The organism is Bacillus timonensis (assembly GCF_000285535.1).
Classification (GTDB): domain Bacteria; phylum Bacillota; class Bacilli; order Bacillales; family Bacillaceae_L; genus Ferdinandcohnia; species Ferdinandcohnia timonensis.
The window spans coordinates 1-53,983 of record NZ_HE610992.1 but is presented as its reverse complement, the minus strand read 5'-3'; the positions used below and the strand labels follow the sequence as shown (position 1 = coordinate 53,983).

Annotated in this window: 55 protein-coding genes and 2 tRNA genes; 3 read left to right on the top strand and 54 right to left on the bottom strand. The window is 37.8% G+C overall.

What is annotated here, in order from left to right:
• Positions 1–246: 246 nt before the first annotated feature.
• From lysS to spoIIE, 17 genes are all read right to left on the bottom strand, one after another.
• On the bottom strand, positions 247–1,731 hold the full coding sequence (gene lysS / locus BTHG_RS23435) for a lysine--tRNA ligase (RefSeq protein ID WP_026021949.1): 1,485 nt from the start codon (positions 1,729–1,731) through the stop codon (positions 247–249).
• Positions 1,732–1,880: 149 nt separating this feature from the next.
• Complete coding sequence (gene dusB / locus BTHG_RS23430; protein ID WP_010285442.1) at positions 1,881–2,882, bottom strand: tRNA dihydrouridine synthase DusB; 1,002 nt, start codon at positions 2,880–2,882, stop codon at positions 1,881–1,883.
• Between the two features lie 38 nt (positions 2,883–2,920).
• Positions 2,921–3,127, bottom strand: a complete 207-nt coding sequence (locus BTHG_RS23425; RefSeq protein ID WP_010285440.1) for a helix-turn-helix domain-containing protein — start codon at positions 3,125–3,127, stop codon at positions 2,921–2,923.
• Positions 3,079–3,603 (bottom strand): 2-amino-4-hydroxy-6-hydroxymethyldihydropteridine diphosphokinase, encoded by a 525-nt coding sequence (gene folK, locus BTHG_RS23420; protein WP_010285437.1) that lies wholly within the window; start codon positions 3,601–3,603, stop codon positions 3,079–3,081. The genes BTHG_RS23425 and folK overlap by 49 nt, the downstream gene beginning before the upstream one ends.
• On the bottom strand, positions 3,600–3,965 hold the full coding sequence (gene folB, locus BTHG_RS23415; protein ID WP_010285434.1) for a dihydroneopterin aldolase: 366 nt from the start codon (positions 3,963–3,965) through the stop codon (positions 3,600–3,602). Before folB ends, folK begins: the two co-directional genes overlap by 4 nt.
• Positions 3,966–3,967: 2 nt before the next feature.
• Positions 3,968–4,813 carry a dihydropteroate synthase gene (gene folP / locus BTHG_RS23410; protein ID WP_010285432.1) on the bottom strand — a complete coding sequence of 282 codons (846 nt, stop codon included), beginning with the start codon at positions 4,811–4,813 and terminating at the stop codon, positions 3,968–3,970.
• A gap of 73 nt (positions 4,814–4,886) precedes the next feature.
• Positions 4,887–5,480 carry an aminodeoxychorismate/anthranilate synthase component II gene (pabA, locus tag BTHG_RS23405; protein ID WP_010285430.1) on the bottom strand — a complete coding sequence of 198 codons (594 nt, stop codon included), beginning with the start codon at positions 5,478–5,480 and terminating at the stop codon, positions 4,887–4,889.
• 180 nt (positions 5,481–5,660) lie between these two features.
• Positions 5,661–6,590 carry a cysteine synthase A gene (cysK, locus tag BTHG_RS23400; protein WP_010285428.1) on the bottom strand — a complete coding sequence of 310 codons (930 nt, stop codon included), beginning with the start codon at positions 6,588–6,590 and terminating at the stop codon, positions 5,661–5,663.
• A gap of 162 nt (positions 6,591–6,752) precedes the next feature.
• Positions 6,753–7,661, bottom strand: coding sequence for a peptidyl-prolyl cis-trans isomerase (locus tag BTHG_RS23395; RefSeq protein ID WP_010285427.1), 909 nt, complete (start codon positions 7,659–7,661; stop codon positions 6,753–6,755).
• Between the two features lie 19 nt (positions 7,662–7,680).
• A complete protein-coding gene (hslO, locus tag BTHG_RS23390) occupies positions 7,681–8,559 on the bottom strand; it encodes an Hsp33 family molecular chaperone HslO (RefSeq protein WP_010285424.1) in 879 nt (292 codons plus the stop codon).
• Positions 8,556–9,371, bottom strand: coding sequence for a type III pantothenate kinase (locus tag BTHG_RS23385; RefSeq protein WP_010285422.1), 816 nt, complete (start codon positions 9,369–9,371; stop codon positions 8,556–8,558). Before BTHG_RS23385 ends, hslO begins: the two co-directional genes overlap by 4 nt.
• Positions 9,372–9,554: 183 nt before the next feature.
• Positions 9,555–11,495 (bottom strand): ATP-dependent zinc metalloprotease FtsH, encoded by a 1,941-nt coding sequence (ftsH, locus tag BTHG_RS23380; protein WP_010285420.1) that lies wholly within the window; start codon positions 11,493–11,495, stop codon positions 9,555–9,557.
• A gap of 117 nt (positions 11,496–11,612) precedes the next feature.
• Positions 11,613–12,152: a hypoxanthine phosphoribosyltransferase gene (hpt, locus tag BTHG_RS23375; protein WP_010285416.1), complete on the bottom strand. Its 540-nt coding sequence runs from the start codon at positions 12,150–12,152 to the stop codon at positions 11,613–11,615.
• A 19-nt stretch (positions 12,153–12,171) separates the two neighbouring features.
• Positions 12,172–13,557 (bottom strand): tRNA lysidine(34) synthetase TilS, encoded by a 1,386-nt coding sequence (gene tilS / locus BTHG_RS23370; RefSeq protein ID WP_010285414.1) that lies wholly within the window; start codon positions 13,555–13,557, stop codon positions 12,172–12,174.
• A 65-nt stretch (positions 13,558–13,622) separates the two neighbouring features.
• The gene (locus BTHG_RS23365; RefSeq protein ID WP_010285412.1) at positions 13,623–14,642 is read right to left on the bottom strand and encodes a protein kinase domain-containing protein; all 1,020 of its coding nucleotides are present in this window, start codon (positions 14,640–14,642) and stop codon (positions 13,623–13,625) included.
• The gene (locus BTHG_RS23360) at positions 14,608–15,348 is read right to left on the bottom strand and encodes a vWA domain-containing protein (RefSeq protein WP_010285410.1); all 741 of its coding nucleotides are present in this window, start codon (positions 15,346–15,348) and stop codon (positions 14,608–14,610) included. Before BTHG_RS23360 ends, BTHG_RS23365 begins: the two co-directional genes overlap by 35 nt.
• Positions 15,349–15,419: 71 nt before the next feature.
• On the bottom strand, positions 15,420–17,906 hold the full coding sequence (spoIIE, locus tag BTHG_RS23355; RefSeq protein WP_010285408.1) for a stage II sporulation protein E: 2,487 nt from the start codon (positions 17,904–17,906) through the stop codon (positions 15,420–15,422).
• A gap of 369 nt (positions 17,907–18,275) precedes the next feature.
• Here spoIIE and BTHG_RS23350 point away from each other — a divergent pair.
• Both BTHG_RS23350 and BTHG_RS23345 read left to right on the top strand, forming a co-directional pair.
• Positions 18,276–18,352, top strand: a tRNA-Met gene (locus BTHG_RS23350).
• Positions 18,353–18,361: 9 nt separating this feature from the next.
• Positions 18,362–18,433, top strand: a tRNA-Glu gene (locus BTHG_RS23345).
• Between the two features lie 107 nt (positions 18,434–18,540).
• On the opposite strand, the gene BTHG_RS23340 is transcribed toward BTHG_RS23345, so the two are convergent.
• The 26 genes from BTHG_RS23340 to metG all read right to left on the bottom strand — a co-directional run bounded on the left by BTHG_RS23340 (position 18,541) and on the right by metG (position 44,455).
• On the bottom strand, positions 18,541–18,966 hold the full coding sequence (locus tag BTHG_RS23340; protein WP_010285406.1) for a S1 domain-containing RNA-binding protein: 426 nt from the start codon (positions 18,964–18,966) through the stop codon (positions 18,541–18,543).
• An 80-nt stretch (positions 18,967–19,046) separates the two neighbouring features.
• Positions 19,047–19,421: an FtsB family cell division protein gene (locus BTHG_RS23335; RefSeq protein ID WP_010285404.1), complete on the bottom strand. Its 375-nt coding sequence runs from the start codon at positions 19,419–19,421 to the stop codon at positions 19,047–19,049.
• 15 nt (positions 19,422–19,436) lie between these two features.
• Entirely contained in the window at positions 19,437–20,072 is a 636-nt protein-coding gene (gene yabQ, locus BTHG_RS23330; RefSeq protein ID WP_010285402.1) for a spore cortex biosynthesis protein YabQ, read from the bottom strand.
• Positions 20,069–20,374, bottom strand: a complete 306-nt coding sequence (gene yabP / locus BTHG_RS23325; protein WP_010285400.1) for a sporulation protein YabP — start codon at positions 20,372–20,374, stop codon at positions 20,069–20,071. The genes yabQ and yabP overlap by 4 nt, the downstream gene beginning before the upstream one ends.
• Before the next feature lie 112 nt (positions 20,375–20,486).
• The gene (locus BTHG_RS23320; protein ID WP_010285398.1) at positions 20,487–20,747 is read right to left on the bottom strand and encodes an RNA-binding S4 domain-containing protein; all 261 of its coding nucleotides are present in this window, start codon (positions 20,745–20,747) and stop codon (positions 20,487–20,489) included.
• 42 nt (positions 20,748–20,789) lie between these two features.
• Positions 20,790–22,238: a bifunctional methyltransferase/pyrophosphohydrolase YabN gene (yabN, locus tag BTHG_RS23315; RefSeq protein ID WP_010285397.1), complete on the bottom strand. Its 1,449-nt coding sequence runs from the start codon at positions 22,236–22,238 to the stop codon at positions 20,790–20,792.
• The gene (locus BTHG_RS23310) at positions 22,235–23,860 is read right to left on the bottom strand and encodes a putative polysaccharide biosynthesis protein (RefSeq protein ID WP_010285396.1); all 1,626 of its coding nucleotides are present in this window, start codon (positions 23,858–23,860) and stop codon (positions 22,235–22,237) included. The genes yabN and BTHG_RS23310 overlap by 4 nt, the downstream gene beginning before the upstream one ends.
• A 287-nt stretch (positions 23,861–24,147) precedes the next feature.
• Positions 24,148–24,684, bottom strand: coding sequence for a stage V sporulation protein T (gene spoVT / locus BTHG_RS23305; protein ID WP_010285395.1), 537 nt, complete (start codon positions 24,682–24,684; stop codon positions 24,148–24,150).
• Between the two features lie 417 nt (positions 24,685–25,101).
• Positions 25,102–28,638 (bottom strand): transcription-repair coupling factor, encoded by a 3,537-nt coding sequence (mfd, locus tag BTHG_RS23300; protein WP_010285394.1) that lies wholly within the window; start codon positions 28,636–28,638, stop codon positions 25,102–25,104.
• A gap of 166 nt (positions 28,639–28,804) precedes the next feature.
• Complete coding sequence (locus BTHG_RS23295) at positions 28,805–29,035, bottom strand: anti-sigma-F factor Fin family protein (RefSeq protein ID WP_010285392.1); 231 nt, start codon at positions 29,033–29,035, stop codon at positions 28,805–28,807.
• Positions 29,036–29,295: 260 nt separating this feature from the next.
• Complete coding sequence (pth, locus tag BTHG_RS23290; protein WP_010285390.1) at positions 29,296–29,859, bottom strand: aminoacyl-tRNA hydrolase; 564 nt, start codon at positions 29,857–29,859, stop codon at positions 29,296–29,298.
• A 110-nt stretch (positions 29,860–29,969) separates the two neighbouring features.
• A complete protein-coding gene (locus BTHG_RS23285; RefSeq protein ID WP_010285387.1) occupies positions 29,970–30,602 on the bottom strand; it encodes a 50S ribosomal protein L25/general stress protein Ctc in 633 nt (210 codons plus the stop codon).
• A 218-nt stretch (positions 30,603–30,820) separates the two neighbouring features.
• On the bottom strand, positions 30,821–31,774 hold the full coding sequence (locus tag BTHG_RS23280; protein ID WP_010285386.1) for a ribose-phosphate diphosphokinase: 954 nt from the start codon (positions 31,772–31,774) through the stop codon (positions 30,821–30,823).
• Positions 31,775–31,792: 18 nt separating this feature from the next.
• Positions 31,793–33,172 (bottom strand): bifunctional UDP-N-acetylglucosamine diphosphorylase/glucosamine-1-phosphate N-acetyltransferase GlmU, encoded by a 1,380-nt coding sequence (glmU, locus tag BTHG_RS23275; protein ID WP_010285382.1) that lies wholly within the window; start codon positions 33,170–33,172, stop codon positions 31,793–31,795.
• A gap of 372 nt (positions 33,173–33,544) precedes the next feature.
• Positions 33,545–33,835, bottom strand: coding sequence for a septation regulator SpoVG (gene spoVG / locus BTHG_RS23270; protein ID WP_010285377.1), 291 nt, complete (start codon positions 33,833–33,835; stop codon positions 33,545–33,547).
• A gap of 146 nt (positions 33,836–33,981) precedes the next feature.
• On the bottom strand, positions 33,982–34,356 hold the full coding sequence (locus BTHG_RS23265; protein WP_010285375.1) for a RidA family protein: 375 nt from the start codon (positions 34,354–34,356) through the stop codon (positions 33,982–33,984).
• Positions 34,353–35,213, bottom strand: a complete 861-nt coding sequence (purR, locus tag BTHG_RS25640) for a pur operon repressor (protein WP_010285372.1) — start codon at positions 35,211–35,213, stop codon at positions 34,353–34,355. The genes BTHG_RS23265 and purR overlap by 4 nt, the downstream gene beginning before the upstream one ends.
• 54 nt (positions 35,214–35,267) lie before the next feature.
• On the bottom strand, positions 35,268–36,137 hold the full coding sequence (gene ispE / locus BTHG_RS23255) for a 4-(cytidine 5'-diphospho)-2-C-methyl-D-erythritol kinase (RefSeq protein ID WP_010285369.1): 870 nt from the start codon (positions 36,135–36,137) through the stop codon (positions 35,268–35,270).
• Between the two features lie 190 nt (positions 36,138–36,327).
• On the bottom strand, positions 36,328–36,504 hold the full coding sequence (locus tag BTHG_RS23250; protein ID WP_010285367.1) for a small, acid-soluble spore protein, alpha/beta type: 177 nt from the start codon (positions 36,502–36,504) through the stop codon (positions 36,328–36,330).
• 281 nt (positions 36,505–36,785) lie between these two features.
• Entirely contained in the window at positions 36,786–37,055 is a 270-nt protein-coding gene (gene veg / locus BTHG_RS23245; protein ID WP_010285211.1) for a biofilm formation stimulator Veg, read from the bottom strand.
• Positions 37,056–37,300: 245 nt separating this feature from the next.
• Positions 37,301–38,185, bottom strand: coding sequence for a sporulation peptidase YabG (yabG, locus tag BTHG_RS23240; protein WP_010285210.1), 885 nt, complete (start codon positions 38,183–38,185; stop codon positions 37,301–37,303).
• A 182-nt stretch (positions 38,186–38,367) separates the two neighbouring features.
• Positions 38,368–39,261 carry a 16S rRNA (adenine(1518)-N(6)/adenine(1519)-N(6))-dimethyltransferase RsmA gene (gene rsmA, locus BTHG_RS23235; RefSeq protein WP_010285207.1) on the bottom strand — a complete coding sequence of 298 codons (894 nt, stop codon included), beginning with the start codon at positions 39,259–39,261 and terminating at the stop codon, positions 38,368–38,370.
• Positions 39,254–39,817: a ribonuclease M5 gene (gene rnmV, locus BTHG_RS23230; RefSeq protein ID WP_010285206.1), complete on the bottom strand. Its 564-nt coding sequence runs from the start codon at positions 39,815–39,817 to the stop codon at positions 39,254–39,256. The genes rsmA and rnmV overlap by 8 nt, the downstream gene beginning before the upstream one ends.
• A gap of 310 nt (positions 39,818–40,127) precedes the next feature.
• Positions 40,128–41,324: a ubiquitin-like domain-containing protein gene (locus BTHG_RS23220; protein ID WP_010285204.1), complete on the bottom strand. Its 1,197-nt coding sequence runs from the start codon at positions 41,322–41,324 to the stop codon at positions 40,128–40,130.
• Positions 41,325–41,549: 225 nt separating this feature from the next.
• Positions 41,550–42,317, bottom strand: coding sequence for a TatD family hydrolase (locus tag BTHG_RS23215; RefSeq protein ID WP_010285202.1), 768 nt, complete (start codon positions 42,315–42,317; stop codon positions 41,550–41,552).
• Between the two features lie 188 nt (positions 42,318–42,505).
• Positions 42,506–44,455, bottom strand: coding sequence for a methionine--tRNA ligase (metG, locus tag BTHG_RS23210; protein ID WP_010285196.1), 1,950 nt, complete (start codon positions 44,453–44,455; stop codon positions 42,506–42,508).
• Positions 44,456–44,967: 512 nt separating this feature from the next.
• Between metG and BTHG_RS23205 the strand changes: the two genes are divergently transcribed.
• The gene (locus tag BTHG_RS23205; protein ID WP_010285195.1) at positions 44,968–45,252 is read left to right on the top strand and encodes an AbrB/MazE/SpoVT family DNA-binding domain-containing protein; all 285 of its coding nucleotides are present in this window, start codon (positions 44,968–44,970) and stop codon (positions 45,250–45,252) included.
• 42 nt (positions 45,253–45,294) lie between these two features.
• On the opposite strand, the gene rsmI is transcribed toward BTHG_RS23205, so the two are convergent.
• From rsmI to BTHG_RS23150, 11 genes are all read right to left on the bottom strand, one after another.
• Entirely contained in the window at positions 45,295–46,170 is an 876-nt protein-coding gene (gene rsmI / locus BTHG_RS23200) for a 16S rRNA (cytidine(1402)-2'-O)-methyltransferase (RefSeq protein WP_010285194.1), read from the bottom strand.
• Positions 46,136–46,435 (bottom strand): GIY-YIG nuclease family protein, encoded by a 300-nt coding sequence (locus tag BTHG_RS23195; protein ID WP_010285193.1) that lies wholly within the window; start codon positions 46,433–46,435, stop codon positions 46,136–46,138. Before BTHG_RS23195 ends, rsmI begins: the two co-directional genes overlap by 35 nt.
• Entirely contained in the window at positions 46,422–47,165 is a 744-nt protein-coding gene (locus BTHG_RS23190) for a tRNA1(Val) (adenine(37)-N6)-methyltransferase (protein WP_010285191.1), read from the bottom strand. The genes BTHG_RS23195 and BTHG_RS23190 overlap by 14 nt, the downstream gene beginning before the upstream one ends.
• 305 nt (positions 47,166–47,470) lie before the next feature.
• A complete protein-coding gene (yabA, locus tag BTHG_RS23185) occupies positions 47,471–47,824 on the bottom strand; it encodes a DNA replication initiation control protein YabA (RefSeq protein ID WP_010285190.1) in 354 nt (117 codons plus the stop codon).
• Between the two features lie 13 nt (positions 47,825–47,837).
• Complete coding sequence (locus tag BTHG_RS23180) at positions 47,838–48,665, bottom strand: PSP1 domain-containing protein (RefSeq protein WP_010285186.1); 828 nt, start codon at positions 48,663–48,665, stop codon at positions 47,838–47,840.
• Positions 48,658–49,662 (bottom strand): DNA polymerase III subunit delta', encoded by a 1,005-nt coding sequence (holB, locus tag BTHG_RS23175; RefSeq protein WP_010285185.1) that lies wholly within the window; start codon positions 49,660–49,662, stop codon positions 48,658–48,660. Before holB ends, BTHG_RS23180 begins: the two co-directional genes overlap by 8 nt.
• Positions 49,663–49,681: 19 nt before the next feature.
• Positions 49,682–50,122 carry a YaaR family protein gene (locus BTHG_RS23170; protein ID WP_010285184.1) on the bottom strand — a complete coding sequence of 147 codons (441 nt, stop codon included), beginning with the start codon at positions 50,120–50,122 and terminating at the stop codon, positions 49,682–49,684.
• A 19-nt stretch (positions 50,123–50,141) separates the two neighbouring features.
• Entirely contained in the window at positions 50,142–50,471 is a 330-nt protein-coding gene (locus BTHG_RS23165) for a cyclic-di-AMP receptor (RefSeq protein ID WP_010285183.1), read from the bottom strand.
• Between the two features lie 324 nt (positions 50,472–50,795).
• Entirely contained in the window at positions 50,796–51,428 is a 633-nt protein-coding gene (tmk, locus tag BTHG_RS23160) for a dTMP kinase (RefSeq protein ID WP_010285181.1), read from the bottom strand.
• 15 nt (positions 51,429–51,443) lie between these two features.
• The gene (locus tag BTHG_RS23155) at positions 51,444–52,877 is read right to left on the bottom strand and encodes an aminotransferase class I/II-fold pyridoxal phosphate-dependent enzyme (RefSeq protein ID WP_026021946.1); all 1,434 of its coding nucleotides are present in this window, start codon (positions 52,875–52,877) and stop codon (positions 51,444–51,446) included.
• Between the two features lie 123 nt (positions 52,878–53,000).
• On the bottom strand, positions 53,001–53,219 hold the full coding sequence (locus BTHG_RS23150) for a sigma factor G inhibitor Gin (protein ID WP_187370829.1): 219 nt from the start codon (positions 53,217–53,219) through the stop codon (positions 53,001–53,003).
• Between the last annotated feature and the right edge of the window lie 764 nt (positions 53,220–53,983).

The window sequence follows — 53,983 nt, the reverse complement described above, 5'->3', positions numbered from 1 at the left end:
CAAAGAACTTTTTAATGTTTTATTATCGTTGCTCTCTCGAAGCAACTTTATAATAATATCATTATTTTTTTTGGAAGTCAATAACTTTTTTATCTTTTTTTATTTCGTTGCCACATCTCAGCGACAGGTATTTAATATACCACCTTATAACTTCGATGGCAAGACTTTTTGATAAAAAAATTATACTAGAAAAGTTTTTTAACACTACATAAAAAAAACAGAGTGGAATTCACTCTGTTTTTTAAATTATTTATGACGCATTTGTGGGAATAGCAATACGTCTCTTATAGATGGAGAATTTGTTAATAGCATTACAAGTCTATCCACGCCGATTCCTAACCCGCCTGTTGGTGGTAAACCGTATTCTAATGCTTCAACGAAATCTTCGTCCATCATGTGAGCCTCGTCATTTCCTTGCTCTCTTTCTTTAAGTTGTGCTTCAAATCTTTGACGTTGATCAATTGGGTCGTTTAATTCAGTGAATGCATTAGCATGTTCTCTTCCGACAATGAACAATTCAAAGCGATCTGTGAATCTAGGATCTTCCGGATTCTTTTTCGCGAGCGGTGAGATTTCTACTGGATGTCCATAGATGAAAGTCGGCTGAATAAGCTTATCCTCAATTTTTTGTTCAAAGAACTCGTTAACGATATGTCCGTATTGCATATTATCGTTAATTTCGACATTATGCTCTTTTGCAAGTTGTCTTGCTTCTTCTAAACTCATTTCTTTCCAGAAATCTGCTCCAACATACTCTTTAATTGCATCTACCATGTGGAGTCGTTTCCACTCTGGTTTTAACTCGATTTCGTCATCACCGTAAGTTATAGTTGTAGTTCCAAGCACTTCTTGAGCAATATGAGCAATCAAATTCTCTGTTAAGCTCATAATATCTTTATAGTCAGCATAAGCTTCATACAATTCAATCATTGTAAATTCAGGGTTATGTCTTGTTGAGACACCTTCATTACGGAATACTCTACCTATTTCATATACCTTTTCTAAACCACCTACGATTAGACGCTTAAGGTGTAGTTCAATCGCAATACGCATGTATAATGGGATATCTAAGGCATTATGGTGAGTAATGAACGGGCGTGCAGACGCACCACCAGGGATTGAATGCATCATAGGCGTTTCTACCTCTAAGTAGCCATGATCATCCAAATAGCGTCTCATCGCTCTGATAATTTTACTTCTTGTAATAAAGGTCTCTTTACTTTCAGGACTCATGATCAAGTCTAGATAACGTTGACGATAACGCTGTTCTACATCTTTTAATCCGTGGAACTTATCTGGTAGTGGACGTAATGCTTTTGATAAAAGTTCAAATGAAGTAACTTTTATAGAAAGCTCTCCTACTTTTGTTTTAAAAACAGTACCTGATACACCGACAATATCCCCTAAGTCAGCCATATTGAATACTTCATACTGTTCTTCTCCAACTGCATCAAGGCGTACATATAACTGAATTTGTCCAGTTAAGTCCTGTATATGGGTAAATCCAGCTTTCCCTTTACCACGTTTAGTCATAATACGTCCAGCAATGGTTACACTGATTTCCTTTTCATCCAACTGTTCTTTTGTAAATGCATCATACAAATCAATTAGCTCGCGTGTGCTATGTGTTCTCTCGAATCTCTTACCGAAAGGGTCTACTCCCATTTCACGCAATGTATGTAACTTTTCTCTTCTTACAATCAATTGGTCATTTAATTCCTCGTGATTCATTTTATCCACTCCTATTTTGTCACCAAATCTATAAAAAACGAATACTTATATCTTGTCCTATTCCAATATAAACGTAAAGCAGAAAAACTGCCAGCAATTAACTGGCAGTAGGTTACTTACGGGTATTATAGTGTAGTGAACTATTGATGTCAAACAACCTTCGCGCTGTTTTCTGCCTTTTTTTCCATTTCTTCTACGAAATTTTGTAAGTGTGTCACTAATTCATTTCGTGTATTACTTTCGTTGATCTCATTACGAATCTTTGCGTTGCCACGAATTCCTTTTAGGTACCATGCTGCATGTTTTCTGAATTCCCTTACCGCAATATGTTCATTCTTTAGGTTAATTAAACGATCCAAATGAAGTATAGACACATCTATTTTTTCTCTCACACTTGGTTCTTCGATTAGTTCACCAGATTCTAAATATTTGACTGTTTGATAAATCATCCATGGATTTCCTAGGGCTGCACGACCAATCATTACACCATCACAGCCGGTTTCATCAAGCATACGTCTGGCATCTTGTGGTGTTTTAATATCACCGTTTCCGATGACAGGAATATTTACAGATTGTTTTACCTGTTTAATTATATCCCAATTGGCTTGGCCTTCGTACATTTGCACACGTGTTCTTCCATGCAGGGCCACAGCTTGACCACCTGCACGTTCAACTGCTTGGGCATTTTGAATGGCAAAAATATGGTCTTCATCCCAGCCCATACGCATTTTTACAGTAACAGGCTTGTCTACTGCGTCAACTACAGCAGAGACCATTTCATAAATTTTGTTTGGGTCTAATAGCCATTTTGCACCTGCATCACATTTTGTAATTTTCGGTACTGGGCATCCCATATTAATATCAATAATATCAGCAGTCGTATTTTTGTCGACAAATTTTGCTGCTTCAACTAAAGTTTCTTTTTCTCCCCCAAAAATTTGAAGGCTTAGTGGTTTTTCTCGTTCATCTATATAGAGCATTCCCATTGTTCTTGCGTTTTTGAATAGGATTGCTTTATCACTTACCATTTCCGCGCAAACTAAACCCGCGCCAAATTCCTTAACCGTCAAACGGAACGCAGAGTTACACACCCCAGCCATCGGTGCAAGAACAACTTGGTTCTTCATTTCGATATCGCCTATCTTTAGCATGGTAACCCTCCTTCTTATTTCAATTTCTATCACTTAATCTACTTTTTTGGAATTAAGTCATCAAGTGGTACTTTTAGTATTTCTGCGACCTCTTGCAAAAATATTTTGCTAGGTACCCGTGTTCCCCTCTCTACTTCCCCAACAAGGGAAACCGATACCCCAAGGTCTTTTGCTAAACCCTCTTGAGTATACCCTTTTAATTTTCGAAAAGCACGAATACGTCTTCCCCACTTCTCCGCTTCCATAAACGCACACCTTCTCTGTCTTGTAATTCATCTAGTAGTAAGGATACTGGTTTCGGTACTGTTGGAATTTCAAGACCCTGGTCTATCTCAGCCAACGGTACCAAAACAAATGCCCGCTCTGTCATTCGGGGATGAGGAACAATAAGACGATCTGTTTCAATATTCTCGTGATTATAGAGCAAAATGTCAAGGTCTAGTGTTCTTGGACCCCATCTTATTTTCCTTTCCCTTCCAGATTGAAGCTCAATTGTCTGTAAAACCTGCAGTAAATCAACTGGTGATAAATTAGTTTTTACTTTAATTACCATATTTAAAAATTGGTTTTGATCTTCATATCCAACAGGATCTGTTTCATAAATAGAAGAAAAATCAGTAATCAAGACTTTTTCATCTTGAATAGCTTTTAACGCGGAGCACAAATAGTGTTCACGGTTCCCCAAATTTGTTCCTAAAGCGATATAAGCTGTATTATTCATGAAATCCGACTCCTTGTTATCTCCACTGCTACAGATTGGAGATGTCCAGGAATTGGCGGATCGGGTTTTATCACTTTTATCGTACAGCAGGTGACCAAGGAAAAATGCTTCAAAATTTCTGCTGCCATTTTTTCAGCAACTGCTTCCAATAGTTTATAAGGTTCGCCCTCAACAATTGCTTTACATAGATTGTAAAGTTCTCCGTAGTGAACTGAATAATCCAGATTATCAGTTTCCCCTGCTTGTTTGACATCCACTTCCACCATGAGGTCAACAAAAAATCGTTGTCCTAGCTTGGTTTCTTCTTGGAACACACCATGGTATCCGTAAAACTGCATCTGGTTAACAAAAATTTTATCCATTATTAAGCTTCTCCTTTACCAACAAGGACATCCATCATTTTAGCGAGTCTCGCGTTAACTTTAACATTGTGAACTCGAACGATATCACAGCCTTTTTGAATCCCAAGGCAGGTTGTTGCACCTGTTGCTTCATCTCGCTCCTGTGGCGGCAAGTCAAAGATGTGGCCAATAAAAGATTTTCTTGAAGTTCCAAGCAATATTGGATATCCCAGTTCTGAAAAACGATCTAGATGACGGATTGTTTCAATATTATCCTCAAGGGTTTTAGCAAAACCGACTCCTGGGTCTAAGATAATATTCTCATCTTTTACACCAGCATTTTTTGCAATTTCAATGCTTTCTTTCAAATCAATCAACATATCATCGATAAGATTCTTATAATTTTTGTTATATCTATTATGCATTAGGATAATAGGGACATTATAAGTGGCTGCAACACCTGCCATATTTGGGTCTGCTTTCGCACCCCAAATATCGTTTATGATATGCGCTCCTGCTTCAATCGCTTGCCTTGCTACCTCAGACTTATAGGTATCAATTGAAATTGGTACGTGAACTTCCTTTACCAAATCCTTGATGATTGGGACAACTCTTGCAATCTCTTCTTCATCAGTGATTCTTTCATGTCCCGGTCTCGTTGATTCACCACCAATGTCTATAATATCGGCTCCATCATCAACCATTTTTTTAGCGTGTCGAATAGCCGTATCCAGGTCTAAATAGGAGCCGCCATCTGAGAATGAGTCCGGTGTAATATTTAAAATTCCCATAATCATTGTCTTTTTTGTAAAATCTAATTGATACGGACCACATTTTATCGATGGTCTTCTTGTTCTGTTTTGGCCCATTTTCAAATCTCCTTTGTTCTGCATTTCATTTCATGTCCGATACTACTCATTTATGTACCGAAATAGGCTTATGTTAATAACCCTGCTTCACTTTATTTCCAATGAATTGTTTAATAACATTATTAATTAATTGTTTACCTGCTGTCGTCATAATGGATTCCGGATGGAATTGAACTCCTTCGATAGGATATTCCTTATGACGGATTGCCATAATTTCACCTTCAGCTGTTTCAGCCGATATTTCAAAACACTCTGGTAGTGTTTCTTTCTTTACGAGTAGTGAATGATAACGCGTAGCAGTAAATGGCTGTTCTAGTCCTAAAAAAATAGTTTTGCCATCATGTTTGATTTCAGATGTTTTCCCATGCATTAGCCTTTGTGCTTTGATTACATCTCCACCAAACGCTTGTGCAATAGATTGATGACCAAGACAAACACCAAAGATAGGTATACGTCCAGCAAAATATGAAATTGCCTCTAGACTAATTCCAGCCTCATTCGGTGTACAAGGTCCTGGTGAAATCATAATTAAATCCGGGTTTAATTCATCAATTTTCCGAACTGTGATTTCGTCGTTTCGCTTAACGACAATTTCTTCTCCTATTTCTCCCACATATTGCACTAAATTGAATGTAAACGAATCATAATTATCAATCATTACGATCATACTAGCTCACCTCATACTATAATTTTTTAAACTCTACTTCACTCAGCTCATAGCTTACATCTCTAGATCGTCTATTTTTATATTTTACATGAATTACTGGTACTGGTACACCTTCAATTAAAAAAAGAGTCTTATCCTAAAGGATAGACTCTTTTGATTTCAAGCAAACAAAAGTTACTATTATTGCTCGTCAAATTGATAAAGAACAGTACTTAAGTAACGCTCACCATTATCTGGGACAACCGCGAGAACCTTTTTGCCTTTACCTAATTTTTTCGCAACTTGTAGTGCTGCAAAGATAGCTGCACCTGAAGAAATTCCTACAAGGAATCCTTCTTCTTGACCTGTACGGCGTGCATACTCAATTGCTTCTTCATTTTTAACTGTAAATACTTCATCATAAACTTCTGTGTTTAGTACATTTGGTACGAAATTTGCACCTAAACCTTGAATTTTATGTGGTCCAGGTTTTCCACCAGAAAGAATCGGTGAATCAGCTGGTTCAACAGCTACAATTTTTATATTTGGATAGTTTTCTTTTAAAACAGGGCCAGCTCCAGTGATTGTTCCACCAGTACCAATACCTGCAACAAACGCGTCTAATTGGTCACCCATTTGCTCTACAATCTCTTTTCCTGTTGTTAAACGGTGAACTTCAGGATTAGCTGGATTATTGAATTGTTGTGGCATGAAATAGCCATGTTCTTTAACAAGTTCTTCGGCTTTATTAACGGCACCTTTCATCCCTTCAGAACCCGGTGTTAAAACTAGCTCTGCACCGTATGCACGTAATAAATTACGACGCTCCAAACTCATTGTATCTGGCATTACTAGGATTGCTTTATAACCTTTAGCTGCAGCAACCATCGCTAATCCGATACCAGTGTTTCCACTAGTAGGCTCAATGATTGTGTCACCTGGTTTTAATTGTCCGCTTTTCTCTGCTGCTTCAATCATTGCTAAAGCAATTCTGTCCTTTACACTGCTACCAGGGTTAAAGAATTCAAGCTTTACATAAACATCTGCACTATCTTCATCAACTAATTGATTTAGCCTTACAACTGGTGTTTGACCGATTAATTCATAGATTGAATTTGCTACTCTTGTCATGATTCCACCCTCAATCCCTACTATTTTTATTGGTTTTATCTACAATTTAACAATTCTTAATGTAAAAGTCAACGAATTTACCTGTAGTTAACTGTGAATTTTTTCTGTCATATTGCGTGTTTACGTAAGTACGTATCACTTTTTTAATAGGCTTTGAACCTCTTACTTTTTTTCAAAGAACCATTCTACACCAAGTTCTTTCCAGAATGGTTCAACAGAGATAGTTCCATTCATTTGATCTATGGCAATCTGACGCTTGATTTGATCTTTAACATCGTCATATGAATAGGTCACAGCATCAATTACTTCATGGAGAATAATGACCGCATATCCATTATCTACTTGAATCGGCTCACTCCACTCATTTGGTTTTAGCTTTTCAGCAACCTTTAGATAATTTTCAGGTGCATATCCATTATCCTCATTAACAAATCCAAGTTCTCCACCCCGATTTGCAGAAAACTCATCAATTGATTTCTCCATCGCAAGCGCCGAGAAGCTTGATCCGTTTCCTAATTCTTCTCTCACTTGGTCAGCCGCTTCTTTTGACTTAACAACAATATGAGAAATGTGATATGACTTTGGAATTTCATATAAATGTTTGTTTTCCTTATAAAAACGTTTCATATCTTCTTCAGGAATAACAGCATCCTTCGTTAAAAGTTCTTCTAATAAGATGCTTAACTCAATTTGCTCTTTCCAGTGCTCATCATTGATCTTCTCATGATCAATCGTATTATACATTGTCTTAATTAATGTTAATTCGCGGTCAACAGAGTCGTCAGTTAAAGCAATGTCATACTTTTTGGCCATTTGACGAACGACTTCTTCATCAATCATTTCCTCTAAAATTTGTTTCCCATATCTGTCCTCAAGTTCATTTAACCATTGTTGTCTTGTAATGGTTGCTTTCCCAATTGTCGCAACAACTTCTTCTTCGCCACTTGCGACTACAGGTTTAGTAACCTCAACCGTCTTTTCTCCAGTTTTATTAGTTGCAAAGTACGCAACCGACACACCGTTTGTAAGAATCAGTACAACAATAATCGACCACAATACCTTTTTATTCATTTTCCCATCTCCCACTACCTTACTTTGCTTGGTTTTTTAATTCTATTAACTCTTCTTTAGAAAAATGATATTTTTCGTTACAAAAATGGCATTGTGCTTCCGCTTTTCCGTCTTCCTCAATCATTGCCTCTATTTCATCAGTCCCCAGGCTAATAATCGCACTTTCAATTCGTTCTCTTGAACATGGACAAACAAAGGAAACCGGCATTTTTTCAAGGATTTTAAGATTGTCCTTACCGACGATTTCCCCCAAAATATCCTCAGGAGTAAGACCTTTTTCGATCATTTTTGAAATTGGCGGGATTTCTTGAAGTCTTTTTTCAATTTGTCCGATTGTGTCCTCATCCGTACCCGGCATAAGCTGGATTAGGAATCCACCCGCAGCTAAAATGGAGTTATCTGGGTTCACTAAAACCCCTACCCCAACGGATGATGGGGTTTGTTCAGAAGAAACGAGATAATAGGTAAAATCTTCTCCAAGCTCTCCTGATACAATCGGAACTTGACCGGAGAATTGATCCCTCATTCCAATATCTTTTACAATCGTTAAGGTACCGTCTGTTCCAACAGCTCGTCTTACATCAAGTTTGCCGTGTTCATTTAAATCAAAATGAGTTTGTGGGTTTGTCACATATCCTCTTACCTCACCTTTTGCATTGGTGTCGACAAGGATAATTCCGATTGGTCCGCCACCCTCAACTTTAATAGTAAGTTTGTCTTCACCCTTTAGGGTAGCTCCTAACATTACCCCTGCTGTCATTGTTCTACCAAGTGCCGCAGAAGCAGTAGGCCATGTATAATGACGTCTTTGTGCCTCGGCAACCGTTTCTGTAGAATTTATCGCATATGCTCGAACCTGACCATTATACGCTAACGCTTTAATTAAATAATCACTCATTTCAGTTCTCCTTTTCGTGTTATCGCCTGATGTTCAAACCCTTTTGTTTCTGTGTTACGTTTATAGATGAGTTGTAATCCCTTTAAGGTCAAAAATGGGTCAACTTCATCAATAGCTTTGGACTCCGTCGCAATTAGCGACGCTAGTCCACCGGTGGCAATTACCTTAGGCTTTTCAACTGCTTGTGCTTTGATACGGGCAACTATACCTTCAACTTGACCAACGTAACCAAATAAAATACCAGCCTGCATAGCACTTACTGTGTTTCTCCCAATTACACCGTCAGGACGTGCTATTTCAATTCTTGGCAACTTTGCAGCCCTTGAATACAAAGCTTCAGTTGAAATCGCAATACCAGGTGCAATCGCCCCTCCTATGTATTGACTTTTCTCATTTATGTAGCAGTATGTTGTGGCTGTACCAAAATCAACAATGATAAGCGGGCTTCCGTATATATGAATTCCCGCAACAGCATTGACAATCCGGTCAGCTCCAACTTCCTTTGGGTTATCGTATTTAATATTTAAGCCTGTCTTAATTCCCGGCCCCACGACCAAAGGTTTGATACCAAAATACTTAAGACACATTCGTTCCAGAGCAAACATTATCGGTGGAACGACAGAGGACATAATAATCCCATTGATATCGTTGAATGTTAATCCTTCATGTTCTAATAACGATTTTATAACGAGCCCATACTCATCTTCTGTTTTGTTTCGGCTGGTTTCAATCCTCCAATGATGTTTTAAGTCATCATTTTCAAATACCCCTAGAACCATATTTGTGTTTCCAACATCAAAAACAAAAATCATGAAGTACCCCCAACTTCCTAATCAACTTTACTCAGAAGAGGCTCATCCCCGGGTGAATAAAGTTCCTTAATGGAAACATCATACCACACCTAGTTTTTATTATTCCACAATTTAATGTTTACATGAAAAAGGTTTCATGATTACAAAAAAGGCGCCTACATTCGCGTGTAGACACCTTTTTCTTTACTCATCTTTATTCTTATTTTCGCTATCAGTTACTTCCTCTTCTTTTTTAGAGTTAATTGTAACTTTTACATCGTCTTTCGGTTTTTCTGCACTTTCAGAAGCTACTGGTCGATCAGGCAATTTTCCTTCTTCGAACAAGCTCTTAATTTGGGCAGCATCTAACGTTTCAATCTCAAGTAATGTTTCAGCGATAAGCTTAAGTTTATCTTGATTTTCTGTAAGAATTTGTCTCGCTTTCTCATAGCTTTCTTTAATAAAGCGTTGAATCTCGAGATCAATTTCGTGTGCAATTGCATCACTGTAGTTTTGCTCATTATGGATGTCGCGTCCTAAGAACACTTGACCACCTTGTGCTTGACCGAATTGAAGTGGACCTAATTTTTCACTCATTCCATATTCGGTTACCATTTTTCGAGCAATGCCTGTAGCACGTTGGAAGTCATTGTGAGCACCAGTACTTACTTCTCCAAATGTAATTTCCTCGGCTACACGGCCACCTAATAGACCAGTAATTTTATCTAGCAATTCTGGTTTTGTCATGAAGTAACGGTCTTCTTTTGGAAGCATTACCGCATAACCACCAGCTTGACCACGAGGGACAATAGTTACCTTATGAACCATATCAGCTTCATCAAGCACCATTCCAATTACAGTATGTCCGGCTTCATGGAATGCCACGATATTGCGTTCCTTTTTCGAAATAACACGATTCTTTTTCGCAGGACCTGCGATTACACGGTCTGATGCTTCATCTAAATCAGTCATATCGATTTTCTTCTTGTTTTGGCGAGCTGCAACAAGCGCAGCTTCATTTAATAAGTTTTCTAAGTCAGCACCAGAGAAACCTGGTGTTCTTGCTGCAATTGCTTTTAAGTCAACTGACTCATCAAGAGGCTTGTTACGTGCGTGAACTCGTAATACCGCTTCTCTTCCTTTAACATCTGGGCGATCAACTGTAATTTGACGGTCGAAACGTCCAGGACGTAAAAGGGCTGGATCTAGAATATCTGGACGGTTTGTTGCTGCAACGATGATAATCCCTTCATTTGCACCGAATCCGTCCATCTCAACTAGCAATTGGTTTAGGGTTTGTTCACGCTCATCGTGACCGCCCCCAAGACCTGCACCACGTTGACGACCAACAGCATCAATTTCATCTATAAAAATGATACAAGGCGCATTTTTCTTCGCGTTTTCAAATAAGTCACGTACACGTGAAGCACCGACCCCAACAAACATTTCTACGAAGTCAGAACCACTTATAGAGAAAAATGGAACTCCTGCTTCACCAGCACACGCACGGGCAAGCAAAGTTTTACCTGTACCTGGAGGTCCAACAAGAAGGATTCCTTTTGGTATTCTTGCACCTAACTCAGCAAATTTGCGTGGGTCTTTTAGGAACTCTACAACTTCAATAAGCTCTTGTTTTTCTTCATCTGCACCGGCAACATCTTTAAATTTAACCTTTTTCTTTTCTTCGCTATATAACTTTGCTTTACTCTTACCAAAGTTCATAACCCTACTTCCGCCACCTTGAGCTTGGTTAAGTAGGAAGAAGAATAAAATAAAGATAATAACAAATGGAATAATCGAGGTAAAGAAGGTTACCCAACCACTTGTTTCTTTTGCCTTTAGTACATCTACGTCAGCTGTTTTTGCAGCTTCATAAATCCGATCAACTTCTTTTTGACTACCTATGATATTTGTGACAAAAAATTTATCCTTATCATAGCTTTTTAACTGGCCTCTTACTTCAAAGACGCCTCTTTCGGGTTGTACCGTAATATTTTTTACATCCCCAGCTTCGAGATGTTCAACAAACTTGCCATATTTCATCACTTCCGGCTGGCCGTTGGCTCCTTGGAAGAAACTTACCACACCGATAATGACTAAAAATATGAGTAAATAGAATATGACGTTTCTAAAAATCCGATTCATCCCTTACCTCCTCCCACGGTGAACAAACTATAGTAAATAGTATCATAGATAATAATTGCTATTCAAATCATATACGTTTAACCTTCGAATAGGTTTCAAAAAAGTACAACAGGAAATCTATTCTGAATAAACTTCAGGTTTTAATACACCGATGTACGGTAAATTGCGATATTTCTCAGCATAGTCTAAACCATACCCAACAACAAACTCATCAGGGACAATAAATCCAACATAGTCTGCGTTAATATCGGCTTTTCTTCCAGTAGGCTTATCCAATAGTGTGACAATTTTAATGGATTTTGCTTTTCGATAACGGAATAATTCAACGATATAGCTTAGCGTAAGGCCACTATCGATAATATCCTCAATTACAAGGATATCCCTTCCTTCTACAGATGTGTCCAAGTCCTTGATAATTTTAACCTCTCCAGAAGAAACTGTTGAGTTACCATAACTTGATACATCCATAAAATCCATTTCCAAGTATGTATCCACTCTTTTTAACAAATCGCCCATAAAAGGCATTGCGCCTTTTAAAATTCCAATAGCTAAAGGAAATTTATCCTTATAGTCTTCTGTTAAAGTATTGCCTAATTCTTTAATTTTTTGCTGAATTTCTTCCTCACTAAATAGTACCTTCTCGATATCCTGCTTCATGCTTTTAAAGCCCCCTAAATCATTGCGTGTATTGTAGTACGATATAGTTTGATTTTGTTTTACTTGTTGCTTCATATGATGACTTTTTTAATCCTGGAAGCCACAAGACCTCTCCTTGTTCATCCTCTACAATCGGCCAAAGGTCACGCCGGTGAAGGGGAATTTTTTCATCAATGAAAATATCCTTCACTTTTTTCGATCCATTCATTCCTTTTACTGTCATTTTATCTCCCACTTTTCTAGTCCGGACAAAAATTGGCAAATGAATGGTATCTGGATCGATGACAAAACAATCATTTCCGACCAATGCTTGAGGATAATCCTTCCTTATCTGACTCTTTATCTCACTACCATCTTCAAGTTTGTATAGCCCGGGTGTATCAATACGAAATCGATAGGGGCTTGGCTTTTCCTTACAATCCTTATAAGTATATGTACAACTATCATAAGATTTCACAATTCGTAGACCCGCTGGAAAATGCAATTCTCCTGATGGATGATTACTTTCCAAAAAGGTTATCAAATTGTCAATATGTACGGCAGAAAGAGAATGAGGAAGCTCTTTGTAGAGATAGTTTAATATTAGTTGAATCCCTCTTCTTTGTAAAGATTTTGGCATTGCCAGAAAGGGGGATATTTCAATCTCTATATCGTTTTCTCCATTCCTTTTCATTACTTTATTCATTTTTTCAATTGTTAATTCATCTAAAACTTGATTATCTTCTGTAATGTACTGATTAAATCGCAAAAAATGTTCATGAACTGCTGGGTTTTCCTGTTTTAAAAAAGGAAGAACATGATGTCTAAATCGGTTTCTTGTATAGTCGTCTCTGTCATTGGATGGATCACGTTTTGGAACAAGACTCAATTCAAGACAATATTTTTCAATATCAGCTTTCGTAACTGCTAAAAAAGGTCGAATGATGGAACCGCATGAAAAGGGACGTTTTACCTGCATACCGGCATAGCCGATTCCCTTACTGCCACGGACTAAACGCATTAAAATAGTTTCAATTTGGTCATCTCCGTGGTGGCCAAGTGCTAAATATTCAGCTTTATACTTCCGCATAACGTCAGCAAAAAAATCATATCTCACTTCCCTTGCAGCTACTTGGGAGCTTATACTGTGTTCCTTTTTATAGGATGTCACATCAACTTGGATTGATTCAAAAGGAATCTGATATGATTCGCAAAATTCTCTTACATATAATAAATCCTCTTCTGATTCTTTCCCTCTAAACATATGGTCAACATGTGCAGCAATAAGTGTTGATTCCTTCTGTTGGTGAAATAAATAGTGAAGCAGAGCAAGGGAATCCGGACCTCCGGATACCCCTACTATTATTGTTGAGCCTTCTTTAATTAATTCATGTTTTTGAATAAACTGGTTTACCTTTTCAATCATTATTGGACCAATCCTTTTTACTTATCTAAAACGATAATTTTATCGTATCACTTTCCGGTTTATTTTTACAGAATTTGTCCATATAGATAAAGCAAATATCCAAGCGACACAAATAGGAGCAATAGTACTGTTTCAAGAACGCCACCTTTTTGTTTCTTCGGCTTTGGTTGTCTATTTGCTCTTGAAAAATTGGGACGAGATTTTGCTGTTCCGGTCTTAGTTTGTTGTTTTCTTGCTGTACGTGTTTTTTGTATAGTAGATTGATCTTTTTTTGCCTGGCTTAATTTCATGACTAAATCTCTACGCATTTCAGCCGCACGTTGATACTTCCCATCAATCGCTTGATAAAGCACCGAGTCAATTTTTCGTAAGGAATCCGTATTTGCAATGATTGATTTTAATTGTTTCACTGGCTCGTTTGTTCGGGTAAATCGATTTGGATATGCTACATTAATTAAAATCATCGCAACTGCAAATAAATCATAAGAGGCTTCTGCCTTTCTTGAACCTGCACCCCAATAGCCCCGATCAAAAAATTCAGTGAATTCCTTTATTGCCCTTCCCTGTATAGTCGTTCCGCCAACATCGATACAGCGTATCTTTGGAGGATTCCCACTAACAAGTAAATTATCAGGTTTTAAGTCTCCAAATACCCAGCCTTCCTGATGGAGCCGGTCCAAATCCGACAACAATTGCAAACAAAGAATCCCTGTCCACTCTTTTCCTCTTTTTTCAATAAAAGATAAAAAGCTTTCTCCACGAATGTATTCCATCACATAAAAGGAGATTGGACTTGCGACCCCCGGCCTAATCCAATCATCCACATCGATAAAAGAAGGCCCAAGGGCAGAGCCTTGAACCTTAGAAAAGTGTTTCAGCACATTTACTTCTGAAGTAATTGTCACGCCATTCCCGCTAATTTTTATAGCCACAGGACCGCTCATACTCTCTGCCAAATACACAATACCATTGGCACCTTGTCCTAAAGGTCTTACTACGCGATATGATTTTTTATGCCATTTTCCAGTAATGACAGTACCCGGGGAAACATTACATGCCTGACTCTTCGTAGTATTGTTCATCATCACGAGACAACAAACTCCTTAATGATCTTTTTTTCTTGAAGTAGGTAAGTGCTTCACGTATCGCCGGACCTGTTGGTGTGATTCCGCCTGTAGTAAGCTTTGGAAAAATACTAGATAAAGATTCTAATCTCGGGGTCCAATCTAATACTCTTTCTACTTCAACCTTTTTCCCTGGAAATACAAATACGGAAAATTGGTTATCTCCCATTCTCGCATTTAGGCTAATTGAGAGATCGAGCAAGGCCTCCTTTACAGTAGGTAATTTATGCTTCATACTCGCACTCGTATCGACTAAAACTAGAACCTCTAAATCAACGGTTTCACCAAGCTCATCTACAACTTCCATCACTTCTCCGCGTTTTTCTGGCGGGAGGTCTTCCATTGATGTCTTTGCTCCAAGAATCTGTTGCAGCTCTTTGTTGACCACTCCCTGAAGGGTTTGTGTCATAGCTTGCTTGGTCACCATTTGGACAGTTTGTGATAATTGAGTCGAATAGACAATTTGACTCACACCACCACCGGCTGAAGCCATTCCTTCTATTTCCTGCATTCCTTGTTCATCAATTGTATCTTGCTCAACTACACCAATGACATTAATCGTAACACCTTGCTCTCTAGCAAGTGCTGCCATTGCAATCGGATCTTCCCCTTGGTTTGAACAACCATCCGTAATTAATAGAATTTGCTTCAATGTGCCTTTTTGCACGTTTCATCCCCTCCTACTTAAGTTAGTAACAGGATGGACGAATTAGTAGATTTTTAAACCTCACTGATTTGTCAGATAGCTTTCCTTTTTGTCTTTTGATAACCGTAAGCAGGGATGGCTGCCCATTTCGGCGTATTATGTTTAATCTTTGTCACAACAACGGTCATATCATCTTCAATTTGCCCAGATCTTGTGCGTATTACCTCCTCCATTAACAAATCAGCAATCTCTTGAGGATCATTTGTTTGGATTTCCTTTATTTTTCGCTTCATCCACATATCATAGTTTTCAACATGCTTGGGGCCTTCGAAAATACCATCACTCATCATGATCAAAATATCGCCAGCTTTCAATTGCTCGTCGACTACCTCTACTTCAAAGTCCTCAATAATGCCCATCGGTAGATTACTTGCCTGTATCTTACTTATTTTATCTCCTCTCTTAATATAGCTTGGGGTAGAGCCAATTTTTAAGAACTTTGCACTTGCATCTTGAAGATCAATAACTGCTAAGTCCAGTGTTGAAAATATCTCATCTGTCGTTCGTAATGAAAGAATCGAGTTAACCGATTTAATAGCAACCTTCTCCTCAATGCCAGATTGGAGAATTTTCTTTAAAAGCTCTAAGGTTTCATTGCTTTCATAATGGGCACGCTCCCCATTTCCCATACCATCACTAATCGCAACTGCATGCTTTCCAACACCTAATTCAATCGTTGAAAAGCTATCACCTGACACAAGTCCGCCGCCCTTAGCAGCATGTGCAACACCCGTATCGATGACATAGGCTTTTGCTGAACCTAGTGTTACATGGCAATACCCATTTGGATAAGCAGAGCATTCTTCATTTTTAACAAGAATTGTCTCTTCAAGAATATCCGACAGCATTGGTGCAATTAATTTTTCACACTCCCCACTTCCATTACAATATGGAATACTGATTTCAATATCGACATTTCCTTGCTCTACACTATAAATTTCCACATGTCCAATTTGAATTCCAAACGACTGCAATGCATCTAGTATTTGTTCTTCCAATACATGATGATTCTCACCTTCACGTTGAATTTCCTTTGCAAAATCACTCATTACTTGAGAAACACCTAATAATTGGTCAGCTACTAGTTTTCTACTCTCCTTTACTTGTTTCTTTAGCTTTTGATTTGCTTGATAATATGTAAGCTCTTGTTCTATAGCATCAATTACCTTTTTAGAGCGTACACAATGTTTGTCCCAATCTCTCGTAAGCTTATGATTATAAACGAGAGAATTTGAATCACTTTCATGCATAATATCTATCATATAATCATATGTTTTATTAAAGTTCTTGGACCAACAGGCCTCCTTTTTAAAACAAGATTGACAAGTCTTTTCCGTTACATTGCTTAAAAACAGATCAATTTCTCGGTCTTTATCATCATCATCAACGGGATATCCGTATTCGGAAAAACTATTTGCCAATGCTTCAAACACCGTCGAAAACTGTGAGACACGATTGGCCGTAACATCACGAATTTTACGAAGATATTGCTGTTGTTCTGTACTATGTTCAGGCGTACCTGGAATGTTTTTTGCTATTTTGCTTATTAAAACCTTTGGTGTCAGTAAAAATAGAAGAATCGCTACTCCCGATTCATATAAAGTAGGAATAATTTGACTGGCTCCTTCTCCATAAAGGCCAATTAAAAGTGTTCCAACAATTAGTCCAAGTGCCACCCCCGCTTTTTTCCCTTCTTTTAATAGACCTCCTAGTAAACCCGAAAAAGCGAGAAGACTCATTTGGTACAAGCTAGTTACATTGGCAAGACTTAGAATCAAACCAGTCACAACCCCTACAGTTGACCCAATAGTTGCTCCTGCTACGAATGCAAACAAGAGGACAACATATCTTGAAAGGATATTTGAAATGGACATCTCATATACGAGCCAGCCCATTGTCCCTGTTAACACAGAGGCAATTAATATAATTAAACAAATAACTTCTTCTGTTTTAAAGGATTGTCTCCTTCGTTTCTCTGTTAACAATGGTACACTTTGAAGGAAAATCAAAGTTAATATAAAGGCTAATCCTGACCCTACTCCAACCATCACTCCATCGTGAATTGTGATAGATCCTTGTGTGACATAAAGAATTGCTACTTTTGCTAAGGCTGATGAGATGAGTACAAGGGTAGGTAGTACCTTAAGTAAATCGACTTTAAATCTTTGAAGAACTTTATAAATTACTAGAAACAAGGCAATAGATAGAAAAGTAAATACGGTTACATCGGCCGATAGAGTAAACGACCCTGCAATAACAGCTACCATCGCAAGCCCCGCTTTGCCTTTTTTCATCATAAAGACACTTGCGAAAAATGGTAATGCAAAGGGTGTTAATTCATTTAGGATTAGGGCTCGTCCTAATAAAAACCCGACAACTCCTAGTAAAAGCCCTTTTAGTAGAAATAGGTTTTCAAGTTTAGCTTGAAAACGCTGAAACCATTTGGACACTGTATCCTGAGTTTTTTCAATAGCTACCTCTGTAATAGGCCCACTCAGATTCCTTTCTATTCTTTCCATTTATAAACACTCCCCGTATTTAATAGTTGTTTGTAATTATACAGTTGCAGGGATTCATATTTTGTCAAAACAACAAGAGCGAAAAGAAAAAACATTCGACTGCTTGTCTAGTTTTCCAACAAAATAAATGTCATATGACAAATTTTAAGAGTGGGATTTGGTAGGTTTGCAAAGTTTTTCATAGATTTTGTGTACATATTGTGCGAATTTTTGTATTTTTCCCCTTCAATACAAAATATATTGACGAACGAATAGACAGAAGGTATTATATTACTTGTGCTTACTTACTAGAGTTTGAGACAAAGATTGTCGAACATAGTAATTTGCTTATTTATGTGTACGATCGAAACTAAATTTTTTCCTAAACATGGCGGTGTAGCTCAGCTGGCTAGAGCGTACGGTTCATACCCGTGAGGTCGGGGGTTCGATCCCCTCCGCCGCTACCATAAAATTTTGGCCCGTTGGTCAAGCGGTTAAGACACCGCCCTTTCACGGCGGTAACACGGGTTCGAATCCCGTACGGGTCATACGAAACAGTGCGAATTTCTTCGCACTGTTTTTTTATTTTCAAAAGCACAAAAAAAGCACCCACTAATTGGGTGCTTTACATATATATTTAAGCTACAGCAGCAGGTTATCCTCTTCTCGCTCCACGCCCACCACGTTTTGACTCGGTGTTACGCTTTAAGGAAGATAGACGATCTTCACTGTCCTTCAAAAAGCGATTCATTTTTTGTTCAAAGCTTTCAGTTTTGTTGTGATTACGTTGGTCGTTTCTGTTATTATTACGTGGACCATTGTGTCGCGGACGTTGTGGTTGTTGAGTTTCTTTTGCTTTTTTTATGGACAAACCAATCTTTCCATCTTTCTCAACATTAATTACCTTGACCTCTACCTGGTCTCCAACCTTTAAATGCTCATTAATATCTTTTACATAATTGTCCGCAACTTCACTAATATGGACAAGACCAGTTGAGCCCTCTGGCAGCTCTACAAACGCTCCGAAATTCGTAATTCCTGTTACCTTCCCTTGAACCTTGCTGCCTACTTCAATTGACATAAAAAAAATGCTCCTCCTTAAATTTGAACAAAATCATTTTACTATATTATACATAATATAAAATTCAAGTGTCAATAAGACTAAGACCCATCCCCAACTTTAAAAATGATTTCGCCTTCCTTAGATAGAAAATAATCCCTGCGTATAATTTTTTCAATATACTCATCACTGTTAAGTTTTACGACTTCCTCTTCAAGAAGTACCTGCTCATCTTTTAGCGAAGTGAGCTGTTCCTGTAGTTTTTCCTTTTCGCTTACCTTCTCATCCATCGTCTTATGTTGTGACACAACCATTGATACAAGACCATAAGTAATGATTGCAGCTAAAATTGAAAAAGCAATCAGTCTTCTGACTAGGCCTTTTCGCTTAACTTGGAGAGCTTGTTCTTGCTCTTTATATTTTTCCATATAGGTTGATTGTAATTGTGTTACATTTTTCTTTCCAACTGCACTCATTGTAGAGAATGCCTCCTATTGTTTCCTTATCTTCTTCCACCATTTTATCAATATAGGTTTGATATTCTCTACTTTTTTCAAAAATCCTGCACACTTTTGAAAAATCTTTTCTACATTTTTCGTAAAGGTGGATGGTAACAACCTCCAAATCATGATTCCAATCCATTTTATTGGGGCAAAACAAATTTTAAGTATCATCCAACAGATTTTTAGAAGAATTCTCCCAATAACCAATAGCACATTCAAGATTCCTAAAAGAATCACAATCAAAAGCTGATACAGCATTTTAATTGGTCGAACGATGAGGAGTTCACCTGTTCGAAGTAAAAATTCATAGATACGGATAATTGCTTGAATCATATGTTCTAGTGCTCTAACATAAATGGTCTTGAATAAGCTCTGATAAGCAGCAAATCCACATAGTATGGCGATAAACACATAGAACCGTAATTCACCCTCATTTACCAATAAAAGCGTATAAAAGAACAACAGGCCTTGTACAATCCAAAAAAGGATATCATTGATAAAAACAAAGAAGTACTTTCGTCTCGAACGCTTTAAAAAACGTTGATATGTGTCAAGAGAAGCTCCTAGCCAACCCCCCATGCAAATCATTGCAAGTAATGTATAAAACTGGGTTGAGAGGGTCATCTAAATAACTTGCTAAAGAACCCTTTAGCCTTCTCCGTCGAATGGTCGTCCAAATAGCTGATGTCATAAACTCTTCCCTTGATCGATACAACGCCTTTTTCCACATCTAGGTTTTTCATTTGTAAGTTTTGGCCACGAATTGCTAGGAAACCCATAACAGTTTCAAGTAAAAACTCTTCATTGTCAAAGCTTTCTACTTGTTTAACCCCTGTTATGTCAAGAAGCTTTCTACTTCTCATGATTACATCATGCTCATGTACGGTTCCTTTATTGGATGTCGTTCCATCATAGTATTGGTTCATATTTTTTCCCCCACATTCATACTTGAATGGTCAAAGTAACCCCATTCTTTTAATAGTAAAATGTATGAGAATATGGCGGAGTTTAGAACAAGCCTTCACTGATTATCAAATATTACGCTTCTACTTTTTCCTCTTTCACGATGGAATATAACTTGTTTGCATCTTCTTTTTTCGTTGCATCTTGGAGATCTTCAATCTTCACTGTTACTATTTTCTGACCAAATCGAATTGTTAACTCATCACCTATTTTTACATTACTGCTCGCCTTTGCAGCAACCCCGTTAATGAGAATTCTCCCTTGGTCTGCAACCTCTTTGGCTAAAGTACGTCTTTTAATTAACCGTGAGACCTTTAAAAATTTATCCAAACGCATGTGTTTATCACCTCTTTCAATCAAATGCAAACTAAAATAAAGTTATAATCCGCTTTGTTTTGCTTTCTCCCAGATTTCATCAAGCTGCTCAAGAGTTTGTTCTTCTATCTTTAACCCTTGCTTTTTTACTTCATCCTCGATAAATTTGAAACGTCTCGCAAACTTTTGATTCGTCATCGCAAGCGCTTCTTCTGGGTCAAACTTGTAAAATCTTGCTATGTTGGCTAAAGCAAATAGGATGTCACCATACTCTTGTATTGCTTCTCTCTTTTGTTTATTCCCCACTGCTTCCTTGTATTCCTGTATTTCCTCAAAAACCTTGTCCCACATTGGTTCGACAGCGTCCCAATCAAATCCTACTTTTGCCGCCTTCTTTTGATACTCAACAGCCTTCATTAAACCAGGTAACCCTTTAGTCACATCATCCAAAATAGATTTCTCTTGAACAGTACCGCCTTTTTCTAATCGTTTGATTTGCTCCCAATTGGTTACAACTTCTTCCGCGGTATCTGCAGTGACTTCTCCAAATACATGAGGATGTCTCCGAATCATTTTTTCAGATATTCCACGAATAACCTCATCGATGGAAAACATTCCTTCATCCTCACCAATTTGGGCATGAAGGAGAATTTGCAGTAGTACATCCCCTAATTCCTCTACTAGATGATCGTCATCCTGACTGTCGATTGCGTCAAGAACCTCATATGCTTCCTCTAACAAATACTTTTTTAAGGATTGATGGGTTTGCTTTTGATCCCATGGGCAGCCACCAGGACCACGCAATGCCGCAATAATTCTTCGAAACGTACGAAAATCATGATAAAGAAGTTCTTCTTCTTTTACAGGAGGAACATAGACGCTTGTAAGATTATTCACTTCAACCCCACGATCCAATTCGTATAGAGGGACTTTCGTGATTTTCTCGTCTTTACTACCTGCTGCGGTAACAATATATACTTCATACTCATCAGGCAATTGTTCCATTAACGTTAGCTTCACATTAGATGCAATGTACCCGTCGTACACCTGACAAATAATAATATGCTGAGAAAGCTGCAGTTCATCCTTTTCAAGGGATAAAGCATCAAGGAATTGAAATCCTTCAATAGGGTCAATTTTTAAAGATGCTAATAATGGGTCTATAAAGCTCTGACCACCCTCAACCTGTACCCGTAGGTTTTCATCTTCGAGCAAAAGCTGCGTTGTTTTTTCTGCAACCATTGGATGACCTGGTACTGCGTAGACAATATCTTTTGTTTTTGCTTCCACTTTTAAGGTCTCAACAATTTCATCATATACTGCCTCAAATTGATCATGCTTTTCATAAATGGCATCAAAAGATTGATAGGTCATTCCTTCGGCTTCTAATTCTTTAATTACAGGATGTTCCTTCGTCCTTAGAAAAAGATGCTCAGTATCTAAAAGTTTACGATAGATGCCCATAGGGAGCTGTGATAGGTCACCCGCACCTAATCCTATAATAGTTATCATACGTTCTTTCCTCCTTTTAGTAACCTAATTAAAAATGTCCCTTTTGACCCTATTGGAATTTCTGAGAGCTCTTCTTCGGAAAAAATGCTCCCTCTTACAATAAAAAATAGATACATAAACCCTCCGATGACAACAGAAGTCAATGCTTCAAAACTTGCAAACATACGACTTTCTCCTGCAATTGGAAATAAGTGATGCAACCCCCTTGAGTAGCCAAAAATGATGAGCCCCATGGCAACCGTTGCCAAAGTGACACGATAGATAAACGTCCAGTTTCCTAGAATCCCACGTAGCTTACTTTTCAAAATAAAAATTTGGAGACCGGTTATCGCCCCAAACGCAATCAAAGTGGCTACAGCTGCCCCAACTGTTTGATATTCAGGAATCAGCAACAAGTTTAAAATCCACTTTATGAGCATTCCAGTAATTACCACAACAGCTGGTAAAATCGGATGCCCTAGTCCTTGTAAAATAGCGGTTATGCTTTGGGATAATGTTGTAAATAAAATTGAAAAACCAATAATCATTAAAACGTTTGTTCCAAGGTCATTTCGAAAAAGCATGATATTTGTAGGCTCTAATACACATGCAAGACCTACAGCTGCGCCAAGTCCTACGACAACACTCAGCCGAAATGTTAAATCGACCTTTTGCCGAATATAAGCCATATCATTTCGTGCTTTAGCACTTGCAATTAATGGAACAAGCGATAAGGCCAGTGATGTTGCCACTACAGTTCCGAGCTGAAGCAAAGGCTGTCCCCTGTCATAGACTCCCTTTACCTGCTTTGCTACTTGTTCCTCTACTCCCCCTGAAAGTAATAACGAGAATACAGTGAAGGAATCGACTAACTGAAAAAGAATAAGTAAGAGTGCACTGATGCAAATCGTCATCCCTTGAGTAAATAGAATTTTAATGATTTCCTTTGTTTTTATCGAGGCATTTTGAAAAATTCGTCTTGGAAAGGATTTTCTCCTTTTCAACAGGAAAAACAATAATACGGAAATGGCTGCAAAGCCACCTGTAATTGAACCAAATATTGCACCCGCTCCTGCTTCATATGCCCCATAGCCATAGTCCAATAAAATAAAGGACATGAGCAAAATGGTGATGACCCGAATCAGTTGTTCTGTTACTTGGGAAATTGCAGTTGGTACCATATTTTTATAGCCTTGGAAATAGCCACGAAATACAGATATAAATGGCAAGAGCAAAAACGAAAATGAAATCACTCTTATCAGGGTTGACAGTTCCTTATCTCCCATCCATCCTGCAATTATTTCAGCACCCCAATACAAAAAACTAAAGATGACAATCCCCATTCCTACTAATGCAAGTAGGGTGATATATAGAATTTTCATTGCAGATGCTTCATCATCTTGTTCCAGTTTTTCAGCCAAAAGTTTTGAAATAATGACTGGAAACCCGTATGTGGAAAAAACAAGAACAATTCCGTAAATCGGATACGCCTGTTGATATATGTAAAAGCCAATATCCCCTGCAATGTTTTGATAGGGGATCCGGTAGCCTGCACTAAGTATCTTGGTAATCAAACCGGCAATGGTAAGGACAAATGCGCCTTCCCAGATACGCTTTGACTGCTCTGCGGATTGGACGTTCATCGCCCATCTCCTTCCTAAACAAATGCGTCTTTTCGTATTTCGACTTCTGCCGAATAAGCTATATAATTTCCAGTGTATTATAACATACTTCACTCATAATAACTTTTATAGGGGAGTGAATTCTTACCTAACGGAAGAAAAGGTAGCTATAATAGCTACCTTTTCCATGTCTAGCTCCAGCGCGCCAAGGCCCTAGGTCATAAGTCAAATCACTCCAGAAATCAGGATTTCCCGCACATGTTCGTCTTATGCTTGTAGGTCTGGTCAAGGCGCATCGCTTTTCTCGATTACTGTTCCATTTGTCGTGCGAGGAACCCCGCTGCAGTTTCTACTGCTTTTTGTTCCACTTCACCAAGTGCTTTTTCTTTTGATAAAATCACAACTGCGCCAATTGGGTCTCCATTTGCAATGATAGGACCAATTGTATATGATGAGATTGTTTCATCAGCGCCCTCTGCAATGGATACTTGACGTTCTTCTGTTTCCAAAATAGACGTTCGATCCTCCATCGATTTCTCAATTAGTTCGCTTATGTTTTTATTTAAGTATTCTTTTTTGGAGCCCCCTGCAACCGCGATAAATGCATCACGGTCACAAATAAGTACTTGATGTCCTAAGCTATCAAAAAGTGCCTCTGCATATTCCTTTGCAAAATCGCTAAGTTCACTAATTGGAGAATACTTCTTTAAAATAACCTCTCCATCACGATCAACAAAAATCTCTAATGGGTCTCCCTCTCTAATACGTAACGTTCTACGGATTTCTTTCGGGATGACTACTCGACCTAAATCATCAATTCGACGAACAATTCCAGTTGCCTTCATTCTTATGCTGCCTCACTTTCATCTGATGATTAAAGAATAGTGGTGATTGATGAGATGTTCAAAATTTGCGGTAAAAATGACACTTCGAAATTTCTTCGTTGGCTTGCTGTTGCGTTGCTCACGTATTTACTGCATACGCTCTGGTACTCAAAGCTGCGCCGCCTCGAACTTCTCGGTCCTTTTCATCCTCATTTTGAACATACACATAATGTACAATTTGTCTAGATTTGAATAAATCACCATTTGTTGTTGAGTTTAGTATCTTACACCAACAAAGTTCTATTCACGATGATTGTGATTTTTCGTTAGAGGTAAAAATAACCATACAACAGAACTATTTGCCCCCACGACTTTGGTTCTATTCCTTAGAACTTTCTATCCACCTTTTATAGTAATCGAGAACTTCTGCCAAATAAATTAGACCGCATTCACATTTTCTTTTTTGACACCTTGTAATCCTTGCACCATATCATGGACAATACCTAACCATTGGTTTACTTCTAGACCTTTTGTTTGGATGACAATTTTTAATTTACTTCCTTCCATTCCAAGACTAATCATTCGTCCGAATGTATTCCCTAACTTAAATATCTTCTCGCCATTAATTTTGCTACTTTCCTCTTCCGATAAAAGAATTGTAACTTCTTGCTTAGCCTGTTTTATGGAGATAACTCCTTCAGCTAAAGCATAAACCTTAATTTTAGCAATCTTGAATAAGTAATTAACCTCTTCCGGATATTCACCAAAACGGTCAATCATTTCCTCTTGTAGCTCTTCTATATCTTCCATAGTTGTAATGCCTCTGAAACGCTTATACATATCAATTTTTTGACGTCCATCTGCTATATAGGCATCCGGAATATATGCATCTACTTCTACATCGATTTCCACATTTACTTGTTTTACAGCTGCCGTATCTCCCATACGTTCTTCGATTGCTTCTTTCAGCATTTGAGAATAAAGGTCAAATCCAACAGAATCAATAAACCCGTGCTGCTGTGCTCCTAAAATATTTCCTGCTCCACGAATCGATAAGTCACGCATTGCAATTTTGAAGCCTGAACCAAGTTCTGTAAATTCCTTAATTGCTTGAAGTCGTTTCTCCGCTACTTCGTTTAGGACCTTATCTTTGCGATAAGTAAAATACGCATACGCTACACGATTAGAGCGCCCTACACGACCTCTTAACTGATAAAGTTGTGAAAGTCCCATGCGGTCAGCATCCTGGACAATCAAGGTATTTACATTCGGAATATCAACACCTGTTTCGATAATAGTTGTTGTAACCAGGACATCGTATTGACCATCAAGGAAATTTAAAATGACTGATTCTAGTTCATTTTCGGACATTTTTCCGTGGGCATACGCAATCCTTGCATCTGGAACAAGCATTGAAATTTCTTCTGCCTTTCTTTCAATGTCCTCAACTCGGTTATATAAAAAGTACACTTGGCCGTCTCTTGCCATTTCTCGTTCAATTGCTTCTCTTATTAGCTCACCGTTATATTCAACAACATAAGTTTGAACCGGAAAACGATTTTCAGGTGGTGTTTCAATAACGGACAAATCGCGAACTCCGAGCATGGACATATGAAGTGTCCGTGGGATAGGAGTTGCTGTCAATGTGAGTACATCTATATTTGCTTTTAATTGCTTAATTTTTTCCTTATGTGTAACACCAAAACGCTGTTCTTCATCAATAATTAAAAGTCCCAAATCTTTATACGTAATATCTTTGGATAGTAGACGATGTGTTCCTACAACCATATCGATAGTACCGGATTTTAACCCTTTCATTACTTCCGTTTGTTGTTTCTTCGAACGGAAACGACTTAATAGTCCTATTGAAATCGGGAATTCTTGGAATCTCTCACGGATTGTCTCATAATGCTGCTGTGCTAAAATCGTAGTTGGAACTAAGATTGCAACCTGTTTTCCGTCCATAATTGCCTTGAATGCAGCACGAATTGCAACCTCCGTCTTCCCGTAACCCACATCCCCACAAAGAAGACGATCCATTGGTCGTTCACGTTCCATATCCTTTTTAATTTCTTGAATAGACCGTAACTGATCCTCTGTTTCCTGATAAGGGAATAAGGCCTCAAACTCTCTTTGCATTTCTCCATCAGGAGAGAATGCAAATCCCTTACTCGCCTCACGTTCAGCGTATAGCTTAATTAAATCATCTGCGATATCTTGAACGGATGATTCAACTTTCTTCTTGACACGTTTCCAGTCTGTTCCACCTAATTTGTAAATTTTCGGTTCTTTACCTTCTGACCCCACATACTTTTGCACCTGTTCAATTTGGTCTACAGGTACATAAAGCTTATCATCGCCCTGATAGCGAATATGCAAATAATCCTTATGAATTCCATTGATTTCTAATGTTTCAATTCCTAAGTACTTCCCGATTCCATGATTCACGTGAACAACATGATCGCCAACCTGTAACTCGGAGTAACTTTTAATTCGCTCTGCATTCGAAAGCTTTTGCTTTCGTTTTGTTTTTTGCATTTTTTTCTTAAAAAGCTCTTCCTCTGTTATCACCGCAATACGTTGTAATGGCAGTTCAAAGCCATCCTGTAGATCACCAAGCATGATTTGCGCTTTTCCTAGCAAAATATCTCCGTCACTCTTACTAGCAAATGCATTGATCTCATAGTCCGACAAGACCTGTTCCAGTTTTTTTACACGTTCTTCATTTGAACCGAGAAAAATGACAGAGTAATTTCCTTTTTGCCATCGTTCAAGCTCTGCTTTTAGAACATGCATTTGGCCGTGAAAATTTTGCATCTGTTTGCACGACATATTTAAAATATTCTGTGGGCTTGTATGTGGTACATGCCGTAAGAATAAGGAAAGGTAGATTAACGGATAACGCGTTCTTTGAAGGAGCTTTGCGAACTGATGAGACAAGGTAATATTATGGATAATCTCACCTTGAGATAGCAGACTTGTAACCCATTCAGCTTCTTCCTTATCAAGACTCTCTGCCATCTCCTGAACTCTACTAATTTCATCTAATAGAACGAGTCCATTATCAGGCAAATAGTCTAGTAAACTAGCAGGCTGGTCATAAACAAGGGATAGATATTTAAACATTTGCTGTATACTTTGCCCGCTTTTTAATTGTTCAAGTTCATAAGAAATGTTCTCTAAAAGCAATTCTTTTGCTTTTTCATCCTTAACCTTTTTTAGGCTTTTGGCTAAGCCTTCCTCTAATTTACTAGCACCTTTTTCAAAATGTGTTGGCGTTAATAAAATTTCAGTCGCAGGTCCAACTACAATTGAGTTGATTTTTCCTTGTGATCGTTGGTCCTCTAGTGAGAAGGTACGTATAGAATCGACTTCTGTATCAAACAATTCAATCCGTACTGGATTTTCCACTGTTAAGGGGTAAATATCGAGAATCCCCCCTCGTAGACTATATTCTCCAGGCGCTGATACCATCGACACTCGTTCATAGCCCATCCCAACTAGTTTTTCTAATGTACTTGACACTTCAATATCATGTCCAACCGTGAACGTAAGTTGGCTTTCGTTCCATAGTTTCTTTGGTGGCAGAATTCTCTTTAATCCCGCAATAGGAGCTACAATGACACCCTTTGATTGGTGACTCCAATAATTAAGCGCTTCTAATCGTTGCCCTTTTAACTCTGGGCTTGCAATTCCTATTTCTGAAGCAATTAATTCATTCACTGGATAAAGGAATACCTCGTCTTCTTCTAAAAGCCCATTTAAATCCTCATATATTTTCTGTGCCTGGTACAAATTATGAGTAACGACTAATATGGGTCTTTTGGTTTGTCTATATAGAGCTGCCGCAAATACAGTGCGAGCTGAGCCGGATAAACCTGCAACTAACTGTTCACGTAAGCCTTCATCTATTCCATTTATAATTGATTTTAATTCATCATTGTTTCCCACATACTGTTGTAGTCCGTAAAGCAACTCAGGTTACCCCCTCTCTAAGTACTTGGCAACAAATTCAGTTGCGTTCATACCTATTCAATGTTGTCCTAGTCTAATTGATTTCCTATATCTCATAAAAATAGATTTATATCTATTTTACATAAATAGAAAAATGCTTTGGTTGTACAGGCCAAAGCTTTTTTTCTTATTGAATAAATGATTCAAATTGATGATAATCAGGATTTCGTTGCAATGCCTCCTGACAATCCTCACATATTGTCTTCACATGAATATCGCCGTTTGATTGATAGGAAATCATCTCTTGTCTTTCTTCATCTGTTAATTGATGAAATCCTAGACTTTCACTATGTAGAGACAAGTTATCAATGCTACCAACTTTCACACCACAATGACGACAATGGTAGTGTAGTGACATAAGAATCCTCCTCATGATTACGTTCCAACGTTTACACTTTCTAGTATAAACCGCGAGGAGATTCTTTATTCACAGCCACCTTAATCAATATGCGCGTTCGCGCAGTTGCGCCCAGTTTTTTGACCCACAGATTGTTGCGCATTTTAGTCTTTAATCTTCCTGCTCGATAAATCACCTTAGAAATATCGTGGCTTCCGCCGGAGACTATATCTTTATGCAGAGGGACTGAGCTCCGACTGATTATAGCTAATCATATTACATTACTTTGCATTAAATTCGTTCATTACCTGTAAAAATGGTGCTGATACCCATTTTTCTGCCGCTACAGCTGAGTTTTGAACTGCACTTTTTATATCCTGTACCTCTTCTGCTTGAAAACGCCCAAGAACATAGTCTGCTATTTTCATGCCATTTGTCGGGCGACTGATTCCAATTCGAATACGCTTAAATTCTTGAGTGCCCAAATGGTGAATAATTGATTTCATTCCGTTATGCCCACCTGCACTTCCTTTTTCACGAAGCCTAATTTTTCCTACAGGTAAATCAAGTTCGTCATATACAACAAGGATATCTTCTACTAGAATATCATAATAATCCATGAGGGGCCTGATACTTTCTCCCGATAAATTCATATATGTAAGTGGTTTTAAAAGTAGAACTTTCTCCCCATTCACGATACCCTGTCCATATACTCCGTTAAACTTTGCTTTGTCCAAAGGGATATGTAATTGCTCAGAAAGCTCATCAATCACTTTAAACCCGACATTATGTCTTGTTTCTTCATACTGCCTACCTGGATTCCCTAACCCAACTATTAACTTCATTTTACTTCCCCCATTTACGAATAAACAATAGTGCAACGCATACTTTGCGCTAGATGTGGCAAAAGGACGTAACCATTTTGGTTACGTCCAACCTATTAGTCTTCGTCCGTTCATTCAGCAGATTCATTTGTTTCTCTGCCTTCCAGGTTTTCAGGCTCACCAGGCTCTTGTTCTTCACCTGTACTAATCTCTTCTTCCTGTCGTGGTGCAAGAACAGATGCCACAACCTGTGAAGTATCCTGGTTAATTGTATATTTGCCCTTTGTATCTATATCTTCCAACTTGATTGTCTCTCCAACCTGTAACTGTGAGACATCAACATCAATTACCTGTGGAATTTCAGACGGAAGAGCAGAGATGGATATCTGATGGATAGACTGTTGTAGTACTCCTCCATCCTTCACACCAGCTGCTTCCCCAACTAAATTTATTGTTACGTCGACTGTAACTTCTGAAGACATATTTACAATCTGAAAATCCGCATGAATTATTTCACTTTTAATTGGATCTGTTTGAATTTCATGCAGCATAACTGAATGCTCATTATTATCTAAAGCTAGCTTAATAATCCCATTTCTACCGGTGGTTCGAATTGTTTTTAAGAAGTCTGCACTATTCACGTAAATAGGCTTACTTTGATTCGGACCATTTAAGACTGCAGGAATATTTCCCGCTTGTCTAATTTTCGTTAATGTTGAATGTTTATCCTTTACTCGTTCTGTCGCTTCTAAAACTGCAGACATGATATACACCATCCTTGGAAGATTTAGTCATATTACTAAAATTCCCCTAAAGATGGTGAAGTAAACCTTATTTTTAAAAAGATAGTGTCTACGTTGTCTAGCTCCAGGCGCCATCGGCTCGAGGTCATAAGTCACTCGCTTTTGAAGGTAAAAAGCACCTTCTGTCAGCGCTCGCCTTATGCTTGTTGCCGATAGACGGGCGCCTTGCGCTTTTCTTATTAATCAAAGAGCGTGCTGACAGATTGTTGCTCGTGAACACGGATAATGGCTTCACCGATAAGTGGAGCTACAGAAAGTTCTTTGATTTTATCAATCTTTTTTTCTTCTGGTAAAAGAATGGTATTGGTTACAACTAGTTCTTTGATTTTTGAATTTTGAATACGTTCGATTGCCGGACCTGATAACACAGGGTGTGTACAGCACGCATATACCTCAGAAGCGCCATTTTCAACAAGAGCATTTGCAGCTAATGTAATGGTTCCTGCTGTGTCAATGATGTCATCAATGAGAATCGCAGTTTTTCCTTCGATATTACCAACAATGTTCATAACCTCAGCCACATTTGGTCTCGGACGACGTTTATCAATAATTGCGATTGGAGCCTTTAAACGATCCGCCATTTTACGTGTACGTGTAACCCCACCATGGTCTGGAGATACAATGACAATATCTTCAAGATTTTTACTTTTGAAATAATCGGATAAAATCGGAACACCCATTAGGTGGTCAATTAAGATATCAAAAAAGCCCTGAATTTGCGGTGCATGAAGATCTAATGTAATAACGCGGTCCGCTCCAGCTGTTTCCAGCAGATTCGCAATAAGCTTTGCAGTGATTGGCTCACGTGCACGTGCTTTGCGGTCCTGTCTTGCATACCCATAATAGGGCATTACAATATTTATGGTCTTTGCCGAAGCACGTCTTAGTGCATCAATCATGATTAATACTTCCATGATATGCTCATTTACTGGTGCACTCGTTGATTGTATAACGAAAACGTCACATCCACGAATACTTTCTTCAATGTTAATTTGAATTTCTCCATCGCTAAAACGTGTTACAGAGCATTTCCCAAGCTCTACACCTACGGACTTTGCAATTTCTTCTGCCAAAGGCGCATTCGAATTTAACGAAAATACCTTTAAACTTGAGTCACGGTATTCATTAGGCATGATCTTACCCAACCTCCATTAGGAATTTTTCTTTTGATTCAGACGTTCTACATAATCCTCTTTATTTACTTGACGCGCCCTAGCAATGGCAAGAGCGTTGCCTGGTACTTCGCTAGTAATCGTTGAGCCTGCTGCAACATATGCTCCTTTTCCAACTGTAACTGGAGCCACTAAATTTGAATTGCACCCAATAAATGCATTGTCTTCAATTTTTGTTAAAAATTTATTTTTTCCATCATAGTTTACGGTAATAGATCCACATCCGATGTTTACATTTGTTCCGACCTCTGCATCCCCAATATAACTTAAGTGAGATGCTTTACTTCCTTCTCCGAAAACGGCCTTCTTCAACTCTACAAAGTTTCCAACCTTCACCTTATCACTAATTTGTGAAGCAGGACGGATATGAGCAAATGGGCCGATTGCTACATCGTTTCCAATACTACTATCATGTGCAACTGAATGGCGGATTACTGTTCTCTCGCCAATTTTACAGTCCTTGATTTCTGAATTTGGACCAATCTCACATTCAGCACCAATTTCAACATCACCAATGAGCACTGTTCCAGGGTGTAAAACAGTGTCCGAACCGATTTTGGCATCTGGTGAAATATACGTATTATCAGGATCAATAATTGTAACACCATTCATCATGTGCTGTTTATTAATTCTTTGTTTCATTAATTTTTCTGCCTGTGATAATGCATAACGATCATTTACCCCAAGAGTTTCATCAAAAGACGCAGTCTGGAATGCTGATACAATTTCACCTTTATTTTTCAAGATTTCAATTACGTCAGGAAGGTAGTACTCCCCTTGAACATTATCATTTGATACATTTGAAAGTGCCTCAAATAATGCTTCGTTATCAAAGCAATATGTACCCGTATTAATTTCGGTAATGGTACGTTCTTCTTCTGTTGCATCTTTATGTTCGACTATACGTTCAACATGTCCTTGCCCATTGCGAACAATTCTTCCGTACCCTGTTGGATCCGCAGCCACAGCCGTTAGGATGGTTGCTTTTGCCCCAGCACGTTCATGTTGTTCTAATAAGGCTGCCATTGTTTCTGATGTGATAAGTGGAGTATCACCACAAACAACCAAAGTTACTCCCTTTTCGTTTGCTAAGTGGTTAGCTGCCTGCATAACGGCATGCGCTGTCCCTAACTGTTCTTCTTGAAGGGCGTATTGACTTCTATCTCCAATTTGTGCTTTTACTTTTTCCGCTCCATGTCCAACTATTGTCACAAGCTTCTGTAGGGATAGACTTGAAAGTTGATCCACTACATGCTGAACCATTGGTTTTCCACATACAGGGTGTAGAACCTTATAAAGCTTTGATTTCATACGTGTTCCTTGCCCTGCAGCTAAAATCACGCCATATCGATTTGTCATGTTTAGGCCTCCATATAATTCGCCTCGACGAAATTGCGCCCGGTTTTTTTCATGCTTGTTCAAAAAAATCTTCTTTAAAAACCTGTGGCATCGCCTGAAGCTTTGACTTTTTCAATCGAGTTTTCAAGCACGATTAAGTTAAAGTTAAACCTTAATATCCACTCTGAATATATCTTAAAAATTGACCATTTTCAAGAAAACTAGTGAAAGTACACGATTTTTTTGGTTGGAAAATTTTTTTGGGGAAAATTTTGAGGATAGAAAAGAGTGCTTGGCTTGCGACTAATTAGGTAAATTTTAGAGCTACTGAAATGAATAATAAGAAAAAGAGCCTATTAGGATGTAGGCTCTTTGATGCTATAAATGTTTATTTTAAGATGCTCCCGCTTCTTCAAACTCAACCTCTACTTCACCTAAACGGTGATACTCAGCTAGTACTGCATCTTGGATTTTCCCACGCGTACTTGAGTTAATTGGATGAGCGATGTCACGAAACTCACCATCTGGAGTACGTTTGCTTGGCATTGCAACAAATAAACCATTGTTGCCATCAATTACACGAATGTCATGAACAACAAATTCATGATCTAACGTAATCGATGCAATCGCTCTCATTCTACCTTCAGTATTAACGCGGCGTAATCTAACGTCTGTAACTTCCATTCTGTTCACCACCTTTTTTACTATATAAAAACTTAGTAGTTATTCATATTCAACGGAAAATCGTAAACTCCTGCTAAATATTAAATAATTTTTTAAAAAGATTCATACTTTTTTGTGAATGAACAGAATAGTCGTGAAATTCCCTCTTATTTTACTAACGCGATTACCTCAATCTCAACCAAAACGTCTTTAGGAAGTCTTGCAACTTCTACAGTTGAGCGTGCAGGCTTGTGTCCTGCAAAAAATTCCCCATAGATTTCATTTAACTCTGCAAAATCATCCATGTTTTTAATAAATACAGTTGCTTTAACAACCGTATCTAATGATGCACCAGCTTCAGTCAAAACAGCTTGAAGGTTTTTAAAGACCTGTTCAGTCTGTTCTTTAATTCCTCCGCTTACTAATTCACCAGTCGGTGTTAATGGAATTTGTCCTGAACTAAAAAACATATTGTTTACAACGATACCTTGTGAATATGGACCAATTGCTGCTGGCGCTTGATTTGTTTGAACTTGTTTCATTCTGTTTCCCCCATCTCATCTTCAAATTTAACTTGCTTTAGGTACGATTCATAATTACCTACAGTCACTTTAATTTGTTTTTCTTTCACGTCAACATCTGTAAGCTTTACTAAGGATATGTATTCATCTACAAGTCGTTCTTCTACCCCTTCGGATTCAACTAGGACACCAATCCCTTTTACATTTGCATTAAATTCTTCAAGGATACTAACCATTCCCTTAACCGTTCCGCCCGCTTTCATAAAATCATCGATGATTAGGACATTGGAACCTTCCTTCAAACTTCTTTTTGCTAATACCATCGTCTGAATCCGCTTTGTCGACCCGGAGACATAATTAATACTTACAGTAGAGCCTTCAGTAACCCGATTGCCATGCCTTACAATTACTACTGGTACATCAAGATAAGAAGCTACCGCGTATGCCAACGGGATTCCTTTTGTTGCTACGGTCATGACAACATCAATATCGTAATTTGAATAAATAGAAGCAAAAATTTTCCCGATTTTATTTACAATTCTCGGATCTCCAAGTATATCGGTTAAATATAAATATCCACCTGGAAGAAGCCTATCTGGGTTTGCTATTACCTCACAAAGTTCCTCGACAACTTCACTAGCTTCTTCTTCCCCCACCATCGGAATAAATTTCACACCCCCAGCAGCTCCTGCCACTGTCATTAATGTTCCGATTCCCTGCTGTTCAAAGGTTTGCTTAATAATGCCCAAATCCTCGCTAATTGAGGATTTAGCAGAATCATATTTTTCAGCAAAATAGGAAAGAGATACAAGGTGCTGTGGGTGTAAAAGCAAGTGATTTGTCATATCAACCAGTCTACTACTCCGTCTAAATTTCATGACTTGCCTCCAAAACCGAATATTTTATAGTTAATATACCACCAATGTACGTATTCATTCAACTGTATTTCGTTCACCAAGCAATCTTACAGCATATACCTGATCACAAAAGCCCCGTAATCCATTATAAATACGCTGCATTCTTGATTCTCTTTGAACAAGTCCAAAAACAGTAGGACCACTTCCGCTCATCAATACCGCATCTGCACCAAACCTTCTCATTTGGTCTTTTATATGCGCCACTTCTGGGTGGAGTTTTAAGGTTACGTCTTCTAATACATTTCCGACTCGATTGCAAATCCCATCAAAATTCTTGGTTTCAATTGCCTGAATCATCCCATCTACGTCTGGGTGATTAATTTGATTAATAGCAAGATTTCGATACACATCTGCTGTTGAAACACCTATTGTTGGTTTTGCCAAAATAACCCAGCAATGTGGAGGCGCGGGTAACTCTGTAATGATTTCACCTCTACCTGTTGCTAGAGCCGTCCCACCATACACACAAAAAGACACATCTGAGCCAATTTCTGCGCCAAGCGTTGCCAACTCGTCCAGACTAAGCCCGAGGCCCCAAAATTTATTTAACCCTCTTAGCGTAGCTGCTGCATCACTGCTGCCTCCCGCTAGCCCTGCAGCCACTGGGATTGACTTTGTAATCGAAATGACAACACCCTTTTGTACACCATACCGTTTTTTCAGTAAATTGGCTGCTTGGTAGGCTAAGTTGCGACTGTCATCCGGTACAAAGCGATTATGAGAAACGACCTTTATTTCATCCCCCTCATAATCGGATAATTCAAGCCTGTCCGACAGATCAATGGTTGTCATAATCATCCGCACCTCATGATAACCATCTTGGCGTTTATGCAACACATCAAGTGCCAAATTAATCTTTGCCGGGGCCTTAACTAATAATTTCATGAAAACACCTGCTTTAAACGTAAATTCAATATTGACATTGTACCACAAAGTAAACAACTCAAAAACAGTGATGTCATGGCGTCTAGACTGTTTTTTATGTAAACCGTTCTTGATGACCTTACTCTATTATAAAGAAAGCCGAAGCAAATCTGCTTCGGCGTCGTAGTTCAAAGAAACTGTTTTGATTTGTTTATCCTTTATTGGCAAGCTGTTGTTGTCCAATTTCTATTGCACGTTTTACCATATTTCCTGCATCACGTGCTCGTATGGCACCCCAACCTTCATTTTTTACGGTATCGTAAAAACCAAGTTCTCTTGCTAACTCTTCTTTAAAGGCTTCTGACATGATACCTCGACGTCTTCCCAATAATGACAACCCCTTTCTTACCTACGACTACCTTAGTATTTGTAAAAGAAGGGTTCGTTATAGTAACAATTTTAGGTACATAATGTGGGTCACAAAGACATTACACAATATGTGGTGTTTTTGGTCTTTGGAATTACGTTAAAAAAATCACCATTTTATAGTTGTCCCCAAAAGGGTAACTTTATGTATTGTTTACAATCTATATGAATAATATACTTTCTTCAATTTTTAAATATGAATTACACTTTTTAGACAAAATAAAAAGCAGCAAACACAAATGTTTACTGCCCACTTATAGCAATATTCCCAGATGTCTCATCAAAGAACGTTAATTGAACGGTTTCTGTAAGGATATCAGCGTAGCTATATGAAACTCGCTCAAAGGAATTCTCATCTTGGTCTAATTCAATCACAAATACAGATGGGTAGGTTTCAGCAAGCACTCCAGAGCGCTCAATTGTTTTTCTACGACCACCATTTGCCTTTAGAGTAAGTCGCTTACCTAAATTCGTATCTAAAGACTTTTTAATATCAAGCAAAGTTTTTCCCATTTCACTCCACCTCACTTATCTCAGTATACCAAAAAATCATTCCGACGTCAAGCAAAACTAAAATTATAACAATGATACAAAATACTTGTCAATAAATTTTTTCCTACAAATTTCTCACGACACAACCAATAGTATGTTCTAAAGTGTGGCAATTATGTATATAAATTAAGATTTCCTATAATCGACAAAGTTTTTATTTATCTCTATATGTAATAAAATACCAAAGGGACCCCTAGCGATAAACGTTAGAGATCCTCATTTTCCTCATCAACCAGGCTTTGATATGGCATACCGGTACGTAGTACACCTTTTGTTTCAATTCCACCGAGTCCTTTTTCACCTGTTAACGTATTACGAAGAACATCCCATACATTGATTCTTTCATCAAATGGCGTAAAACTAATCTTCGCCACGATATATACCGGATCTAGTGCGTGTATATTCACTCGAGATGGAGAACTCGCATAATTTGCTCCTGCTCGGATTAAAGACTCGAAATGGGATTGACAGGCGCCTGCAAAGATAACAAGCTGATCTAAATGCGGGAATCTTTTTCTTGCTTGTCGAACTGTTTGAGCAAAATGACGAGAGTGCCGATATGCTTTAAGTTCAGTCACTTTCCCCTTTGATTTTGAATATGCATCATGACCTGTAATAACAAGTATGTCAGGTCTATATTTATCAAGTAACTCATCAATTCTTTCAGGCATTTCCTTCTCATGACAATAGACTCCATAAACAGGCACACCTATTTTTTCATATAAAGTAAGGCATTTTTTTAAGAAATTTGGGTCCCCATCTATATGCAGGACTCTTCCAGGGATTTGAAAAAATTCCGCATTATTTGTATAACCACCGGTTGCATAATATTCACTTTTCTGTCTGATTAGTTGATAATCTTGTCGAAATAACCGGTAGGAGTGATCCACCTTTTCTCGATCTGTTCTTTGTCTCTTCAGTCTTTCATTTTCATCGATTAAAACTAAGTCATCATATGGAGCATCTGCAATTAACCTTACATCCTCACCATATAAATAAACCGTATTGTTATATGTTATTTCAATTACCTTGAACAATAAATCAAACTGATGTGATTTACGTGCAACAATATCGCCAACTTTTATATCCATCCTCACCCACTCCAACTTTGAGGTATTTCTGTTAATGGTACATGGTCAAAAAGCCTTGCGGGGTCATTATCACCAGACTTTTTGGCCATCCGCTAAAGATGCCTACTTGTTAGCCTATGCTGCATATACTAAATAGGTGAGAAGAAAGGAAAACTAACCTTATAGATAGAAAAAAAGACCTACTATTCAGCAGGTCTTTTGGTCATAATTTTATATAAGTTGTCACTTAAACGCCCAAATTCCTCTATTGATAATGTTTCACCACGTCGTTTTGGGTCAATATTCGAAGCGGCTAAACATCCCTCTATTGCTTCCTTACTCTCCTTGCCATTTGGCAAATTGGAGGTCAAGTTATTTAAGATAGTCTTCCTCCTTTGCCCAAAAGAAGCACGAACAACATCAAAAAAGAAAGATTCATTTTCAACCTTTACAGCTGGTTCCTTTCTTTTTAGCAGACGAATTACTGCTGAGTCTACATTTGGTTGAGGAACAAATACAGTCTTTGGCACCGTCATGACTATCTCAGCTGTTGTATAGTATTGAATAGCAATTGACAATGATCCATAATCCTTTGTACCTGGAAGAGCTGAAATCCTGTCAGCAACCTCCTTTTGCAGCATCACAACAATACCCCTTAATGGGAGTTTTTCCGTTAACAACTTCATAATGATTGGCGTCGTTACATAATAAGGAAGATTAGCTACAACCATGATATCGTTTATTCCTTGCAATTTTCCCCCTATAACAGATTGTACATCCGCTTTTAATACATCCTCATGAATAACCTCAACATTTGGATATGGAGATAAGGTATCTGCCAAAATTGGTAAAAGACGACCATCAATTTCAAATGCAACGACCTTTTTTGCCCGTTTAGCAAGTTGTTCAGTTAACGCACCAATTCCTGGTCCAATTTCAATTGCACCTGTTTCATCCGTTACTTCAGCATGGTCAACAATGCGATGTAAGATATTTGTATCTATTAAAAAATTCTGTCCTAAACTTTTCTTAAAAGAAAATCCGTGCTTTTCTAGAATTGCTCTCGTTCTTATTGGTGTGGCTATATCTTTAATCACTTTGCCTTTCCCCCTGTACTACTTTTTCAACTGCCTCTTCGAACGACTCTTTCGTAATCTGGAACATTTGCAGACGCTTATAAAGCTGTTTTCCGTTAGTATAACCAATTTTTAAAAGGACGCCTAGCTTTTCCCTTCGTTCCTTTGCCTTACGCCCACCAATCAATCCTGCGTCCACAAGAGCGTCAAATTCGATTTCAGAGTGAAAGTCCTCTAGTTCCTGTTTTACATCCTCTAAGGCCTTTCTAATGGCCTCTGGGCTAGCGTGTTCGACACCTACCTTTTTTCCCGACTTCGCTATTGCCTCATTTTTTGGTAAAAAGGCATGCTTACAACCTGGAACAGCTTTTGCAACAATTTTACGAATTCGCTCACCCGGATAGTCTGGGTCAGTAAAGACAATGACACCTCTCACCTTATGAGCATGTTTGATGGTTTCTAAGACTTCTTTATTTACAGCTGAACCGTTTGTCTCAATCGTATCTGCATCGACTGCTCTTTTAATCGCGACGGTATCATCTTTACCTTCCACAACAATTATTTCTTTTATTTTCATTTTTTTTGAAACCTTTCTTGAATTATTTCGTCTAACAATATAGATACAAATATTACATAATTATAACAAAAAAGACATAGACATAAAAAGAAATGCGGAAGCGCCTTGATAGCGGAACATCGACTAACTACTGCCACGTCCTGTGGCAAACGTCGATGTCAGCACTTCCTGTGCAAGTCCGACAAGCATAAGAAAAGTCAGCGAGAAGGATGCAGTTTATCCTTCTTGACGGATTGGCTTATGACCTCGAGGAGCTAGGCGCTGAAGCTAGACATAAAAAAACAGAGGAAATTCCTCTGTTAGTAGCAAGTTAATTTAAAATTTGGATTTTAACCTTTCGTTGACCCCAACGATAGGCTTGTGATTTTTCCGAGAAAAAGACATCAATCCTATAGCCCTTAATATCAGTTCCCTTGTCAGCAGCTACTGCATAGCCATACCCTTCGACATACACTTTTGTGCCTAGTGGAATGATACTCGGATCAACCGCAATTACCTTAGCATTTGGATTTGAACGAAGATTAATTCCTGTCGCAGTTGTTCCTGAACAACCACTACAATAAGCAGTATAAGCTGTAGAAGATACGTAGAATTCCTTTGCAACATTTCCTGTACCACGGGAAACCTGTTGAACAATTTCACGAGTACCCACTGCTACAATCTTATCCGTGCTATCCTTTAAGGTTTCGGTCTTGATCAGATCTCTTGATACTTCTTTTCCATTTTCAAGAACAACTTCATAGTGTTTTGCAACTTTCCCTTCTTGACCAGGGGTTACAACTTTTTCTTTACCTTTATTAATGCTGTTGTCTTTTTTACGAACAACCGCAAAGGCAACAGATTCTTCCACTACATCGGTGACTTTTTCTACTCGTACAACATTAACGACACTATTTGCTGTAATCTGTTCTTCCATTCCTGGTTCTACGCGATCCAATTCATTTAGTGTAACATTTTGACCTTTTAAAAAGTCAGCGACAGTAGTCGAAGTGGACCAAACTTTCTTTTCAGTACCGCCGTCATTTATCGTAAGTTGAAATGCCTTTTCAACTTCTACTTTCATGTCTTCCTTTAACTTTGTATCTAAACTAGGATTGACTTTATCATGCTCCGTTACTTCTACCTTTGCATCTTTGAAAAGATCTGCTACGGTTTTGACTGTTGTCCAAACCTTTTTCGATTGGTTATCAACTACAAGTTCAACCGGAATGGCCTCTTGCCACTTCACTTTCATATTGTCCTTGATTGCCGTATCCATAGATGGTGAAAGTTCGTCATGTTTTGAGACATCAATTTCTAAATCCTGTAGAACTTCAGCAACCGTGTTTGCGTGCGTCCTTATAACTTGCTCATTACCATTTAATGATAGTGTAACTGTATCCTTGGTGGTTTCATATGTAGCATACCCTGTACCGGCACCTACTAAGACTATAAAACTACTTATCGAGACTAGTAATTTCTTTTTGTGTTTTGGCTCGGAAAACAGTTTTTTCATGTTTTTAAGCAAATGAAAAACGCCTCCTTCTCTCAGTGGATTATATAAAGGATAATATATTCTGTCAACCCCACCCCTTTTTTCACTCACCGTTGTAAAATATTATGCAAGAAGAGTTTTTAAAAAGAAAGAATTAGTTGTCGACAAAGATATATATGAGACAAAGGAGACATGTAGAACTTTTTCTAATCAACTTATGGTTGGACAAGCTACCCTACTTTTTGACAAAATTTGCTATCATTTTATGCCGAAAAATCGCTTCGCATTGTCGGATGTTTTTTGTGCAATTTCTTCAAAAGAGACCCCTTTTAATTCTGCAATTTGCTCTGCTACATATTTCACATAGCTTGGCTCATTTCGTTTTCCTCGATAAGGATGTGGTGTTAAGTAAGGGCAATCTGTTTCAATTAGAAGGCGATCAAGTGGTATTTCGGCTGCTACTTCCTTTGGCTTTTTCGCATTTTTGAAGGTAACAGGACCTCCAAATGAGATATAAAAGTTCATATCCATACATTGTTTTGCTACTTCTACACTACCTGTAAAGCAGTGCATGATTCCGCCTACTTCACTCGCATTCTCTTCTTGCAGAATTTCGATGATATCCGCAGTTGCCTCTCGATTATGAATAATAATAGGTAGCTTTACTTTCTTAGCTAAGGCAATTTGCTTTCGAAAGACTTCCTTTTGTATATCTTTTGGAGACTTGTCCCAATAGTAATCTAGACCCATTTCTCCCAATGCTACTACTTTCGGATGTGCACTTAACTCCTCAATCCACTTGAGATCTTCATCTGTCATATCAATCGCATCAACTGGATGCCAACCGACTGTTGCATAGATAAACTCATATTGATTTGCTAACTCAATCGCTCTTGTAATCGTTTCGTGGTCAAAACCAACAACAACAATTCTTTCTACGCCTTCACTTAGTGCTCTTTCGATTACTTCTTCTAAATCATCTTGATACTGGATTGCATTTAAATGTGCATGTGTATCAATTAACATCGTAAAAACTCCTTTATTTTTGAATTTTTCGTATGTAAAAAGGACAGATGACTCTGTCCTTTTCGTGTCTAGCTCGGTACAACCGGCTCTCTGATTTAAGCCAATTGCTTTGGAAGGAAAAAGCACCTTCTGTCAACGCTCTTCTTATGCTTGTCGTCAAAAGCTAAGCGTGCTTAGCGCTTTTCTTGTTATTTTACTTTAGCACCATTTGGTAGACTTTGATCAATCGTAGCGACTGATAACTTTCCGTCAACAGAGCCTGCTAAAATCATCCCTTGTGATAGCTCACCACGAAGTTTTACAGGTTTAAGGTTCGTTACACAAATCACCTTTTTACCTACTAGTTCTTCTGGAGTGTAATACTGAGCAATACCAGAAACAACCTGGCGCTTTTCAAAGCCTAAATCTAATTGAAGTTTTAAAAGTTTATCAGCTTTCTTCACAGGCTCTACTTGGAGAACCTCTGCAACTCGAAGCTCAACCTTCATAAAATCATCAATAGTGATTTCATCTGCTGTTTCTACTTCTTTTACAGGTTCTTCTTTTTTCGTACCACCCTGCATTTTACCTTTAATATACTCAACTTCATCAGCGAGTTCTAAACGAGGAAAAATTGGCTCACCCTTTGAAACTTGAATTCCTTCTTGTTTCATTCCAAATTCAGTAAGGCTTTCCCATGTTTTCAATGCATCCTCTTTCATGCCAAGCTGTTCAAAAATTTCTCCTGGCGTTTTAATTAAAAATGGTTTAAGCATAACGGCTGCATAACGAAGAGATTCTGCTAAGTGACTCATGATAGAGCCTAGTTCATTCTTTTTCGCTTCATCTTTTGCAACAACCCATGGTTGCGTTTCATCAATGTATTTATTTGTGCGACTAATAAACTGCCATAGAGCTGTAAGTGCAACAGAAAACTCCATTTTTTCCATTGCCGCTTCATATTTTGCAACAGTTTCCACCGCAAAGTTCGCTAGCTGAGTATCATACTCTGAATGATTTCCTTGATACGTTGGAACTGTACCATCAAAATAACGGCCAATCATTGCAACAGTACGGTTAAGTAAGTTACCTAAATCATTCGCCAAATCAAAGTTGATTCTTTCAACAAACCCTTCAGGTGTAAAGACTCCATCAGCACCAAAAGGAACCTCGCGTAATAGATAGTAGCGAAGAGAGTCAAGTCCATAACGGTCAATTAATGTTACTGGGTCAACGACATTACCTTTTGATTTTGACATTTTGCCATCCTTCATTAACAACCACCCATGGGCAAATACCTTCTTCGGTAGTGGTAAGTCTAATGCCATCAGCATAATTGGCCAATAGATTGTATGGAATCGAACAATTTCCTTTCCGACTAAATGAACATCAGCTGGCCAATATTTTTGGTATTTAGTATCATCTTCTGTACCGTAACCTAAAGCCGTTATATAGTTTGATAGCGCATCAATCCATACATAAATAACATGCTTTGGATCGCCAGGTACCTTTATTCCCCAATCAAAAGTTGTTCTTGATACAGCCAAATCCTCAAGTCCTGGCTTAATGAAGTTATTAATCATTTCATTTTTGCGGGACTCAGGTTGGATGAACTCAGGATTCTCCTCATAATATTGAAGCAGACGATCGACATACTTACTCATTTTAAAGAAATAAGACTCTTCTTTTACTTTTTCAACTGGACGCCCACAGTCAGGGCAATTTCCATCCACTAATTGTCTTTCTGTAAAGAATGACTCACAAGGTGTGCAATACCAGCCTTCATATTGGTCAAGGTAAATGTCTCCTTGCTTTACGAGTTGGTCGAAGATTTTTTCGACAACTTTTTTATGACGATCTTCCGTAGTACGGATAAAATCGTCATAGGAGATTTCAAGCTTGTTCCATAATTCCTGAATTCCAGAGACAATCTCATCAACATATGCTTGTGGAGTAACACCTTTTTCAGCTGCTGAACGTTGAATTTTTTGACCATGCTCGTCAGTTCCTGTTAAAAACATTACATCATATCCACGTAGTCTTTTATATCGCGCCATAGCATCCGCTGCTACAGTTGTATATGCGTGTCCTATATGTAATTTCCCGCTTGGATAATAAATGGGAGTGGTTAAATAAAATGTTTTATTTTCTTGAGCCATTGGTAAACCTCCTCTTTAGTACTCCGAATAAGACATTACTATTCATCTATTCCTATTATATCTTCAAAATATACCTAAAGCACGAGAAAAGCGCAAGCGCCTGTTAGGCATACTTTTGGTAGAGTTAGCAAAAAGAAATATCAATTTCCATACTTATATGGATATGTACGCTAAACAAAAATGAAACACTTCGACAAAGCAAACAATATATTTCATTTTTCGACAAACGAAACATAAAATTGTAGAATTTTGTCGAATTTAATTTACCATTTTTCTTTCTATTATGGTACAGTATTTTTTCCAAAAATAGCAGTTTCATAATGTGAAAAGTCCTGTAAAACCGTACTGTTATAAGACAATCCGTTCCATTTTTATACATATTTTATAAGAATTGTAGTAAAAACGATTGACGTTAAATGGAAATCTTGATATTATTATCTAGAAATCAATTTGTCGAAAATTGACGATAGAGAGAGATAAATAAATATAAATATTGAGAGGAGAAAAAAGCAATGAAATCTACAGGTATTGTTCGTAAAGTTGATGAATTAGGTCGTGTTGTTATCCCTATCGAACTTCGTCGTACATTAGACATCGCTGAAAAAGATGCTCTAGAAATTTATGTTGACGACGATAAAATCATTTTAAAGAAATACAAGCCAAATATGACTTGTCAAATTACTGGTGAAATTTCTGATGACAATTTCACTCTTGCTAATGGTAAAATTGTTCTTAGCCGTGAAGGTGCTGAACAAATCCTAAAAGAACTTCAGGAAAACCTTTCAGTTGTAAAATAATAAATAACCAAAAAGCTTCTCGATTAAGAGAAGCTTTTTTTATTACAAAACGTGATATTCTTGATAAATTTCTCTTTTATGTCGATTTCGATCCTTTGCAACTTGTTTAATTGCCTCTTTAGTTGTCATTAACTGAATCTCAACATAATGGTTTACATGCTGTTCAACTGATAGCTCTTCCCACCAAGTGTCTGAACTTTCTTCTTCACTTTGCAGGGCTCCTTCAACAACAAGGCAAAACTCACCACGAACCGTATCCTCTTCTGTCCAAGTAAGTATTTCATCCAAATCTCCACGAATAAATTCTTCAAACTTCTTTGTTAATTCCCGTGAAACAGTCATTTTACGATTTCCTAGGATTTCTCTCATTAATTTCAATGTTTCTTTTAAACGATGTGGAGCCTCATAAAACAGCATTGTTGCTTGAATATGTACGAGACTTTCAAGCTGCTTTCTCTTTTCCTTCTTATTTCTGTCCAAAAACCCGTAAAAGTAAAAGGGCTGTGTTTCTAAACCAGAAGCAATTAATGAGGTTAAGGCAGCATTAGCACCTGGTAGTGGAACAACATACATTTTTTCCTGAACAGCTTCTACAACTAATTCATAACCTGGGTCGGAAATGGTCGGCATTCCTGCATCACTGACAAGGGCAACATCCTTTCCCTCCCGCAACAATGAAAGAATTTTGTCCCCACTCACTTTTTTATTATGTTCATGATAACTAATAACTGGGGTATCAATTTCAAAATAATTACAAAGCTTCTTGGTTTGCCTTGTATCCTCTGCTGCAATAAAGGCAGATTCCTTCATAACCTTAATTGCCCGAAATGTCATATCTTCCAAATTTCCAATCGGTGTTGGAACAAGATATAAAGTGCCATATTCATAATTTGGTTGAAAGCTCTTTTGCTGCCACATACCGCTCCCCACTTTCCATTGCAAGTAAGCGTTCCTTCTCAGGCCGCTTTAATTGTTTAAACCTATATTCTGCACGCATTGCTTCCTCTTTTGTTTCAAATTCCTGGGCAAATAATAATGTAATTGGACCTCTTCCTCTTGTATATTTGGCCCCTTTTCCTTCATTATGCTTTTTCAAACGTTCACCAACATCGGTTGTATAACCTGCATAGAAGGTTCCATCCTTACATTCCACTACATAAAAAAAATGCTTATTCCTCTCCATAAAGAATCGTCCTTATCTCTTTTGTATACTCGTTATTTTCATCATATACATATAATGGAGGCAAAACTTTTAAATCTGCATTTCCGTGTTTGATTCCCTCTACCAAAATCGTATTTGCTTCTTTCCCAAGCCTTGGATGGACAAATTGTAATCGCTTCGGCTCTATTCGATATTGTCTCATTAATGTAAGTATATCCATTAATCGACCAGGTCGATGAACATAAGCAACCTTTCCACCTTGCTTTACCAACTGACTACTAACCCGAATGACATCCTCTAATGTGCAAAAAATCTCGTGACGGGCAATCGCAAGATGCTCATTTTTATTTATTACATCCGTCTTTGGTGCTGGAAAATAGGGTGGGTTACATGTCACAACGTCGTATTTTCCAAGGCCCAGCTTTTCAGGCATGTCCTTGATATCCCCATGAATAATGGAAAGCTGATTTGAAAGCTGATTGTATTCAAAACTTCTTTTTGCCATATTATAAATACGTTCTTGAATTTCAACACCAGTAATCATAGCTTTTGATCTTCTGCTTAATAATAATGGAATGACACCATTTCCTGTACATAAATCAATCATTTTTCCTTTTTGAATTGGCACATGCACAAATCTTGCTAATAGCACTGTATCTAAAGAAAAAGCAAAGACAGATGGACTTTGAATAATTCTTAAGTTTTCTGCCAATAAATGATCTAGTCTTTCATCATCATGTAATTGAACCATTGCATTATTTTTCCTTCCTTACGATTATCTATGTACCATTATAAGGCTTTTCCTTAAGAAGATGCTCAAAAAGTCGTTCGAAAATGACGATCAAATTTCTTCGTTGGCTTGCTTCTCCGATCCTTACATATTAACAGCATACGCTCTGGTACCCAAAGCTGCGCCGACTTAAAGTCTCGACGCACAGGATGTGCTAGTGTCGACAATACATGTGGCCGTGACGTTTTTGTTGACGCGGTCCTTTTTACCCTCCTTTTTGAAAAGCACTTAAAAGATGAAAAAGTCCTCTCCAATTTGGAAAGGACCTATTTCTTATTTAAAAAGGAAAGACAAAATAAACAATCGCCTTCGGTACGAATGCTTCCATAATGAACATTACAGATATGAAAGCCCTCTTGATATAGTCTTGCTAAATTATCATAACCTTCACCAATGTCAACTTGCCTTGCTTCTTGTATCGCTTTATCCGCTTTTTCTTCTTTTCTCTTTGAAATGGATTGATCGAGTCGACGACGTAAAAGGTCATTCTCCATTTTCAGATTGTGACTCTCTTCAAGTAATTGTCCAAGATGTTCTTTCAATTCTCCTAGTTGAGTATATAGATTACCAATTTGAGTCTCCATACTACTAACAGATTCAAAAATATCTTTTTTATCCACACGTTCCACCTCGTCATTCTGTGGCTTGAATCGAAATCGCTCCCTCTTTCAGTAGTTCCTCCCACGTATATTCGACTACACGTTCACGACCAACTAATTCTAATTGAAGTACACGCTCTAAAATATTGAGTCCGACAACCTTTGCTTTTCCACTTGTTGTTTCAATCATTTCACCAAGGTCTGGAAGCTGTTCTTTTGCACTTTCATATTCATCGTTCTCGTATTTTAGACAGCACATTAATCGTCCGCATAAACCTGATATTTTAGTAGGGTTTAATGAAAGGTTCTGATCTTTTGCCATCTTGATTGAAACCGGCTCAAAGTCACCTAGGAAGGTAGAGCAACATAGCATTCTTCCACAAGGACCAATTCCACCTAGCATCTTGGCTTCATCACGTACACCAATTTGTCTTAATTCAATTCTTGTACGGAAGATTGCCGCTAGATCTTTAACCAACTCGCGGAAATCAACTCGTCCATCAGCAGTAAAGTAGAAAATCACTTTATTTCGATCAAATGTATATTCTACATCAACAAGCTTCATATCAAGACTATGTTCAACAACTTTTTCCTGGCAAACATCATACGCTTCTTTAGCTGCATGTTTATTTTCTTCAACAATTAATCTATCCTTTGAATCCGCAATGCGGATAACCTTCTTCAATGGAAGTACAATATCATTTTCATCGACTTGCTTTTTATTTATAACTACTTTACCAAATTCAATTCCTCTGACAGTTTCAACAATGACATATTCCCCGTCAGGAATTGTAAATCCATTTGGATCAAAGTAATAAATTTTACCCGCTTTTTTAAAGCGTACACCAACTACATCATACAAGCTTATATCCCTCCTGTAACTTTATTACCAATTGTTCCATTAATAAATGTGGGTTCATGTTGGTGTATAGACGACGCTTCGCCTCTAGTACCGATGTTATTTGATCACTTACACGTCTTGTTGACGTCTTAAGTGCATGTTGTTTAAAGCTAGTAATCTGGTCATGAAAAATAAGTTTCTCCTCATCACCTAGTTGTATATATAATAAATCCTTAAAAATAAGCAATAATATATCTAAACCAAAGCTAAGCTGCTCTTTCTCTTTAAAATGAGGCAACCATTGGTCCTGTAGAAAAAAGAAAGCATGAGTCGGCCTTGTATTGATTACTTCATATAATTGTAACACTATTGAACGGGACTGTCCAAACCAAGCGTCCACGCTTAATTCGCGGGCCTCTTCTAAATTATTGGTTGTATGAGCAACAAGTGAGGCTATAGTAGGAGATATTCCCTCTTCAATGAGCCGCTCAGAAATAACCTTTGGCGCAAGTGGCTGAAATGATAAAACCTGACACCTTGATAAGATTGTATTCAAGATTCGATGAATTTGCTCGGTTAACAAAATGGCCACTGTTTGACTTGCCGGTTCTTCCAAAAATTTTAACAAACTGTTCGCAGCATTTGTTGTCATCTTATCAGCATGATTTATCAAGTAGACTTTTCGACTTGATTCTACGCCAGTTTTGGAAAATTCCTCTTGCAACGCTTGAATTTGCCACTTTTTAATGGATTGTCCATCAGGCTCAATAAAATGGACATCGGGATGGTTACCCGATGAAATCCTTCGGCAATTCGTGCACTCATTGCAAGGTTTATACCCTTCAGGATGTAGACAGAAAAGACTTTTGGCCAAAAGAAGGCCTACTTCCTTTTTACCAGTCCCTCGGCTCCCCTCAAATAAATAAGCATGGGCCACTCTATTCTTCTTGAGACTATTTTCAACCATTTTCAATACAAGTGGTTGATATTCTTGAAGTTGTTCCCATGTTTTTTCCATCATACATCACTCTTTCAAATCACGTATACAAGTTGATTAATAAACCTTTTATTAAACCCACTTTTCCTAGTATATCGATTGACCCCTTTTCTTGGTCAACCATTTCTTGAGTTAAAACCAAAAGCTCCTTGTCAATTTTCTCAACAAGTTTATGTGTTCTCCCTTGACCACTAAAGTTCCAACTGTGGGACTCTTTCACATCCATCCCGAACTCCACAGCCTCATGGATGAAACGTTTTACAAGAGATTTATATGAAGCTAGGTCTTGAAAAGTTTGAGAGCGAGAGAGTCGTTCTCCCGCCATGTCAATTTGGGAAAGCAACTTCGTTAATTGTTCCAACTGAAGCTTATTTTCTTCCTGAAAGACAATTTTACTAAAAGTCAGATTTCCCGATTGTTTATTAGATTGATTTGGATGATTCTTATCTATATTTACACGAAAATCCTGATTTATTTTCATGAGAGTTTAATACACCTACTTAAAATTGATGGAACTCGTCAATCGGCAATACAAACACCGTGGCTCCACCCACTTCTACCTTAACAGGGAATGGAACAAAAGAATCTGCATTTCCACCCATTGGTGAAACTGGGGCAATCATTTGCTCTCGATGTTTGCAATTATCTTTAATAATGTCTAATAATTTATTCACACGGATGTCCTCTGTCCCAATAAGAAACGTTGTATTACCCGATTTTAGAAAACCACCTGTTGTAGCAAGTTTTGTTGCTCTAAAATTATGATCGACTAATGCTTGTGACAAACGGCTACTATCTTTATCCTGCACTACTGCAACGACTAGCTTCATCGTTTTGCCTCCCTTTATTTTATCACTTTTATGTCTTTCTTCATATTACGAAATTTGGTAACTAAATGTGCGAATGTCCCATTGTATACGTTCAAAAAGGAGGATGAAAAGGACCGAGAAGTTCGAGGCGGCGAAGTTTTGAGTATCGGATCGTATGTGTTAATACGTGAGTAACGCAAAAGCAAGCCAACGAAGAAATTCGATATGTCATTTTCACCGGACTTTTTGAACATCCTTTAATAGTTGTCTTTATTCTATAACAATTATAACCAGAACGAAAACAAAAACCTCAAAAATCATCAGACTTTTGAGGTTTTTGTATAATCATTTGTTATTGAGATGTTTTTCAATAATATTAAGTGCTTCCTTTGTGACATCTTCAATTGAATTATCTGCTTGAATGGAATGAAATCGATTTTTAAAACGATCTGCAACCTTTAAATAACCTTCATACACCTTTTGGTGAAAAGAAAGATTCTCGAGATCCAGACGGTTTACTTCTCTTTCATCATTCTTTCCAATTCTTGTTAACCCTTTTTCAGGCTGGATATCAAAGAATAAAGTTAAGGATGGCATTAATCCATTAATGGCAAATTCATTAATGGAAAACACTTCATCAATACCAAGACCCCGTGCATAGCCCTGGTATGCTAGTGAGCTATCAATAAATCGGTCACACAGAACTATTTTTCCTTCTTCTAATGCTGGAATAACCTTCTCTACTAGATGTTGGCGGCGAGAAGCAGCATATAGAAGTGCCTCTGTCCGTCCATCCATTTTTATATTATTTTTATCTAAAATAACAGAACGTATTTGTTCTGCAATATCAATTCCACCAGGTTCTCTTGTGGAAATAACATCATACCCTTTTTTTGAAAGTTCTTCCTGAAGGATACCTAAAACGGTTGTCTTCCCTGCACCCTCAGGTCCTTCAAATGTTATAAAATAACCTGTCAATTCTATTCAAACCCCTTACATATCTAATATGTTAATATATTTTCCTTTCATATCTCCGCCTTGGAAATGTGCACCTGCCTCAATATATGTAGTTAGTATTTTAACGTGTTGTTCAGTAACACGTTCACCTTCCATAAGAACAGGAATCCCAGGAGGATAAGGTATAATCATTTCTCCGGAAATGTTCCCAATCGCGTCACGAAAAGAAACAACCTTTTTATTGTACCTTTTAATTTCATTATAGCAAAGGTCAAGGGTGGAAATTGCCTCGGCTCCACTATGCAATTCAATAAAATTCCTTTTAGTTGGCTTGTACTTTTTGACTGCATTTTTTATCAATAATAATGCTTCATCTGCATTAAATGTTTCTGATAAAGGCAACACAAGTAAGACATTGTTTGGATCAGCCATTTCCGTAAATAGACCCTCATTTTCAAAGGCACGTTGCAGTTGGTATCCATTTAACTCACATTGTGGTTGAATTGTAACCTTCAAAAAATCTGTTTGAATAGCTTGATTTGTTGACGTTACAATTTTTAATTGTGGTATTTTTTTGACTCTTTCAGTAAACACATTCATTTTTTCAATGATTTGATTTGAACCCCTCTCTTTCACCGATGCAAGATAATGTCTTGCGAGATCTAACGATACCATAATCGGATATGAAGGGCTGCTTGATTGCAATATTTGAAGATATGACTCAACGTCTTCAGGTTTAATAAATGTACTATTAATATGTAAAAATGAGCCCATTGTCATGGCAGGAAGTGTCTTATGTGCCGAATGCACCACAATATCAGCGCCTAAGGATATAGCCGAAGAAGGAAAACCTTCTAGTAGAAAATGCGCCCCATGTGCTTCATCAATAAGTACTGCTGCCCCATTTTCATGCGCATAAGCAATTATCTGGGAAAGTTCAGTCTGGTTCACCATACCATAATAGTTAGGGCTAGTTAAAATTACAGCTTTAATATTTTGATACGAACTAAATGCTTCTTTTACTGTTTTAAAAGAAACAAACGAAGCAACCTTTACTTCCTCCTCATATGTTGGATGAAGAAAAACAGGACGAGCACCGGCCATTTTTAGTCCATTTAGAATCGACTTATGCGAATTTCGTTGTACAAGGACCGTATCTTGTGATGAACAAGCTGCAAGAATCATTGCCAAGTTCCCCCCTGTCGAACCATTCACTAAAAAATAGCTTTTTTGCACCCCATATAAATTTGCTAATAATCGTTCACTTTCTAAAATTGCCCCTTCAGGATGATGAAGATCATCCAATCCAGTTAGTTCAGTTGCATCAATTTCTAATACATTATGAAAATAAGAATAACCCTTGCTAGAGAATACTTGTCCATATTTATGCCCCGGCACATGCATCGATTGAGGTTGTGATTTCGCATGATAATCCAATGCATCAAACAATGGCGTTCGGTGTTGATCCATCATTACATATCCCTTCTAATCTACTTTCTCTTATTATAAAACAAAAAAAGGGACCTATACTACAGGTCCGAAACATGAACTTGAGATTGCACCTAACGCGAATGCAATTCAAGTTGTTTGAAACTATGAAAATATCTCTGGACTAGAAACCTTTTTAAGTCGATCTAAATAAAATTGATACTTGGGATCATTTGTTTCAGTACGGATGATGTCTTGCTCACAATCCAAACAAATGAATCTTGTATAAAGGTGTATGCCTCTTTTTTTCTCTTGCTCACATATAATACACGTTTCCCCATATTGATTTCTATTGATGAGTGAACTCACTGCCTCCACCTCCATACACATATTTTGTCCGGATGTATCAAAATGTATACACAATTATAAAAATAATGAACAGTTTCAATTTAGTTTATTTAGTAATCTATGTAGTTTGGAAGCTAGTTTGTGTATGTCTTAGGTTAAAAAATTTATAAATATCTTTTAAATGCACATAGTACAGTCATAGGCTAGGTTGGCGGTAGGACCGAGTGTTTTGTGATATACGGTTTGTAATTTAGGCTTTATTGGTTTGTTGTATCCTTTTGTTATTTTAGAACCTCTTTTTGACGTTTGCTCGCCTATACTTCCCTATTATTTACATTTACTGACTTCTTTACGTCGTTTTCGTGTCTGCTTTTACCTAATATTTTACATCTTCGGACCTCTTTTTGACATTTGAGTGTCCGCATTTACCTAATTTTTTACATTTAGGGACCTCTTTCTAGGATTTGCGATAACCGATTAAGCTGTACTCGGTATTCCATTTATCGTTTCTCGGCTCCGCGATATATCGATTAAGCTGTTTTCGAGATATCATTTATTGTTTCTCGGTTTGACGATATACCGTTTATGTCATTTGCTGTATATCATTTATCGTTTTTCGGTTTACCGATATATCAATAAATGTACTAATAGAATCCTTTTTATTAAACAAATCACATAATAGCCAGGATTACTGAATTATTTATTTAAGCACAAAAAAAGACCAACCATATCGGCTGATCTTTTAGTTTGCCTAGCGACGTCCTACTCTTACAGGGACAAAGTCCCAACTACCATCGGCG

Excerpts from the sequence above, each read along its gene's own strand:
- lysS (WP_026021949.1), bottom strand. The coding sequence starts at position 1,731 with ATGAATCACGAGGAATTAAATGACCAATTGATTGTAAGAAGAGAAAAG.
- dusB (WP_010285442.1), bottom strand. The coding sequence starts at position 2,882 with ATGCTAAAGATAGGCGATATCGAAATGAAGAACCAAGTTGTTCTTGCA.
- BTHG_RS23425 (WP_010285440.1), bottom strand. The coding sequence starts at position 3,127 with ATGGAAGCGGAGAAGTGGGGAAGACGTATTCGTGCTTTTCGAAAATTA.
- folK (WP_010285437.1), bottom strand. The coding sequence starts at position 3,603 with ATGAATAATACAGCTTATATCGCTTTAGGAACAAATTTGGGGAACCGT.
- folB (WP_010285434.1), bottom strand. The coding sequence starts at position 3,965 with ATGGATAAAATTTTTGTTAACCAGATGCAGTTTTACGGATACCATGGT.
- folP (WP_010285432.1), bottom strand. The coding sequence starts at position 4,813 with ATGGGCCAAAACAGAACAAGAAGACCATCGATAAAATGTGGTCCGTAT.
- pabA (WP_010285430.1), bottom strand. The coding sequence starts at position 5,480 with ATGATCGTAATGATTGATAATTATGATTCGTTTACATTCAATTTAGTG.
- cysK (WP_010285428.1), bottom strand. The coding sequence starts at position 6,590 with ATGACAAGAGTAGCAAATTCAATCTATGAATTAATCGGTCAAACACCA.
- BTHG_RS23395 (WP_010285427.1), bottom strand. The coding sequence starts at position 7,661 with ATGAATAAAAAGGTATTGTGGTCGATTATTGTTGTACTGATTCTTACA.
- hslO (WP_010285424.1), bottom strand. The coding sequence starts at position 8,559 with ATGAGTGATTATTTAATTAAAGCGTTAGCGTATAATGGTCAGGTTCGA.
- BTHG_RS23385 (WP_010285422.1), bottom strand. The coding sequence starts at position 9,371 with ATGATTTTTGTTTTTGATGTTGGAAACACAAATATGGTTCTAGGGGTA.
- ftsH (WP_010285420.1), bottom strand. The coding sequence starts at position 11,495 with ATGAATCGGATTTTTAGAAACGTCATATTCTATTTACTCATATTTTTA.
- hpt (WP_010285416.1), bottom strand. The coding sequence starts at position 12,152 with ATGAAGCAGGATATCGAGAAGGTACTATTTAGTGAGGAAGAAATTCAG.
- tilS (WP_010285414.1), bottom strand. The coding sequence starts at position 13,557 with ATGATTGAAAAGGTAAACCAGTTTATTCAAAAACATGAATTAATTAAA.
- BTHG_RS23365 (WP_010285412.1), bottom strand. The coding sequence starts at position 14,642 with ATGATGAACAATACTACGAAGAGTCAGGCATGTAATGTTTCCCCGGGT.
- spoIIE (WP_010285408.1), bottom strand. The coding sequence starts at position 17,906 with ATGGAAAGAATAGAAAGGAATCTGAGTGGGCCTATTACAGAGGTAGCT.
- BTHG_RS23340 (WP_010285406.1), bottom strand. The coding sequence starts at position 18,966 with ATGTCAATTGAAGTAGGCAGCAAGGTTCAAGGGAAGGTAACAGGAATT.
- BTHG_RS23335 (WP_010285404.1), bottom strand. The coding sequence starts at position 19,421 with ATGAGTGCAGTTGGAAAGAAAAATGTAACACAATTACAATCAACCTAT.
- yabQ (WP_010285402.1), bottom strand. The coding sequence starts at position 20,072 with ATGACCCTCTCAACCCAGTTTTATACATTACTTGCAATGATTTGCATG.
- yabP (WP_010285400.1), bottom strand. The coding sequence starts at position 20,374 with ATGAACCAATACTATGATGGAACGACATCCAATAAAGGAACCGTACAT.
- BTHG_RS23320 (WP_010285398.1), bottom strand. The coding sequence starts at position 20,747 with ATGCGTTTGGATAAATTTTTAAAGGTCTCACGGTTAATTAAAAGACGT.
- yabN (WP_010285397.1), bottom strand. The coding sequence starts at position 22,238 with ATGATAACTATTATAGGATTAGGTGCGGGTGACCTATCACAGCTCCCT.
- BTHG_RS23310 (WP_010285396.1), bottom strand. The coding sequence starts at position 23,860 with ATGAACGTCCAATCCGCAGAGCAGTCAAAGCGTATCTGGGAAGGCGCA.
- spoVT (WP_010285395.1), bottom strand. The coding sequence starts at position 24,684 with ATGAAGGCAACTGGAATTGTTCGTCGAATTGATGATTTAGGTCGAGTA.
- BTHG_RS23295 (WP_010285392.1), bottom strand. The coding sequence starts at position 29,035 with ATGTCACTACACTACCATTGTCGTCATTGTGGTGTGAAAGTTGGTAGC.
- pth (WP_010285390.1), bottom strand. The coding sequence starts at position 29,859 with ATGAAGTTAATAGTTGGGTTAGGGAATCCAGGTAGGCAGTATGAAGAA.
- BTHG_RS23285 (WP_010285387.1), bottom strand. The coding sequence starts at position 30,602 with ATGTCTGCAGTTTTAGAAGCGACAGAACGAGTAAAGGATAAACATTCA.
- BTHG_RS23280 (WP_010285386.1), bottom strand. The coding sequence starts at position 31,774 with ATGCCTAATGAATACCGTGACTCAAGTTTAAAGGTATTTTCGTTAAAT.
- glmU (WP_010285382.1), bottom strand. The coding sequence starts at position 33,172 with ATGACAAATCGATATGGCGTGATTTTAGCTGCAGGGCAAGGAACACGT.
- spoVG (WP_010285377.1), bottom strand. The coding sequence starts at position 33,835 with ATGGAAGTTACAGACGTTAGATTACGCCGCGTTAATACTGAAGGTAGA.
- BTHG_RS23265 (WP_010285375.1), bottom strand. The coding sequence starts at position 34,356 with ATGAAACAAGTTCAAACAAATCAAGCGCCAGCAGCAATTGGTCCATAT.
- purR (WP_010285372.1), bottom strand. The coding sequence starts at position 35,213 with ATGAAATTTAGACGGAGTAGTAGACTGGTTGATATGACAAATCACTTG.
- ispE (WP_010285369.1), bottom strand. The coding sequence starts at position 36,137 with ATGAAATTATTAGTTAAGGCCCCGGCAAAGATTAATTTGGCACTTGAT.
- veg (WP_010285211.1), bottom strand. The coding sequence starts at position 37,055 with ATGGGAAAAACTTTGCTTGATATTAAAAAGTCTTTAGATACGAATTTA.
- yabG (WP_010285210.1), bottom strand. The coding sequence starts at position 38,185 with ATGGATATAAAAGTTGGCGATATTGTTGCACGTAAATCACATCAGTTT.
- rnmV (WP_010285206.1), bottom strand. The coding sequence starts at position 39,817 with ATGAAAATAAAAGAAATAATTGTTGTGGAAGGTAAAGATGATACCGTC.
- BTHG_RS23215 (WP_010285202.1), bottom strand. The coding sequence starts at position 42,317 with ATGTTAATTGATACACATGCACATTTAAATGCAATCCAGTATCAAGAT.
- metG (WP_010285196.1), bottom strand. The coding sequence starts at position 44,455 with ATGGCTCAAGAAAATAAAACATTTTATTTAACCACTCCCATTTATTAT.
- BTHG_RS23205 (WP_010285195.1), top strand. The coding sequence starts at position 44,968 with ATGAAATCTACAGGTATTGTTCGTAAAGTTGATGAATTAGGTCGTGTT.
- rsmI (WP_010285194.1), bottom strand. The coding sequence starts at position 46,170 with ATGTGGCAGCAAAAGAGCTTTCAACCAAATTATGAATATGGCACTTTA.
- BTHG_RS23195 (WP_010285193.1), bottom strand. The coding sequence starts at position 46,435 with ATGGAGAGGAATAAGCATTTTTTTTATGTAGTGGAATGTAAGGATGGA.
- BTHG_RS23190 (WP_010285191.1), bottom strand. The coding sequence starts at position 47,165 with ATGGTTCAATTACATGATGATGAAAGACTAGATCATTTATTGGCAGAA.
- holB (WP_010285185.1), bottom strand. The coding sequence starts at position 49,662 with ATGGAAAAAACATGGGAACAACTTCAAGAATATCAACCACTTGTATTG.
- BTHG_RS23170 (WP_010285184.1), bottom strand. The coding sequence starts at position 50,122 with ATGAAAATAAATCAGGATTTTCGTGTAAATATAGATAAGAATCATCCA.
- BTHG_RS23165 (WP_010285183.1), bottom strand. The coding sequence starts at position 50,471 with ATGAAGCTAGTCGTTGCAGTAGTGCAGGATAAAGATAGTAGCCGTTTG.
- BTHG_RS23155 (WP_026021946.1), bottom strand. The coding sequence starts at position 52,877 with ATGGATCAACACCGAACGCCATTGTTTGATGCATTGGATTATCATGCG.
- BTHG_RS23150 (WP_187370829.1), bottom strand. The coding sequence starts at position 53,219 with ATGGAGGTGGAGGCAGTGAGTTCACTCATCAATAGAAATCAATATGGG.